Source organism: Vannielia litorea, assembly GCF_900142295.1.
GTDB classification, from domain to species: domain Bacteria; phylum Pseudomonadota; class Alphaproteobacteria; order Rhodobacterales; family Rhodobacteraceae; genus Vannielia; species Vannielia litorea.
In genome coordinates, this window is the sequence record NZ_FSRL01000001.1 from 1,041,148 (window position 1) to 1,094,057 (window position 52,910).

General features: G+C 68.3%; 59 protein-coding genes (2 of these 59 only partly in view). 27 read left to right on the forward strand and 32 right to left on the reverse strand.

The genetic code is table 11. From position 1 onward, the window contains the following. Positions 1 to 719 carry the final stretch of a DNA repair protein RecN gene (gene recN, locus BUR94_RS05240; RefSeq protein WP_074255177.1) on the forward strand. It extends 925 nt beyond the left edge of the window, so only the last 719 of its 1,644 coding nucleotides appear in the window; its start codon lies off the left edge, out of view; its stop codon occupies positions 717 to 719. A gap of 6 nt (positions 720 to 725) precedes the next feature. Here the strand turns inward: recN and BUR94_RS05245 are convergent, their stop codons facing one another. The 4 genes from BUR94_RS05245 to BUR94_RS05260 form a co-directional block, all read right to left on the reverse strand. Beyond that, complete coding sequence (locus BUR94_RS05245) at positions 726 to 1,022, reverse strand: hypothetical protein (RefSeq protein WP_074255178.1); 297 nt, start codon at positions 1,020 to 1,022, stop codon at positions 726 to 728. Between the two features lie 161 nt (positions 1,023 to 1,183). After that, positions 1,184 to 1,471, reverse strand: a complete 288-nt coding sequence (locus BUR94_RS05250) for a hypothetical protein (protein WP_074255179.1) — start codon at positions 1,469 to 1,471, stop codon at positions 1,184 to 1,186. A 145-nt stretch (positions 1,472 to 1,616) separates the two neighbouring features. Beyond that, complete coding sequence (locus BUR94_RS05255; RefSeq protein ID WP_139301223.1) at positions 1,617 to 1,916, reverse strand: hypothetical protein; 300 nt, start codon at positions 1,914 to 1,916, stop codon at positions 1,617 to 1,619. A 103-nt stretch (positions 1,917 to 2,019) separates the two neighbouring features. Beyond that, positions 2,020 to 3,402 carry an FAD-binding oxidoreductase gene (locus BUR94_RS05260; protein WP_074255181.1) on the reverse strand — a complete coding sequence of 461 codons (1,383 nt, stop codon included), beginning with the start codon at positions 3,400 to 3,402 and terminating at the stop codon, positions 2,020 to 2,022. Positions 3,403 to 3,554: 152 nt separating this feature from the next. Between BUR94_RS05260 and BUR94_RS05265 the strand changes: the two genes are divergently transcribed. After that, positions 3,555 to 5,207 (forward strand): chloride channel protein, encoded by a 1,653-nt coding sequence (locus BUR94_RS05265; protein ID WP_425445244.1) that lies wholly within the window; start codon positions 3,555 to 3,557, stop codon positions 5,205 to 5,207. A 168-nt stretch (positions 5,208 to 5,375) separates the two neighbouring features. Here the strand turns inward: BUR94_RS05265 and BUR94_RS05270 are convergent, their stop codons facing one another. From BUR94_RS05270 to cobT, 3 genes are all read right to left on the reverse strand, one after another. Further along, a complete protein-coding gene (locus tag BUR94_RS05270) occupies positions 5,376 to 5,717 on the reverse strand; it encodes a DUF427 domain-containing protein (RefSeq protein ID WP_074255182.1) in 342 nt (113 codons plus the stop codon). An 84-nt stretch (positions 5,718 to 5,801) separates the two neighbouring features. Beyond that, complete coding sequence (locus BUR94_RS05275; RefSeq protein ID WP_074255183.1) at positions 5,802 to 7,598, reverse strand: aminopeptidase P family protein; 1,797 nt, start codon at positions 7,596 to 7,598, stop codon at positions 5,802 to 5,804. A 68-nt stretch (positions 7,599 to 7,666) separates the two neighbouring features. Continuing rightward, positions 7,667 to 9,541, reverse strand: a complete 1,875-nt coding sequence (gene cobT / locus BUR94_RS05280; protein WP_074255184.1) for a cobaltochelatase subunit CobT — start codon at positions 9,539 to 9,541, stop codon at positions 7,667 to 7,669. A gap of 144 nt (positions 9,542 to 9,685) precedes the next feature. Here cobT and BUR94_RS05285 point away from each other — a divergent pair, with 144 nt between their 5' ends. Next, complete coding sequence (locus tag BUR94_RS05285) at positions 9,686 to 10,270, forward strand: NADPH-dependent FMN reductase (RefSeq protein WP_074255185.1); 585 nt, start codon at positions 9,686 to 9,688, stop codon at positions 10,268 to 10,270. Between the two features lie 118 nt (positions 10,271 to 10,388). Here BUR94_RS05285 and BUR94_RS05290 read toward each other — a convergent pair whose 3' ends face one another. From BUR94_RS05290 to cobS, 4 genes are all read right to left on the reverse strand, one after another. Then, on the reverse strand, positions 10,389 to 10,754 hold the full coding sequence (locus tag BUR94_RS05290; protein WP_074255186.1) for a hypothetical protein: 366 nt from the start codon (positions 10,752 to 10,754) through the stop codon (positions 10,389 to 10,391). Between the two features lie 24 nt (positions 10,755 to 10,778). After that, on the reverse strand, positions 10,779 to 11,153 hold the full coding sequence (locus BUR94_RS05295; RefSeq protein WP_074255187.1) for a hypothetical protein: 375 nt from the start codon (positions 11,151 to 11,153) through the stop codon (positions 10,779 to 10,781). A gap of 131 nt (positions 11,154 to 11,284) precedes the next feature. Further along, on the reverse strand, positions 11,285 to 11,557 hold the full coding sequence (locus BUR94_RS05300; RefSeq protein ID WP_074255188.1) for a hypothetical protein: 273 nt from the start codon (positions 11,555 to 11,557) through the stop codon (positions 11,285 to 11,287). Beyond that, positions 11,554 to 12,525: a cobaltochelatase subunit CobS gene (cobS, locus tag BUR94_RS05305; protein WP_074255189.1), complete on the reverse strand. Its 972-nt coding sequence runs from the start codon at positions 12,523 to 12,525 to the stop codon at positions 11,554 to 11,556. Before cobS ends, BUR94_RS05300 begins: the two co-directional genes overlap by 4 nt. A gap of 288 nt (positions 12,526 to 12,813) precedes the next feature. Between cobS and BUR94_RS05310 the strand changes: the two genes are divergently transcribed. Next, complete coding sequence (locus BUR94_RS05310; protein WP_074255190.1) at positions 12,814 to 13,317, forward strand: hypothetical protein; 504 nt, start codon at positions 12,814 to 12,816, stop codon at positions 13,315 to 13,317. A gap of 25 nt (positions 13,318 to 13,342) precedes the next feature. On the opposite strand, the gene BUR94_RS05315 is transcribed toward BUR94_RS05310, so the two are convergent. Then, on the reverse strand, positions 13,343 to 13,969 hold the full coding sequence (locus BUR94_RS05315) for a J domain-containing protein (RefSeq protein WP_074255191.1): 627 nt from the start codon (positions 13,967 to 13,969) through the stop codon (positions 13,343 to 13,345). A gap of 91 nt (positions 13,970 to 14,060) precedes the next feature. Between BUR94_RS05315 and BUR94_RS05320 the strand changes: the two genes are divergently transcribed. After that, entirely contained in the window at positions 14,061 to 14,306 is a 246-nt protein-coding gene (locus BUR94_RS05320; RefSeq protein ID WP_074255192.1) for a BolA family protein, read from the forward strand. A gap of 94 nt (positions 14,307 to 14,400) precedes the next feature. On the opposite strand, the gene BUR94_RS05325 is transcribed toward BUR94_RS05320, so the two are convergent. Together BUR94_RS05325 and gatB are read right to left on the reverse strand one after the other, a co-directional pair. Continuing rightward, on the reverse strand, positions 14,401 to 14,883 hold the full coding sequence (locus BUR94_RS05325; RefSeq protein WP_074255193.1) for a DUF4177 domain-containing protein: 483 nt from the start codon (positions 14,881 to 14,883) through the stop codon (positions 14,401 to 14,403). Positions 14,884 to 15,019: 136 nt separating this feature from the next. Then, positions 15,020 to 16,531, reverse strand: a complete 1,512-nt coding sequence (gene gatB / locus BUR94_RS05330) for an Asp-tRNA(Asn)/Glu-tRNA(Gln) amidotransferase subunit GatB (protein WP_074255194.1) — start codon at positions 16,529 to 16,531, stop codon at positions 15,020 to 15,022. A gap of 202 nt (positions 16,532 to 16,733) precedes the next feature. On the opposite strand from gatB, the gene BUR94_RS05335 reads away from it, so the two are divergent. After that, positions 16,734 to 17,462: a lytic transglycosylase domain-containing protein gene (locus BUR94_RS05335; RefSeq protein WP_074255195.1), complete on the forward strand. Its 729-nt coding sequence runs from the start codon at positions 16,734 to 16,736 to the stop codon at positions 17,460 to 17,462. Here BUR94_RS05335 and pepN read toward each other — a convergent pair. After that, complete coding sequence (gene pepN, locus BUR94_RS05340) at positions 17,459 to 20,008, reverse strand: aminopeptidase N (protein ID WP_074255196.1); 2,550 nt, start codon at positions 20,006 to 20,008, stop codon at positions 17,459 to 17,461. The two genes, BUR94_RS05335 and pepN, sit on opposite strands and share 4 nt — an antisense overlap. A gap of 144 nt (positions 20,009 to 20,152) precedes the next feature. Between pepN and BUR94_RS05345 the strand changes: the two genes are divergently transcribed. Continuing rightward, a complete protein-coding gene (locus tag BUR94_RS05345; RefSeq protein ID WP_074255197.1) occupies positions 20,153 to 20,341 on the forward strand; it encodes a hypothetical protein in 189 nt (62 codons plus the stop codon). Between the two features lie 122 nt (positions 20,342 to 20,463). Next, positions 20,464 to 22,641 (forward strand): malate synthase G, encoded by a 2,178-nt coding sequence (locus tag BUR94_RS05350; protein ID WP_074255198.1) that lies wholly within the window; start codon positions 20,464 to 20,466, stop codon positions 22,639 to 22,641. A 72-nt stretch (positions 22,642 to 22,713) separates the two neighbouring features. Here BUR94_RS05350 and BUR94_RS05355 read toward each other — a convergent pair whose 3' ends face one another. After that, positions 22,714 to 23,268: a hypothetical protein gene (locus tag BUR94_RS05355; RefSeq protein ID WP_074255199.1), complete on the reverse strand. Its 555-nt coding sequence runs from the start codon at positions 23,266 to 23,268 to the stop codon at positions 22,714 to 22,716. A 606-nt stretch (positions 23,269 to 23,874) separates the two neighbouring features. On the opposite strand from BUR94_RS05355, the gene BUR94_RS05360 reads away from it, so the two are divergent. The 5 genes from BUR94_RS05360 (at position 23,875) to BUR94_RS05380 (ending at position 29,140) form a co-directional block, all read left to right on the forward strand. Then, positions 23,875 to 24,654, forward strand: a complete 780-nt coding sequence (locus tag BUR94_RS05360) for a gamma-glutamyl-gamma-aminobutyrate hydrolase family protein (RefSeq protein WP_074255200.1) — start codon at positions 23,875 to 23,877, stop codon at positions 24,652 to 24,654. Between the two features lie 72 nt (positions 24,655 to 24,726). After that, the gene (locus tag BUR94_RS05365) at positions 24,727 to 25,215 is read left to right on the forward strand and encodes a methyltransferase family protein (RefSeq protein WP_245794378.1); all 489 of its coding nucleotides are present in this window, start codon (positions 24,727 to 24,729) and stop codon (positions 25,213 to 25,215) included. A 109-nt stretch (positions 25,216 to 25,324) separates the two neighbouring features. Then, positions 25,325 to 26,896: a Re/Si-specific NAD(P)(+) transhydrogenase subunit alpha gene (locus BUR94_RS05370; protein WP_074255201.1), complete on the forward strand. Its 1,572-nt coding sequence runs from the start codon at positions 25,325 to 25,327 to the stop codon at positions 26,894 to 26,896. Between the two features lie 13 nt (positions 26,897 to 26,909). Next, positions 26,910 to 28,343, forward strand: a complete 1,434-nt coding sequence (locus tag BUR94_RS05375) for an NAD(P)(+) transhydrogenase (Re/Si-specific) subunit beta (protein ID WP_074255202.1) — start codon at positions 26,910 to 26,912, stop codon at positions 28,341 to 28,343. 221 nt (positions 28,344 to 28,564) lie between these two features. Then, positions 28,565 to 29,140 (forward strand): hypothetical protein, encoded by a 576-nt coding sequence (locus BUR94_RS05380; RefSeq protein ID WP_139301224.1) that lies wholly within the window; start codon positions 28,565 to 28,567, stop codon positions 29,138 to 29,140. Positions 29,141 to 29,164: 24 nt separating this feature from the next. Here the strand turns inward: BUR94_RS05380 and BUR94_RS05385 are convergent, their stop codons facing one another. After that, entirely contained in the window at positions 29,165 to 29,674 is a 510-nt protein-coding gene (locus BUR94_RS05385) for a pyridoxamine 5'-phosphate oxidase family protein (RefSeq protein WP_074255204.1), read from the reverse strand. Positions 29,675 to 29,802: 128 nt separating this feature from the next. Here BUR94_RS05385 and BUR94_RS05390 point away from each other — a divergent pair, with 128 nt between their 5' ends. Continuing rightward, positions 29,803 to 29,985 carry a hypothetical protein gene (locus tag BUR94_RS05390; RefSeq protein ID WP_074255205.1) on the forward strand — a complete coding sequence of 61 codons (183 nt, stop codon included), beginning with the start codon at positions 29,803 to 29,805 and terminating at the stop codon, positions 29,983 to 29,985. A 132-nt stretch (positions 29,986 to 30,117) separates the two neighbouring features. Beyond that, positions 30,118 to 30,810: a helix-hairpin-helix domain-containing protein gene (locus BUR94_RS05395; RefSeq protein WP_074255206.1), complete on the forward strand. Its 693-nt coding sequence runs from the start codon at positions 30,118 to 30,120 to the stop codon at positions 30,808 to 30,810. An 88-nt stretch (positions 30,811 to 30,898) separates the two neighbouring features. Here BUR94_RS05395 and BUR94_RS05400 read toward each other — a convergent pair whose 3' ends face one another. The 5 genes from BUR94_RS05400 to BUR94_RS05420 form a co-directional block, all read right to left on the reverse strand. Beyond that, a complete protein-coding gene (locus tag BUR94_RS05400; RefSeq protein ID WP_074255207.1) occupies positions 30,899 to 31,288 on the reverse strand; it encodes a periplasmic heavy metal sensor in 390 nt (129 codons plus the stop codon). Continuing rightward, positions 31,288 to 31,557, reverse strand: coding sequence for a hypothetical protein (locus tag BUR94_RS05405; RefSeq protein WP_074255208.1), 270 nt, complete (start codon positions 31,555 to 31,557; stop codon positions 31,288 to 31,290). Before BUR94_RS05405 ends, BUR94_RS05400 begins: the two co-directional genes overlap by 1 nt. Further along, on the reverse strand, positions 31,550 to 32,119 hold the full coding sequence (locus BUR94_RS05410; protein WP_074255209.1) for an RNA polymerase sigma factor: 570 nt from the start codon (positions 32,117 to 32,119) through the stop codon (positions 31,550 to 31,552). The genes BUR94_RS05405 and BUR94_RS05410 overlap by 8 nt, the downstream gene beginning before the upstream one ends. 75 nt (positions 32,120 to 32,194) lie before the next feature. Further along, the gene (locus tag BUR94_RS05415; RefSeq protein WP_074255210.1) at positions 32,195 to 32,482 is read right to left on the reverse strand and encodes a hypothetical protein; all 288 of its coding nucleotides are present in this window, start codon (positions 32,480 to 32,482) and stop codon (positions 32,195 to 32,197) included. Positions 32,483 to 32,521: 39 nt separating this feature from the next. Then, entirely contained in the window at positions 32,522 to 32,929 is a 408-nt protein-coding gene (locus BUR94_RS05420; RefSeq protein ID WP_074255211.1) for an EF-hand domain-containing protein, read from the reverse strand. A gap of 182 nt (positions 32,930 to 33,111) precedes the next feature. Here BUR94_RS05420 and BUR94_RS05425 point away from each other — a divergent pair, with 182 nt between their 5' ends. Beyond that, positions 33,112 to 34,398 carry a DUF3422 family protein gene (locus tag BUR94_RS05425; protein WP_074255212.1) on the forward strand — a complete coding sequence of 429 codons (1,287 nt, stop codon included), beginning with the start codon at positions 33,112 to 33,114 and terminating at the stop codon, positions 34,396 to 34,398. On the opposite strand, the gene BUR94_RS05430 is transcribed toward BUR94_RS05425, so the two are convergent. The 4 genes from BUR94_RS05430 to BUR94_RS05445 all read right to left on the reverse strand — a co-directional run bounded on the left by BUR94_RS05430 (position 34,346) and on the right by BUR94_RS05445 (position 39,403). Beyond that, on the reverse strand, positions 34,346 to 35,422 hold the full coding sequence (locus BUR94_RS05430) for a YeeE/YedE family protein (protein ID WP_074255213.1): 1,077 nt from the start codon (positions 35,420 to 35,422) through the stop codon (positions 34,346 to 34,348). The two genes, BUR94_RS05425 and BUR94_RS05430, sit on opposite strands and share 53 nt — an antisense overlap. Positions 35,423 to 35,617: 195 nt before the next feature. After that, positions 35,618 to 36,619: an ABC transporter permease gene (locus BUR94_RS05435; RefSeq protein WP_074255214.1), complete on the reverse strand. Its 1,002-nt coding sequence runs from the start codon at positions 36,617 to 36,619 to the stop codon at positions 35,618 to 35,620. Beyond that, a complete protein-coding gene (locus BUR94_RS05440) occupies positions 36,612 to 37,619 on the reverse strand; it encodes an ABC transporter permease (protein ID WP_074255215.1) in 1,008 nt (335 codons plus the stop codon). The genes BUR94_RS05435 and BUR94_RS05440 overlap by 8 nt, the downstream gene beginning before the upstream one ends. A gap of 65 nt (positions 37,620 to 37,684) precedes the next feature. Next, positions 37,685 to 39,403 (reverse strand): peptide ABC transporter substrate-binding protein, encoded by a 1,719-nt coding sequence (locus BUR94_RS05445; protein ID WP_074255216.1) that lies wholly within the window; start codon positions 39,401 to 39,403, stop codon positions 37,685 to 37,687. A gap of 404 nt (positions 39,404 to 39,807) precedes the next feature. Here BUR94_RS05445 and argE point away from each other — a divergent pair, with 404 nt between their 5' ends. Then, positions 39,808 to 40,971, forward strand: coding sequence for an acetylornithine deacetylase (gene argE / locus BUR94_RS05450; RefSeq protein WP_074255217.1), 1,164 nt, complete (start codon positions 39,808 to 39,810; stop codon positions 40,969 to 40,971). A gap of 6 nt (positions 40,972 to 40,977) precedes the next feature. Next, the gene (locus BUR94_RS05455) at positions 40,978 to 42,141 is read left to right on the forward strand and encodes a M20 aminoacylase family protein (protein ID WP_074255218.1); all 1,164 of its coding nucleotides are present in this window, start codon (positions 40,978 to 40,980) and stop codon (positions 42,139 to 42,141) included. A gap of 267 nt (positions 42,142 to 42,408) precedes the next feature. Here BUR94_RS05455 and BUR94_RS20625 read toward each other — a convergent pair whose 3' ends face one another. The 3 genes from BUR94_RS20625 to gap (BUR94_RS05465) form a co-directional block, all read right to left on the reverse strand. Further along, positions 42,409 to 42,567, reverse strand: coding sequence for a hypothetical protein (locus tag BUR94_RS20625; protein ID WP_175570425.1), 159 nt, complete (start codon positions 42,565 to 42,567; stop codon positions 42,409 to 42,411). A gap of 137 nt (positions 42,568 to 42,704) precedes the next feature. Beyond that, positions 42,705 to 43,334 carry a MarC family protein gene (locus BUR94_RS05460; RefSeq protein ID WP_074255219.1) on the reverse strand — a complete coding sequence of 210 codons (630 nt, stop codon included), beginning with the start codon at positions 43,332 to 43,334 and terminating at the stop codon, positions 42,705 to 42,707. A gap of 116 nt (positions 43,335 to 43,450) precedes the next feature. Next, complete coding sequence (gap, locus tag BUR94_RS05465) at positions 43,451 to 44,452, reverse strand: type I glyceraldehyde-3-phosphate dehydrogenase (RefSeq protein WP_074255220.1); 1,002 nt, start codon at positions 44,450 to 44,452, stop codon at positions 43,451 to 43,453. Positions 44,453 to 44,736: 284 nt separating this feature from the next. On the opposite strand from gap (BUR94_RS05465), the gene BUR94_RS05470 reads away from it, so the two are divergent. Then, positions 44,737 to 45,195: a hypothetical protein gene (locus tag BUR94_RS05470; protein ID WP_139301225.1), complete on the forward strand. Its 459-nt coding sequence runs from the start codon at positions 44,737 to 44,739 to the stop codon at positions 45,193 to 45,195. Positions 45,196 to 45,256: 61 nt separating this feature from the next. Here BUR94_RS05470 and BUR94_RS05475 read toward each other — a convergent pair whose 3' ends face one another. Together BUR94_RS05475 and gap (BUR94_RS05480) are read right to left on the reverse strand one after the other, a co-directional pair. Continuing rightward, positions 45,257 to 45,400: a glyceraldehyde-3-phosphate dehydrogenase gene (locus BUR94_RS05475; protein WP_074255222.1), complete on the reverse strand. Its 144-nt coding sequence runs from the start codon at positions 45,398 to 45,400 to the stop codon at positions 45,257 to 45,259. A 131-nt stretch (positions 45,401 to 45,531) separates the two neighbouring features. Beyond that, positions 45,532 to 46,530, reverse strand: coding sequence for a type I glyceraldehyde-3-phosphate dehydrogenase (gene gap / locus BUR94_RS05480; RefSeq protein ID WP_074255223.1), 999 nt, complete (start codon positions 46,528 to 46,530; stop codon positions 45,532 to 45,534). A gap of 196 nt (positions 46,531 to 46,726) precedes the next feature. On the opposite strand from gap (BUR94_RS05480), the gene BUR94_RS05485 reads away from it, so the two are divergent. Next, positions 46,727 to 47,680, forward strand: coding sequence for a DUF808 domain-containing protein (locus BUR94_RS05485; protein WP_074255224.1), 954 nt, complete (start codon positions 46,727 to 46,729; stop codon positions 47,678 to 47,680). 61 nt (positions 47,681 to 47,741) lie between these two features. Continuing rightward, on the forward strand, positions 47,742 to 48,131 hold the full coding sequence (locus BUR94_RS05490; RefSeq protein ID WP_245794380.1) for a DoxX family protein: 390 nt from the start codon (positions 47,742 to 47,744) through the stop codon (positions 48,129 to 48,131). Between the two features lie 106 nt (positions 48,132 to 48,237). Here BUR94_RS05490 and tkt read toward each other — a convergent pair whose 3' ends face one another. Continuing rightward, complete coding sequence (gene tkt / locus BUR94_RS05495; protein WP_074255226.1) at positions 48,238 to 50,253, reverse strand: transketolase; 2,016 nt, start codon at positions 50,251 to 50,253, stop codon at positions 48,238 to 48,240. A 241-nt stretch (positions 50,254 to 50,494) separates the two neighbouring features. On the opposite strand from tkt, the gene BUR94_RS05500 reads away from it, so the two are divergent. From BUR94_RS05500 to BUR94_RS21020, 6 genes are all read left to right on the forward strand, one after another. Further along, positions 50,495 to 50,848 carry a hypothetical protein gene (locus tag BUR94_RS05500; protein ID WP_139301226.1) on the forward strand — a complete coding sequence of 118 codons (354 nt, stop codon included), beginning with the start codon at positions 50,495 to 50,497 and terminating at the stop codon, positions 50,846 to 50,848. After that, positions 50,841 to 51,233 carry a cell division protein ZapA gene (locus BUR94_RS05505; protein ID WP_074255228.1) on the forward strand — a complete coding sequence of 131 codons (393 nt, stop codon included), beginning with the start codon at positions 50,841 to 50,843 and terminating at the stop codon, positions 51,231 to 51,233. The genes BUR94_RS05500 and BUR94_RS05505 overlap by 8 nt, the downstream gene beginning before the upstream one ends. A 234-nt stretch (positions 51,234 to 51,467) precedes the next feature. Continuing rightward, on the forward strand, positions 51,468 to 52,079 hold the full coding sequence (locus BUR94_RS05510) for a holin-associated N-acetylmuramidase (protein ID WP_074255229.1): 612 nt from the start codon (positions 51,468 to 51,470) through the stop codon (positions 52,077 to 52,079). After that, complete coding sequence (locus BUR94_RS05515; RefSeq protein ID WP_074255230.1) at positions 52,070 to 52,630, forward strand: holin family protein; 561 nt, start codon at positions 52,070 to 52,072, stop codon at positions 52,628 to 52,630. Before BUR94_RS05510 ends, BUR94_RS05515 begins: the two co-directional genes overlap by 10 nt. After that, entirely contained in the window at positions 52,623 to 52,817 is a 195-nt protein-coding gene (locus BUR94_RS05520) for a hypothetical protein (protein ID WP_074257595.1), read from the forward strand. Before BUR94_RS05515 ends, BUR94_RS05520 begins: the two co-directional genes overlap by 8 nt. Then, positions 52,814 to 52,910 carry the 5' portion of a hypothetical protein gene (locus tag BUR94_RS21020; RefSeq protein ID WP_281249196.1) on the forward strand. It continues 29 nt past the right edge of the window, so only the first 97 of its 126 coding nucleotides appear in the window; the start codon lies at positions 52,814 to 52,816; the stop codon falls past the right edge of the window. Before BUR94_RS05520 ends, BUR94_RS21020 begins: the two co-directional genes overlap by 4 nt.

Sequence of the window (52,910 nt, forward strand, 5' to 3'; positions counted from 1 at the left end):
GCAAGCACGGCGTGGCGCCCGACGAGCTGGCCGCGCTGGCCGCCGAGCTGAGCGCCAAGCTGGAGACGCTGGATGCGGGCGAGGGCGGGATCGCCACGCTGGAAAAGGCGGCGCGGGCGGCGGAGGCGGCCTATGAGGCGGCGGCGGACCGGCTGACGGAGGCGCGGGCCCGGGCGGCGGCCAAGCTCGACAGGGCGATGGGCGCGGAGCTGGCGCCGCTGAAGATGGAGCGCGCCGTTTTCACCACCCAGATCGAGCCGGGCGAGCCGGGGCCGGAGGGCGTGGACGCGGTGACCTTTACCGTGGCGACCAACCCCGGCGCACCGGCCGGGCCGCTGAATAAGATCGCCTCGGGCGGCGAGCTGAGCCGCTTTCTGCTGGCGCTGAAGGTCTGCCTGACGCGCCATGCGACCGGGCTGACCATGATCTTCGACGAGATCGACCGGGGCGTGGGCGGGGCGACCGCCGATGCGGTGGGCCGACGGCTCGCCGCCCTGGCCCGCGAGGGGCAGGTGCTGGTGGTGACCCACAGCCCGCAGGTGGCCGCGATGGCGGCCCATCACTGGCGGGTGGAGAAGCGGGTGGCGAAGGGGCAGACGCTCTCGACGGTCACGCCGCTCGACGCGCCCTCGCGGGTCGACGAGCTGGCGCGGATGCTGGCGGGCGAGACGGTGACCGAGGAGGCCCGCGCCGCGGCACGGGCGCTGCTGGCCGGCTGAGCGGCGTCAGCGGCGGCGGTAGTTGGCCAGCACGCGCTGGGTGCGCTCGCGCAGAAGGCGGGCATTGCCCACCGCGCTCATGTCGGCGCAGACGTAATCGGCGGCAGCCTTCGCGTCGATCGGGCTGATGCGGTAGTTCCGCTCGATGCTCTCGACGAACTGCCAGTTGGCGCCGTTGATGATCGAGACGTTCGGAAGCGGCCCGCGCTTGCAGGAAATCGTGATCTTCGCGCCCTGGGCCGCGGCCGGGGCGGCTGCGAGGGCGAGGGCGAGGGCGGCGGCGGGCAGGACAAGGCGTTTCATGGCAGGCTCCGGGGTTCTACAGTGGCACATCACAAGACAAGCGGCGTCAGCAGCGGCGCCGTTTGACTAAAATTAGCCAATAATTCTGCCAAAACTTTGTCGGAACCGGGACGCTCCTGCGCCGCCCCGGCTTGTGACGCCACGTCCTGGTGCGGCCGGACTTACCGGCGGCGGTAGTTGGCCAGTGCGGCGCGGGTGCGGCTGCGCAGCTTTGCGGGATCGCCCACGGCATCCATGTCGGCGCAGACGAACTCGGCGGCTGCGCGGGCCTCGGCGGGGGTGACCGCGTAGGTCTGCTCGATGCTTTGCACGAAGATCGGCGCCGGGCCGTTGATGAGGGCGACCTTGGGCAGGGGGCCGCGCTTGCAAGAGATCTTCACATCGGCGGAAGCGGCGGTGCCGCCGAAGGCGAGGGCGAGGGCGAGGACGGGAAGGATTGGACGGATCACGGAACACTCCTGGCGCCGGCAGCTGGCGCGTGAACGAAAGAAAGCGAAGCCGGGGTGGCTTCGCTTCATGTTCCGTAAACCATGATCGTGCCCGAATTTGGGCAGCGTGTCGGTTTGCCTGGCTAGCCCGAGGGCCCGTGCCGGCTTACTGGCGGCGCTGGTAGGGCGCGGTGGCCTCGTAGGTCAGGTCGACCAGGTAATCGAGATCGCCGACGGCGCCCATGTTGCCGCAGACCTGGCGGGCGACCCGGGTGGCCTCCTGCTCGGTCATCACGAAGTTCTCCATCAGGCTGGCGACGAAGTTGTCGTAGTGGCCGTTGATCATCGGGTTCGACGGAATCGGACCGCGGTTGCAATGGATGACCAGGCGCGCATCCGCCGATTGAGCCACGAAAAGCCCGCTCAACGCGAGGGCGACGGTTGCAGTGATTGCTTTGAGTTTCATTGGTTTACCACCCTAATTACATGTGCGGGTTATACCCGTTAACTCGGCGGTAATCCACTGAGTCGCTGCCTTTGTGGTTAATTGCACACAAATTTGACTTGCATCATCCGGAGTTGGCGCGCCGGACCACCTTGCCCGGATTGAGGATGTTCAGCGGGTCGAGGGCGGCCTTGAGGTCGGCCATGACGCCCCAGGCGGGCCCGTGCTCGGCCGCCATCATGTGCAGCTTGCCCATGCCCACGCCGTGCTCGCCGGTGATGGTGCCGCCGAAGGCCAGCGCGCGCTCGGCCATGGTATCGGCGATATGCTTGGCACGGGCCTTCTCCTGCGCGTCGTCGGGGTCGATCAGCAGGATGGCGTGAAAGTTGCCGTCGCCCACATGGCCCAGGATCGGGCCTTCGAGCCCGGCGGCGGCGATGTCCTGGGCGGTGATCTCCACCGCCTCGGCCAGCCGCGAGATCGGCACGCACATGTCGGTGACGATGGCCCTGGCGCCCTTGCGGCTGGCGAGAATGGCCCAGTAGGCGTGGTGGCGCATCTGCCATAGGGCGTTGCGGTCCTCGGCCTTCTCGGCCCAGCGGAAGGCTTGGCCGTTCATGTCGGAGACCAGTTCGCCGAAGAAGCGGGCATCGGCGGCGACCGAACTCTGCGAGCCGTGGAACTCCACCAGCAGATGCGGCATCACCGGGAAGTCGGCCCCGGCATAGGCGTTGACGGCGGCCACGGTCGGCCCGTCGACGAACTCGATCCGGGCCATTGGCAGCCCGGCCTGGATAGTGGCGATAACGCAATCCACCGCGTCGCCCATGGCCGGGAAGGCGCAGGTGGCGGCGGCCACGGCCTCGGGCTGGCCCTGGAGCTTGAGGGTCAGCTCGGTGATCAGGCCCAGCGTGCCCTCGGAGCCGATCAGGAGGCGGGTGAGGTCGTAGCCGTTGGAGGCCTTGCGCGCGCCCGAGCCGGTGCGGATCACCGCGCCGCTGGCCAGCACGACCTCGAGCGCCAGCACGTTCTCGGCCATGGTGCCGTAGCGCACGGCGGTGGTGCCGGAGGCGCGGGTGGCGGCCATGCCGCCCAGGGTGGCGTTGGCGCCGGGATCGACCGGGAAGAACAGGCCGGTGGCGCGCAGCTCGTGGTTCAGCGCCTCGCGGGTGACGCCGGGCTGGACCACGGCGACCATGTCCTCGGGGCGGATCTCCAGCACCCGATCCATGCGGGAGAAATCCACCGCGATGCCGCCCTGCACCGCAAGGCCGTGGCCTTCGAGCGAGGTGCCCGCGCCCCAGCCCACCACCGGGCAGCGGGCCGCGGCGCAGGTCTGCAGGATGGCGGCCACCTCCGCCGTGGTCTCGGGGTAGGCCACCGCCTCTGGCGGGGTGAGGGGGAAATGGGTCTCGCTCCGGCCATGCTGGTCGAGATCACTCTTGGACCGGCTCAGCCGATCGCCTAGAACGGCCATCAAGCCGGTCTGCGCCTCCTGGAAAGGCATCGTTCCTCCTCGCGTTTACCGGACGCCACCCTAGGCGATGCGGGACGTTCGGGGAAGTGCGGCGGGGATCTCGCTAGGGCAGGGCAGGGCGGCGCGTGGGCGAGAGCGAAGGGCAGGGCGAGAGCGCGGGACCGGGCCCGCTGCGGCAGCGCCTGTCGGAGCTGCGGGAGGGGGCGGAGACGCTGCTGCGCGTGCTGCGCCAGCGCGGCCCGAGCCAGGTGCAGTTCTGGTTCATCGCGCTGGCCCTCGGCGTGGCGGCGGGCTATGCCGCCTGCCTCTTCCGGCTCGGGATCGACCTGCTGCAGGGCGCGCTCTACGGCACCGATGACACCAGGATGATCCACTCCTTCGCCGCCGGGCTGCCCTGGTGGTGGGTGTTGTTGCTGCCGATCCTCGGCGGGCTGGCGGTGGGGCTGATCCTCGACCGCTTCGCCCCCGGCGCGCGGGTGCGTGCCGTGGCCGACGTGATCCACGGCGCGGCGCTGAACCGGGGGCGGGTGGAGCAACGCGCCGGCCTTGCCTCGGCGGTGGCCTCGCTCATCACGCTCTCGTCGGGGGGCTCGACCGGCCGCGAGGGGCCGGTGGTGCACCTTGCGGCCGTGATCTCCTCCTGGGTCAGCGAACGGATCAACGCCAATGGCGTCACCGGGCGCGACCTGATGGGCTGCGCCGTGGCCGCCGCCGTCTCGGCCTCGTTCAACGCGCCGATCGCGGGGGCGCTCTTTGCGCTGGAGGTGGTGCTGCGGCATTTCGCGGTGCATGCCTTTGCGCCCATCGTCATCGCCAGCGTCGCGGGCACGGTGGTGTCGCGCAGCTTTTTCGGCGATGTGGCGGAGTTCACCCTCGGCGGCGACGGGGTGCTGAGCTTCTATGTCGAGCTGCCCGCCTTCCTGCTGCTCGGGCTGACCTGCGGGCTGGTGGCGGTGGTGATGATGCGGGCGGTGTTCTGGGCCGACGGGCTGGGCGACAGCGTGATGGCCGCCACCCGGCTGCCACGCTGGCTGCGGCCGGCGATGGCCGGCGCGCTGCTGGGAGGCATGGCGATCTTCTACCCGCATATCATCGGGGTGGGCTATGAGACGACCTCGGCGGCCCTGACCGGCGAGCTGGTGTTCCGCGAGGCGGTGGTCTTCGTGATCCTCAAGGTGGCCGCGGTGGCGATCACCATGGCGGGACGGATGGGCGGCGGCATGTTCTCGCCCTCGCTGATGGTGGGCGCGCTCACCGGGCTTGCCTTCGGCGTGGTGGCCACCGGGATCTTTCCCGAGGTCTCGGGCACGCCCACGCTCTACGCGCTGGCGGGCATGGGCGCGCTGGCGGCGGCGGTGCTGGGCGCGCCGATCTCGACCACGCTCATCGTCTTCGAGCTGACCGGCGACTGGCAGACCGGGCTTGCGGTGATGGTCGCCGTCTCGCTCTCCACGGCAATCTCGTCACGGCTGGTGGATGGCAGCTTCTTTCTGACCCAGCTGGAGCGGCGGGGCATTCACATGGCGGCGGGGCCGCAGGCCTATCTGCTCTCGGTCCATTCGGCGGCGGCGGTGATGCGCGGGGTCGACAGCCCGAGGGCCGCCCCGCGCGAGACCTGCGAGGAGATGATGGCGGCGGGCATCGTCCTGGCCCCCGACACCACGCTCGAAACCGCGCTGCCGATGTTCGAGACCAGCGGCCACAGCTTCATCCCGGTGGTCGCGCCGGCGGGCGACGGCGGCGCGGGCGAGCTGATGGGGGCGCTGTTTCATCTCGATGCGCTCAGGGCCTACAACCGCGCGCTTGCGGAGACGGCGGCGGAAGAGCACAGCTGAGAGATTGCTCCCGAAGAGATTTCGGGCCTCCGGAAGGTGTGTTTTCAGGACCAATGAGACAGGGACTCACCCGCTTCTCATTGGTCCGGGAAACACTTCGCGGGCGTGTGGGGGTGTGAAACCCCCACCGCGAGACGGCCCGGCCGGGCGCCAGGTTCAGGCCAGGGCTCAGATCTGCTCGACCGTCACCTTCTCGGCGTAGAAGGCCATGTGGTCCTTGATCCGCTCCACGCCGGTCTTCGGGGCCTCGTAGGACCAGGCGGCATTCTGGATCGTGCCGGACTTGATCTCGATGTCGTAGTGCTGGGCCTCGCCCTTGTGGGGGCAGTGGGTGACCGTGTCGGACTTGTCGAGGAAGGCCATTGCGATGTCTTCGCGCGGGAAGTAGATGACGAAGGGCATGCTGCCCTCGGTGAGTTCCAGCGCGCGGCTGCTCTCGCCCAGCACGGCGCCGCCGGCGCGCACCACCCAGGTTCCGTCGGCTTCGCGTATCTTGATGTGATCGGCCATCCCTTGCCTCCCTTTATCGTTGGTTGAGGGGGTTATATAGCCCCCGAGGGTGACAGGTAAATGTCGCCCGAGATTCCCTTGCGTCTAGAGCGGAGCCGTGGCCTGGCGCAGCCAGTCGCGCACCTCGCCGCGGACCCTTGGGCCGACCCGCGCCCAGACTTCGGCATGGTAGCTGTCGAGCCAGTCGCGCTCGCCCGGCGATAGCATCCCGGGCAGGATCAGATGGCGGTCGATGGGCACCCAGGTGAGGGTTTCGAAGGAGAGCATCTCGCGGTCGTCCGCCCCGGCGAGGGCAGGCGCGGGCTCGACCACGACGAGGTTTTCGATGCGGATGCCCCAGGCGCCTTCGCGGTAGTAGCCCGGCTCGTTGGACAGGATCATGCCCGGCTCCAGCGGGATCTCGGAAATGCGCGAGAGCCGCGCCGGCCCCTCGTGGACCGAGAGGTAGGCGCCGACGCCGTGGCCGGTGCCGTGGTCGTAATCCTGCCCGGCGAGCCAGAGCGGGTAGCGGGCGACCGCCTCGAGGTCGCGGCCGGCGCGGCCCCGGGGCCAGCGCAGGCGCGACACCGCGATCATGCCCTGGAGAACGCGGGTGAAGGCCTCTGCCGCGCCTTCGGGGGGCGGGCCCACGGTGACGGTGCGGGTGATGTCGGTGGTGCCGTCGAGATACTGGCCGCCCGAGTCGACCAGCAGAAGCTCGCCCGGCGACACGCTTCGGTTGGTCTCGTGAGTGACGCGGTAGTGGACGATGGCGCCGTTCGGCCCGGCGCCGCTGATCGTGTCGAAGCTGATCTCGCGCAGCTCGTTGGCCTCGCGGCGGAAGCCCTCGAGCTTTTCGACCACCGAGATCTCGGTGAGGGTGCCGCCCTGGGCCGCGTCATCGAGCCAGGCGAGGAACCTGACCATCGCCACCGCGTCGCGCAGGTGAGCATCGCGCATGCCCTGCAGCTCGGCGGCGTTCTTCTGCGCCTTGGGCAGCAGGCAGGGGTCGGCGCCGTGGACGGCCTCGGCCTTGCCGGAGAGGAGGCTGGCCACGGCCTGCGAGGCGCTCTCGGGGTCGATCCGGACGCGGCCACCCAGCTCGGCCAGCGCGGCGGCGAAGCTCTCGCGCGGGAGCACGGTGACATCCGCGCCGAGATCGAGCCCGGCGGCCTGGGCCGGATTGCAGAAAAGATCAACCTTGCCAGAGGCTTCGAGCACGGCGTTGACGCGGGCGATGGGGTTGCGCGCGATGTCGGCGCCACGGATGTTGAGCAGCCAGCAGACGGAATCGGGCAGGGTGAGGACTGCCGCGCCGCAGCCCTCCGCGCGCAGTTCGGCCCCGAGGCGGGCGCGCTTGGCGGCGCTCTCCTCGCCGGCGAACTGGAGCGGATGGGCGACGATGGGTTCGGCGGGCTCGGCCGGGCGGTCGGGCCAGATGGCATCGACCGGGTTTTCCTCCACCGGCACCAGCGCGAGGCCGCGGGCGGCGAGGGCCTTCTCCAGCGCGGCGATCTCCTTGACGGTGTGCAGCCAGGGGTCGAAACCGATGCGCGCCCCCTCGGGCGCCTGGGCGATCAGCCAGTCGGCGAGGCCGGTCTCGGGCCAGGGGACCGGGGTGAAGGCGGCGAGATCGACCTGGGCCTTCACCTGCACCCGGTAGCGCCCGTCGATGAAGACGCCGGCCACCTCGGGCAGCACCGCGGCAAAGCCCGCCGAGCCGGTGAAGCCGGTGAGCCAGGACAGCCGCTCGTCGCAGGGGGCCACGTATTCGCCCTGGTGCCGGTCGGCGCGGGGGACGAGGAAGCCGGTGAGGCCCTGCTCCGCGAGCCGGGCGCGCAGGGCCGCGAGCCGGGGCGGGCCATCGGAGGGGCGGGTGGTGGCGTCGAAGGTCTGGAACATCGGACTTCCTGGCAAGGCGGGTCTTTGGCCCACCGGTCGGAAGGCGGGCAGATTGCCCACCCTGCGGGTCAACTGGCGCGTTTCATCCCCATCACCCGGGCCCGCGCACGCGGGTCGCTGTCGAAGAGCGAGGCGAGCTGCTCGGTCATGGCGCCGGCGAGTTGTTCGACGTCGGTGATGGTCACGGCGCGGTCGTAGTAGCGGGTCACGTCATGGCCGATGCCGATGGCGAGGAGCTCGACGATCTTGCGCTTCTCGATCATGGCAATCACGTCGCGCAGGTGCTTTTCGAGGTAGTTGGCCGGGTTCACCGAGAGGGTGGAATCATCGACCGGGGCGCCGTCGGAGATGACCATGAGGATCTTGCGGACCTCGCGGCGTCCGACCATGCGGCGGTGGGCCCATTCGAGGGCCTCGCCGTCGATGTTTTCTTTCAGCAGGCCCTCTTTCATCATCAGGCCGAGGTTGGCGCGGGCGCGGCGCCAGGGGGCATCGGCGCTCTTGTAGATGATGTGGCGCAGGTCGTTGAGGCGGCCGGGCACCTGGGGGCGGCCTTCGGCGAGCCATTTCTCGCGGGCCTGCCCGCCTTTCCAGGCGCGGGTGGTGAAGCCGAGGATCTCGACCTTCACCTGGCAGCGCTCCAGCGTGCGGGCCAGCACGTCGGCGCAGATCGCGGCGATGGAGATCGGGCGGCCGCGCATCGAGCCCGAGTTGTCGAGCAGGAGCGTGACCACGGTGTCGCGGAACTCGGTGTCCTTCTCGACCTTGAAGGAGAGCGGCGTGGTGGGGTTGGCGACGACGCGGGCCAGTCGCCCGGCGTCGAGGATGCCCTCTTCGCGGTCGAACTCCCAGCTCCGGTTCTGCTGGGCCTGCAAGCGGCGCTGGAGCTTGTTGGCCAGCCGCGACACGGCGCCCTTCAGCGGTTCGAGCTGCTGGTCGAGGTAGTCGCGCAGGCGCTCCAGCTCGGCGGGCTGGGCCAGCTCCTCTGCGGGGATCTCCTCGTCGAAGGTATTGTCATAGATGATATAATTCGGGTCGGCGTCGGAGGCAGGCGCGGGAGGCGGGGGCTCGAGCGGGGCCTCGCCCTCGGGCATCTCGGCCTCCTCGCCTTCCTCTGTCTCGGCCATGTCGTCCATGGAGACGGTGGCCTCGGAGGGGTCGTCGGACTGCTCCTGATCCTGCTCGGGGTTGGCGTCGGTCTCGTCTTCCTGGTCGCTGTCGTCCTCGCCGGTGCTGTCGGCCTCGTCCTGATCCTCCTCGGCCTCGTCGCCCTCGGCCTCGTCGTCTTCCATGTCGGGGTCGTCGCCGAGCTGGTCGCCGTAGCCGAGATCCTGGATCACCTGGCGGGCGAACCGGGCAAAGGCCTGCTGGTCGGCGAGCACGCCCTGCAGGTCGTCCAGGGTGCCGGCGGCGGAGCCCTCGAGGTGGTCGCGCCAGAGGTCGAGCACGTTCTGGGCGCCGGGGGGCAGGGTGCGGCCCGTGGCGAGGTTGCGCACGAGGTAGCCCGCGGCCTCGGCCAGCGGCGCCTCGGACATCTGCGTCAGGTTGCCGTAGCCGCGGCGGTCGGCCTCGGCGCCGATCCTGGCGTCGATGTTCTTGGCGGTGCCGGGCATGACGCGGGCGCCCACGGCCTCGCAGCGGGCGGTTTCCATCGCGGCGTAGATGTCGCGGGCGAGCTGGCCCTGGGGCGCGTAGCGGGCGGCCACCTTCTCGTCGTGATACTTGTGGCGCAGCGCCAGGGCGTCGGCTGTGCCGCGGGCCAGCAGCACCTCCTCGGCGGTCATCCGGCGCGAGACCTGGGGCAGGCGCAGCCCGTCGCCGGTTGTCCCGGGCGGGTCGACCGAATAGGTGACCGCGAGCTCGGGATCGTCGGCCATGACCTTGGTGGCCTCCGCGAGGGCCTTCTTGAAAGGGTCTGCCGGGTTGTCGGACGATTTAGCCATGGGATCGGTAAACCACCGCGACGAGGCGGGCGCAAGACCCGCGCGAAGCGGAGGTTTGGCCTGTGCGCAAACGCGCAGAACCACGGATTGAACGGGGCGTTGGGGTGCAAACATATATAGGCAAGAACAGAAACGGAGACCCCCATGACCACCCCCAAGATCGCCATCATCATCGGTTCCACCCGCGACGCCCGCTTCGGCGACAAGCCGGCCAAGTGGCTCTACGACCGCGCCGCCAAGCGCGACGACTTCGAGGTGGAGCTGGTGGACCTGAAGGACTTTGACCTGCCGCTCTTCAACGAGAAGGCCTCCAACGCCTGGATGCCCTCCGAAGACCCCAGGGCGGTGGCCTGGCAGAACAAGATCGGCGAGTTCGACGGCTACATCTTTGTCACCGCCGAATACAACCGCTCGATCACCGGCGCTCTCAAGAACGCGCTGGACCAAGCCTACAAGGAATGGAACCGCAAGCCGATGGGTGCCTTGGGCTACGGCGGCGTGGGTGCGGCCCGTGCGGTGGAACACCTGCGCAACATCGCGGTGGAACTCCAGATGGTGCCCGTCCGCAATGCCGTTCACATCGCGGCGGGCAGCTTCATGAAGGTGCACCCGATGGGCGAGAACGCCGAGATCAGCACCATCGAGGACGCCATCGGCGGCTCGGCAGATGCGCTCTTCGACGATATCGCCTGGTGGGCGAAGGCGACGAAGGCCGCGCGCGAGGCGTAAGATGCCTGTGTGGCGCGACAAGGCCTGTTGCCGGGCCGGACCGTCGGATTGAAGTGCGCGGGGCCCTCTGGGGCCCCGTTCTGCTTTGAGGCGCTTGGAAGGGCGGGATCGTGCGGCGCTAGTGCAAGCCCCATTTGTCGGGCAGGGCGAGGCCCACGGACTGGCAGAACTGCTCCTGCTCGTCCAGAAGCCGGGCTGCGGCGCTGATCTGGGCCGCGTCCTTCAGCATCACGCTGGCGCGGGTCCTGGCCGCCTGGGCGATGTAGTCGATGTCGCGGGCGAGCTCGGGGGCGAGCTCCCTGGCGGCGGCCAGAAAGCCGGCGGAGAGGTCGGCGGCCATCGGATCGCCGGGTCGCCGCTCGGCCACGGCCTGCCAGTAGCCGGCGCAATCCGCGGCGAGGTAGGGCAGGTCGTCATGGGCGGCGAGGTCGTGCGCCACGGCGGGTGTGGCGAGCAGGACAAGGAGGGCGGCGCGGCGGATCATGCGGGCATCAGGCCCGGAGAGGGCTCATCCCGTCAAGAGGGCGGCGCAATTGGCGATCTCGGTCTCGGCGCGGGTGGCGGCCCAGTGGGCATCTTGCGGATCATCGTTGAAGGTGGCGCGGGCGAGGAGCACCGCCTGGGCGTGCTTGGCCTCGATGCGGCGGGCCAGCACCTCGCGGCCCCGGCCCTCGGGCACGACGGCCTCGAGCAGCGCGATCATCGCGGCGCGGCGGCGGGTGGTCTGGTCGAGCTCGGGGTGGGGCAGGAGCCATTGATGCTCCATCAGGGCCGAGAAGCGGCCGGTGCAGGCGGCGAACTGCATCTCCAGCGGCTCGGCCTGCGCCGATGCGGTGACTGCTGCCAGAAGCCCTGCGAGGGCGATTGTTCTTTTTCTGCCCATGATATGACCATTGCGCCTTTGATTGCGCCTGTCAAACGGGCAGTTTGATAACGCGCGCGAGGCGCGCAGGGGCCTGCCCTTGGCGGGCAGTGTGCGGCAGAAGGGTTAATTCGGGGTAAGCCGCGCGTGAGTCAGGCGGCGTCGGTGCACTCGGAGAGGCGGGTGGGCAGGCTCTGGCCGGGGGGCAGCGCCTCGCCCGCGGTGGGGCCGAGGGTCTCAAGCCCGCGCAGCGCCTTGCGCATCAGGTCGAGGTCGGCCTCCAGCGCGGCCCGGCGGGAGCCTTCGGCGCCCCGGAGCGCGGCCTCGGTCAGCGAGATGCAGGCCGCAACCATCTGCTGCGGGGTCGGCGCCTGGGCCCAGGCGGGCGCGGCGCTCAGCAGAAGGGCGAGGACGGCAGCCCTCATACCGCCATCGACACGGCGCTCTCCGGCAGTTCCTCGTCGAAGCAGCGCTGGTAGAACTCGGCCACGGTCTGGCGTTCGAGCTCGTCGCACTTGTTGAGGAAGGTCAGCCGGAAGGCATAGCCGATGTTGCGGAAGATCTCGGCGTTCTGCGCCCAGTTGATGACCGTGCGGGGCGACATGACGGTGGAGAGATCGCCGTTCATGAAGGCGGTGCGAGTGAGGTCGGCCACGGTGACCATCTGGGAGATCTGCTTGCGGCCCTTCTCGGTGTTGTAATGCGGCGACTTCGACAGCACGATCGCGGTTTCGGCGTCGTGGCTGAGGTAGTTCAGGGTGGCCACGAGGTTCCAGCGGTCCATCTGCGCCTGGTTGATCTGCTGGGTGCCGTGGTAGAGGCCGGTGGTGTCGCCCAGGCCCACGGTGTTGGAGGTGGCGAAGAGGCGGAAGCTCTTGTGCGGCGTGATGATCTCGTTCTGGTCGAGCAGGGTGAGCTTGCCGTCATGCTCCAGCACGCGCTGGATGACGAACATCACATCGGCCCGGCCGGCATCGTATTCGTCGAAGACGATCGCAACCGGGTTGCGCAGCGCCCAGGGCAGGATGCCCTCGTGGAACTCGGTCACCTGCTTGCCGTCGCGCAGCTTGATGGCATCCTTGCCGATCAGGTCGATCCGGGAGATGTGGCTGTCGAGGTTGACGCGCACGCAGGGCCAGCTGAGCCGAGCGGCGACCTGCTCGATATGGGTCGACTTGCCGGTGCCGTGGTAGCCCTGGATCATGACGCGGCGATTGTGGGAGAACCCGGCGAGGATGGCGAGCGTGGTGTCGGGGTCGAACTTGTAGGTGCTGTCGATCTCGGGCACCCGGTCGGTTGCCTCGGCAAAGCCCTTCACCACCATGTCGCTGTCGATCCCGAAGGCCTCGCGGACCGAAATCTCCTCGGTGGGTTTCATCACTTGCTCGCTCATCGCCGTCTGCCTTCGCCGCTTGCGCCGGACCCCTCGGGATGGAGCCGGGGGCAGGGCGCGTGATCCATCAGTGGGGTGGTGCAACATATCGCGGGCAGGTGCAAGAGCGGGAGGGCGCGGCGCGGGACCGGCGAAAAAGCACCGTTAACGGTGTGTTGGCAAAACCGACCCGTGACAGGGGTTTGGCTTGCGGTTACGCTGGGCGGTGTTTGCTGCCACAGGTCAGAACATAAAATGCCTTTTTCAGGAGTTGTTTCCCGGTCGACGGTCTTGGTGTGCCTGATTGCAATGGCCATCACGCTCACGTCGATGCGGCCCGCGAGGGCCGAGTTCACGCTGATCGACAGTCTCGGCGCCTGGTTGTTCTATACCCAGCGCGGTGTTGGCTCGAGCTATGCGGCCTGCCAGGTGGTGAGCTGCGTGGATGGCACCTGCGGCACGGGCCGGGGTGGGCGCAGCCAGTTCTCGCTCTATGACGCGCGCGACGGGCGCGGGATCTTTCCGGAGTTCATCGCCCCGCGCCGGGTGCCGCCGGGCGGCGTGGCGCGGCTCGACGTCGGCGGGCGCGAGTTCTTGATGAAGAACCTGTTTCCCTCGCCGCAGTTCTACCTCCAGATCGAGAAGGTCGAGGAGGCCAAGGCGGTGCTCGACTACCTGGTTGCGCTGGAGAAGGCCGACCCCAACGGCAAGTTCACCGTGATCGACCCCTTCGGCACGCGCTACGAGTTCACCGCGCGCGGCGTGACGGGCAGCCTTGACCGGATGATCCGGCGCTGCACGCCCAAGGGGTGAGGCCCGCGCGGGGCCGCACCCGGCCTCACTTGAAGCTGCGGCTGACCTTGATCTGATCCCAGGCCCAGACCACCTCGGCGAGCTGCTCTTCCTGGCTGCGGTCCCCGCCGTTCATGTCGGGGTGGAGCACCTTGATCAGGGCCTTGTAGCTCCGGCGAATCTCGGCCTTGGACATGTTGTCCTTGGCTTCGAGGATCTCCAGCGCGCGGCGCTCGGTGGGCGGCAGGCGGCGGGTGCCGGTAGCGGCCTTGCCGGGGTTCTGGGTGGCGTTCTCGCCCAGCACCTGGTGCGGGTCGTCCACGCCGAGCCGGGCCCAGGCCTTCTCTTCGGCGGAGCGGCGGAAGGGCTTGGTGTCGCGGTTCCAGACCCTGTCGCTGTCGATCTGGGCCTCCATCTCCTCTTCGGTCGCGCCGTTGAAGAAATTCCACTTGAGATTGTACTCGCGCACGTGGTCGCGGCAGAACCAGTAGTAGTCGTCCAGCGTGTCGGGGTTCTTGGGCGCGCGATACTGGCCGGGCTGGTCGCAGCCGGGATGCTCGCAGACGCGCTGCGAGGTTTCGAAGGCGCCCGACATGCCACGACGGCCGCGCTGGCGCTTCTTCTTGTCCGATGAAACGGACATATCGAAACCAAACGGATCGTTCTTGTTCATGCCTGCTGCCCCACGTGTTTGGCATTGCCTCTCGACTCGGACCATGAAGTTTAGTCTTTTCGCGCCGAGTGAGAAGGGGGCTGCGCAAAAAATGACGCTTGCATTGGAGATTGAGACCCGTTTGCGGGAGGCCTTTGCGCCTGTGAGCCTTGAGGTGCTGGACGAGAGCGAGCAGCACCGCGGGCACGGCGGATATTCGCCGGACGGGTCACATTTCAGGGTGCGAATGGTGGCGGCGGCGCTGGAGGGCAAGAGCCGGGTGGCCAAGCACCGGGCGGTGAACGCGGCGGTGGCGGACCTGTTTCCGAGGATCCACGCGCTGGCGATCGAGGTGTGAGGCGCGGGCGGGCGGCCCTGCCAACGTGGCGCCGCCTTGAAACAGGAAACCGGCCCTCGAGGGGCGAGCCTGATCTGCGTGGCCTGCGGGGGCCCTACTCGGCGGCCACATCCGCCTTGCGTGCGGGCTTTTCGCCCGGGGTGGCCGGGCCGAGGGCCGGGGCCTTGCCCTCCCGCGCACGGGCGGAGAGGGCGGCGGCCACGTCGCGGGCCGCGGCGACGGCATCGCGCTTCTCGGCGGGACGCTCGGGGATGGCGACGGCGGCGGGCTTGCTCTCGGGGGCCGGCTCGGGGCGGGGCGCGGCCAGCAGGGCGGTGACCTCGGTGTCGGTCACGGCCTCCTCGGCCAGCTCGCGGCGGAACACCAGCATGTGCTGGAAGGTGGTCTGGCGCCCGGTGAGGCCGACCCGCTCCTGGCAGGGCAGGGTATCGGTGCGCTGATATTCCCAGCCGGCGGCGCCCATCTCGTTCATCAGCTCTTCGAGCGCAAAGGCAAAGCGGCCCGCGGTGCTCTTGGCACCCTTGGCCTTCTTGCCGCGCTCAGGCGCCGGCACCACACGATATTCGTAACGCGGCATTTCTGCCCCCCGGTTTGCAGACATGTTCAAGCAGCGAGCACCACCCTAGCGCGGGTGATGCGGTGAGTCCAAAGGCCGCCGCGAAAGCCCAGTCAATTCAACGGGGCTGTGGCGGTTTTGCCCGAGCCCGGACGGCTCAGAGCCCGAGCTTGGCGGCGACCAGATCGTTCACCGCCTTGGGGTTGGCCTTGCCGCCGGTGGCCTTCATCACCTGGCCGACGAACCAGCCCGCCAGCTTGGGATTGGCCTTGGCCTTTTCGACCTGGTCGGGGTTGGCCGCGATCACCTCGTCCACGGCGGCCTCGATGGCGCCGGTGTCGGTGACCTGTTTCATGCCCTCGGTCTCGACGATCTCCTGGGGCGCTCGGCCGGTGGTGTAGCAGATCTCGAAGACATCCTTGGCGATCTTGCCGGAGATGGCGTCGGACTTGATGAGGTCGATGATCTGGCCGATCTGGGCGGGGGAGACGGGGCTCTCGGCGAGCTCCTTCTCATCCTTCTTCAGCCGGCCGTAGAGCTCGTTGATGATCCAGTTGGCGGCCAGCTTGCCGTCGCGGCCCGCGGCGGCCTCCTCGAAGAAATCGGCGGCCTCCACCTCGGCGGTCAGCACGCTCGCGTCGTAGTCGCTGAGGCCGAAATCACCCATGAAGCGGGCCTTCTTGGCGTCGGGCAGCTCGGGCAGGGAGGCCGCGATGTCATCGACCCAGCCCTGCTCGATCTCGAGCGGCAGCAGGTCGGGGTCGGGGAAATAGCGGTAGTCGTGGGCCTCTTCCTTGGAGCGCATCGAGCGGGTCTCGCCCTTGTCGGGGTCGTAGAGCCGGGTCTCCTGGTCGATCTTGCCGCCGTCCTCGAGAATGGCGATCTGGCGCCGGGCCTCGTGGTCGATGGCCTGCTGGATGAAGCGCATGGAGTTCATGTTCTTGATCTCGCAGCGGGTGCCGAGGTGCGAGAAATCCTGCGTTTCCTGATATTTCTCGTATTGACCGGGGCGGCAGACGCTCACGTTCACATCCGCCCGCAGGTTGCCGTTCTGCATGTTGCCGTCGCAGGTGCCGAGGTAGCGCAGGATCTGGCGCAGCTTGGCGATATAGGCGGCCGCCTCCTCGGGGCCGCGGATGTCGGGGCGCGAGACGATCTCCATAAGCGCCACGCCGGTGCGGTTGAGGTCGACGAAGGACATGTGCGGGTCCATGTCGTGAATCGACTTGCCGGCGTCCTGCTCGAGATGGATGCGCTCGATGCGCACGCGGCGGGCCACGCCCTCGCCCATCTCGACGATCACCTCGCCCTCGCCCACGATGGGGTGGTAGAGCTGGCTGATCTGGTAGCCCTGCGGCAGGTCGGGGTAGAAGTAGTTCTTGCGATCGAAGGCGGAGTTGAGGTTGATCTGCGCCTTCAGGCCGAGGCCGGTTTTCACCGCCAGCGCCACGCAGCCTTCGTTGATGACGGGCAGCATGCCGGGCATGCCGGCATCCACGAAGGCGACGTTGGCATTGGGCTCGGCGCCGAAGCGGGTGGAGGCCCCGGAGAAGAGCTTGGCGCTGGAGCTGACCTGCGCGTGCACCTCCATCCCGATCACAAGCTCCCAGTCGCCGGTGGCGCCGGAGATCACCTTGGGCTTGGGGGAGGTGGTGGAGAGGTCGAGCATGGCGGTCCCTTGAAGCTGTTTGAGGCCCTTCTAGGCCCTTGGGCGGAAGGGGGCAAGGCAGGGGATGCGGGGCAGATTGGCGAGCTCTCGCAAGGGAATGGTGCGCAGACCCGCGGATTGTTGCCGGACCGGCACCAATCGGCCGGGATACGACTTCAGGACCACTTGCTAAACCTTTGCAAATCCGCACAGTTTGCCGCTCATGGGGGGTATTCTGCCGATATCTGCGGCCCTGGTCGCATTGCTGCTGCTGACGGAGCAGGCCTCGGCGGAGGTCTCCGCGCTGCGTCCGGTGGCGCGGATCACGGCGATGGGCGGCGAGCTGCCGCCGGGGCTGACGCCCGCCGAGCCGCAGGTCACGCGGCTGCGCCCCAAGGCGCGGCCGGTGACGCTTCCGCGCACCCGCTGGGAGAACGTGCCGGGCAGCACGATCTGGACCCGGGCCGCGATCTCGGCGCTCAAGGCCCATGGCCGCCCGCTGCTGGAGTTCGTGCCCCGCGACATCGCGCAATTCTGCCCGAGCTATGCCAGCCAGCCACTTGAAAAACGGGCGGAATTCTGGGTGGGCTTCCTCTCGGCGCTGGCCAAGCACGAGAGCACCTATCGCCCGCGTGCGGTGGGCGGCGGTGGGCGCTGGCACGGGCTCTTGCAGATCACCCCCTCGACGGCGCGGCTTTACGGCTGCCGGGCCGGAACGGCGGCGGCGCTGCTGCACGGGCCGACGAACCTGAGCTGCGCCGTGCGGATCATGTCGAAGACGGTGCGCCGCGACGGGGTGGTGGGCGCCAACGGGCGCGGCGGCGTGGCAGCGGACTGGGGGCCGATGGTTTACCGTGCCAAGCGCGCCGACATTGCCGCCTACACCCGCGTGCAGAGCTACTGCCGGCCACTCTCGAGCGTGCGGCCCAAGGCGCGGCCGACGCGCGGCTAGCCGAGAATCCGGCCCACCATCTCTCCGGTGTTCTCCGACAGGCCCTCGAGCGCGGCGATGCGCTCGAGCTGCTCGCGCATCATCGCCTGCCGGTCGGCATCGTAGCGCGCCCAGGTCTCGAAGGCGGTGGACATGCGGGCGGTGGTTTGCGGGTTCACCGGATCGAGCTTGATGAGCCAGTCGGCGTAGAGCCGGTAGGCCGCGCCATCGGCGCGGTGAAACCCCGCCGGGTTGGCCTGCATCCCGCCCAGCACGGAGCGGAAGCGGTTGGGGTTCTTCCAGTCGAAATCGGGGTGCGCGGTGAGGGCGGCGGCGGTTTCGGCCATGATTTCGTGCCGGGCGTGCACGACCTGGAGCATGAACCACTTGTCCATCACCAGCCGGTCGTGGCGCCACTTGTCGTAGAAGGCCTGCACCGCCTCGGCGCCCTGGTCGTGGCGCACGAGGGTGGCGAGGGCGGCCATCTCCTCGGTCATGTTGTCGGCGGCGGCGAAGAGGGCCTGGGCCCGCGCGCAGCCGTCGCGGCGGGAGAGCAGCGCAAGGCAGGCGCTGCGGAGCGCGCGTTTGCCGGCGGCCTCCGCGTCGGGCGAGTAGGGCGCGGGCGTTTCCATCTCGTCGTAGAGGCGGGCGAGGGTGGGCTCCATCTCGGCGGCCATCGCGTCGAGCAGCCGTTCCCGCGCGGCGTGGATCGCCGCGGGATCAGGGACGTGGCCGCTGTCGAAGAGCGTTTGCGCGAGGTCGTCCTCCGACGGCAGGCCCAGCATGAGGGCGCGGTAGGCGGGCTCGAGGCTGGCGTCGGCGACGAGGCGGTGCAGGCCGGTGAGCAGGTCGGGCGCGGGGGCCGCGCCTTCGGTGATCATCCGGGTGAGCACCTCCTTGCCCAGCACGCGGCCTGCCTCCCAGCGGTTGAAGGGGTCGGTGTCATGCGCGAGGAGGAAGGCGCGGGTGGCGTTGTCGAGCGGGCGGTCGAGCACCACGGGGGCCGAGAAGCCGCGCAGGACAGAGGCGACGGGTCTTGCGGAAAGCCCCGTGAATTCAAAGCTCTGCTCTGCCTCGCTCATCTCCAGAACGGTGGTGGGCAGCACCTCGTCGCCGTTGGGGCCGATGAGGCCCACGGCGATGGGGATGACCTGCGGCAGCTTGGTGGGCTGGCCGGGGGTTGGCCGGGTTTCCTGTTTGAAATCAAGGGTGAGGGTGCCGTCGTTGAATCGCTCCGTCAGGCTGAGGCGCGGGGTGCCGGCCTGGGAGTACCAGCGCGAGAACTGGGTGAGGTCGCGGCCCGTGGCATCCTCGAAGACCTTGAGCCAGTCCTCGATGGTGGCGGCGTCGCCGTCGTGCCGGTCGAAGTAGAGGTCGAGCGCCTTGCTGTATCCGTCGTCGCCCACGAGATGCTTGAGCATGTGGATGACCTCGGCGCCCTTCTCGTAGACGGTGGCGGTGTAGAAGTTGTTGATCTCGATGTATTCCTCGGGGCGGACGGGGTGGGCGAGCGGGCCCTGGTCCTCGCGGAACTGGCGGGCGCGGAGCTGCATGACCTCGGTGATCCGCTTGACCGCCGCGCCGCGCATGTCGGAACTGAACTGCTGGTCGCGGAACACCGTCAGCCCCTCCTTGAGGCAGAGCTGGAACCAGTCGCGGCAGGTGATGCGGTTGCCGGTCCAGTTGTGGAAGTACTCGTGGGCGATGATGCCTTCGATCAGGTCGTAGTCGCTGTCGGTCGCGGTGTCGGGCGAGGCCAGGACGTACTTGGAGTTGAAGATGTTGAGGCCCTTGTTCTCCATCGCGCCCATGTTGAAGTCGTCGACGGCGACGATGTTGAACACGTCGAGGTCATACTCGCGGCCATAGGTCTCCTCGTCCCATTTCATCGAGCGGATCAGGGCATCCATCGCGTATTCGGCGCGGGGCTCGTCGCCGGGGCGGACCCAGATGTTGAGGTCGACATGGCGGCCCGACAGGGTGGTGAAATCGCTGGAGAAGGCCCGCAGGTCGCCCGCGACGAGGGCGAAGAGGTAGGCGGGCTTGGGCCAGGGGTCGTCCCAGGTGCCATCGCCCAGCGGGTTGCCGTTGGAGAGCTTGACCGGCATGTCGCTGTCGATGTGGACCCGGAAGGGGGCCATCACGTCGGGCCGGTCGGGGTAGTAGGTGATCTTGCGGAAGCCCTCGGCCTCGCATTGGGTGCAATACATGCCGCCCGACGTGTAGAGCCCGTCGAGCGAGGTGTTGGTGGTGGGGTCGATCTGCACTTCGGCCTCCCAGGTAAAGGGGCCGGAGGGCACCGGGCAGGTGAGGCCCTTGGGCGTTGTCTCGGGCTGCACATCGGCGCCGTCGATCCGGGCCCATTGCAGCGCGAGCGCCTTGCCGTGCAGGAAGATCTCGCGGGCGGGCTCGGCCGCCGGGTTGGGCGCGAAGCGGATGCGCGAGCGCACGCGGGTCTCGGCCCCCGCGAGGGTGAACCACAGCTCGACATGTTCGACCACGAAGGGGAAGGGCGTGTACTCGGCAAGGCGGACGGGGCGAACGGGCTGGGGGGCGGCGTCTTTCATGGGGCTCCTCGGGGGCGCGTTGGAGAATTGAACCAAATGGCTTGCCGGACGTTATGCCCCTGAAGCGGGCTCAGCAACCGGTCAAACCCGAGCTCCAGGGTGCCTCCAAGGAGGCACCAGTTTCGCAACCAGAGAGGAGATGCCATGTCGGCCCCCGACACCAACATCGAGAAACAGACCAAGAGACATTCCGGCCCGCTGTTGGGCATTGCCCTTGCGGTGGGCGTGGGTGTGCTGGCGATTGCCGCCTGGCTCCTCTGGGCTGCCGACGAAGGCAACACGCCGCGCGATGCGACGCCCGAGGGTGGCGTGATCGCCCCCGCGGGGGACTGACACCCCGCCCGCGGCGCCCCCTGTTCGAATCCGGCCCGGGCCAGATTGCGACACCTTCGCATTTGGCCTAGGCTGTTTGTCGCGGCCCCGAGAGCCGCAGATTTGAGAACAGGGACAATTACATGACCGACCGCATCGAGAAAGCCGGGCTGCAGTGGGATGCGGGCCTGGCCGCCTTCGTCGAGAACGAGGTTCTGCCCGGGACCGGCGTGGAGCCCGAGCTGGTCTGGGAAAATGTCGCCAAGCTGATCAAGGTCTTTGGCCCGCGCAATGCCGAGTTGCTGGCCAAGCGCGAGGAGTTGCAGGGCAAGATCGACGCCTGGCACGTGGCCAACCGTGGCGTGCCCGACATGGAGGCCTACACCGCGATGCTGCGGGAAATCGGCTACCTGGTCGAGGAGCCGGAGGATGTGTCGGTCGAGCCCGAGGGGATCGACCCCGAGATTTCATCTGTCTGCGGGCCGCAGCTGGTGGTGCCGATCACCAATGCCCGCTTTGCCCTGAATGCCGCCAATGCGCGCTGGGGCTCTCTTTATGATGCGCTCTATGGCACCAATGCGCTGGGGTCGATGCCACCCAAGGGGGAGTTCGACCCCGAGCGCGGCAAGCAGGTGGTGGCCTGGGCCAAGGCCCATCTCGACAAGGTGCTGCCGCTGAAGAAGGGCTCGTGGGCCGAGGTCAGCTCGATGGCGCCGGGCGGGCAGGGCAAGCTGATGGTGATCGCCGGCAAGCACTCGACCGAGCTTGCGGACCCCAACCAGTATGCCGGTTGCAACCGCGACGAGAAGGGCAAGATCACCGATGTGTATTTCCGTGCCAACGGGTTGCACATCGTGATGTTCATCGACCGCGCCGACCCGATCGGCAAGACCGACCCGGCGGGGATTGCCGATATCTTCCTCGAGGCCGCCGTCTCCACGATCATGGACATGGAGGACTCGGTGGCCGTGGTGGATGCCGAGGACAAGGTGCTGGCCTATCGCAACTGGCTGGGGCTGATGAAGGGCGACCTGACGGCGCAGGTGGGCTCGGGAGAGAACGCCTATGTCCGCGAGCTGAACCCCGACCTGGGCTTCGAGAGCAAGGCTGGCCGGCCTGCGCTGCTCAAGGGCCGCGCACTGATGCTGGTGCGCAACGTGGACCTGCTGATGTACACCGACGCGGTGCTGGACGAGGCGGGCAACCGGGTGCCGGAGGGGCTGCTCGATGCCTTCATCACGCCGCTCTGCGCCCTGCATGACATCATGGGCGGCGAAAACAAGGAGCGCCCGCGCAACTCGCCCAAGGGGTCGATCTACATCGTGAAGCCCAAGATGCACGGGCCGGAGGAGGTGGAGTTTGTCTGCAAGACCTTCGAGGTGGTCGAGCTGATCCTCGGACTGCGCGCCAACACCATCAAGATCGGGATCATGGACGAGGAGCGCCGCACCTCGGCCAACCTCAAGGCCTGCATCAAGGCCGCCGAGAAGCGGCTGGCCTTCATCAACACCGGCTTCCTCGATCGCACGGGCGACGAGATTCACACCTCGATCGAGGCCGGGCCGATGGTGCCGAAGGGCCGGATGAAGGCTGCCGCATGGCTCGGCGCCTACGAGGACCGCAACGTGGACATCGCCCTGCAGTGCGGGCTGAAGGGCCGGGCGCAGATCGGCAAGGGCATGTGGGCCATGACCGATGACATGGCGGGGATGCTGGAGCAGAAGAAGGGCCACCTGATGATGGGCGGCACCACCGCCTGGGTGCCGTCGCCCACCGCCGCCGTGCTCCACGCCACGCATTACCACGAGACCGATGTCTTTGCCCGGCTCTACGAGATCGGCGAGGAGAGCAAGGGCGAGGTGCGGCACTCGCTCGAGGAGCTTCTGACCATTCCGTTGCAGGAGGGCGAGCTGCCCGGCGACGAAATTCGGACCGAGCTGGAGAACAACTGCCAGAGCCTTCTGGGCTACGTGGTGCGCTGGGTGGATCAGGGCGTGGGCTGCTCGAAGGTGCCCGATGTGCATGACGTGCCGCTCATGGAAGACCGCGCGACCCTGCGCATTTCCGCACAGGCGCTGGCCAACTGGCTGCTGCATGACGTGGTCAGCCAGGATCAGGTGATGGAAGCGCTGAAGAAGATGGCGGCTCAGGTGGACCAGCAGAACGCGGGCGATCCGGCCTACAGGCCGATGGCGCCGGGCTTTGACGGCGTGGCCTTCCAGGCGGCTTGCGACCTTGTGTTCAAGGGGCGCGACGAGCCTTCGGGCTATACCCAGAACATCCTTCAGGCGCGCCGGATCGAGGCCAAGGCCCGCGGCTGACCGGAGGCAAGGAAAAAGGCGCACGGGCCTTGCGGTCCGTGCGCCTCTCCGGGGAGGAAATCAGGCCGGGGCTCAGCTGCCGAAGGCCGGGTTTTCGAGGATGAAGGCGCGGCGGGCGAGGTCGCCGTCTTCGAGGCTGGCCAGTTCAATCAGCTGCGCGGTCGAGTAGAGGCCGGGCTCCACGCCGACGGAGGCCGCCAGGGTGTCGTTGCCGCCCGAGGTGCCGATGTCGGACCGGGAGGCCACGTCGCCACCGCCGGCTGCGGGGTTGTCGAGGATGAACTGGCGGGCTGCATTGTCGCCGTCATCGAGGCTCTTGAGCTCGATCAGCTGGGCGGTCGAGTAGACGCCGGGCTCGACGCCGACCGAGGCGGCCAGCTTGTCGGTGCCCGAACCGATCACCGACTTGGACGACACATCGGCGCCGTTGCCCTCGGGGTTGTCGAGGATGAACTGGCGGGCGGCGTTGTCGCCGTCGTCGAGGCCTTTCAGCTGGATCAGCTGGTCGACCGAGTAGACGCCGGGCTCGACACCCACCGAGCGGGCCAGGGAGGCCGTGTCGGCGAAGGCCGGGGCGGTGATGGCGAAGGCGGCGAGGGCGAGGATGGAGGTTTTGGCGAAGGTCATGATCTTGTCTCCTTTGTGTGTCATGCGCAGTGCCCGTTCGGGCTTTGTGGTCATGTGCCCCGGAGGGCGGTTTCTGTCTGGTCCGGCGTGGCGCTGTCATCCCGAGAGCGCTGTGTGTCGCCGGTCGTGGTGGAGAAATGGGCCATCCAAGCGGTTGGAAAAACGCCGAAACCTGCCGCCCCTCCTGTGCAGTTTCGCGCATCACGAAAACCGGAGCGGGGCTTGCCGGAGGCGGCGCGCTTTCCATGCAGGCGGGCGGTTGAGAAAACCGGCGAGATGTCCTGTGACACGGTGGCCGGGCCGGTTGACCCTGTGTCAGGCCCGCGCCCCGGCGGCGGGGGCGGGCTCACACCCGATCACGGCGCCGTGTGTGCGGGTGTTTCAGGGCGATGACCTGCGCGTGAGGTCAGGGTGCGGGCGGGCTCACGTTTTTGTCGCTGCGAGGGTGTCAATGTTACACTCCGGGCCCGGCCCCGAGGCAGGACGCGCTGCGCCGGCGTGCAGCCGGGTGCGGAGGCGGTGTGCGTTTGTGCAATCCACAGTCGGCTTTAAGCTGCGGGCGTGCAAAGCTATAATCCGGGCGAGGCATATGGCAGGATCGCGCACATGACACGTCCCATCGTCGGCATCATTTGCAATTCGCACCTTCTGAACGATCAGTATCCGGCCCATGCGGGCGGGACGATGAACTCGGATGCGGTGGCGCAGGTCACCGGCGCGATGCCCGTGCTCATTCCGGCGGATCCGCGCTTCGTGAGCGTGCCGGAGTTGCTGGAGCTCTGCGACGGCTTCGTGTTGCCCGGCGGGCGCCCCAACGTGCACCCCGAGGAATACGGCGAGCCGGAGACGGCGGCCCATGGTGCCTTTGACCGGGCGCGCGATGCGATCGCCCTGCCGCTGATCCGCGCCTGCGTGGAGCGGGGGCAGCCCTTTCTGGGCATCTGCCGGGGGTTCCAGGAGGTGGCCGTGGCGATGGGCAGCACGCTGCATCCCGAGATCCGCGAGCTGCCGGGCCGGATGAACCACCGGATGCCGCCCGATGGCACGCTGGAGGAGAAGTTTGCCCTGCGCCACGTGGTGCGGCTCGAGGAGGGCGGACAGTTTCACAAGGTCTTCGGCGCGACCGAGGTGTTGACCAACACGCTGCACGGGCAGGGGATCAAGAACCCCGGGCCGCGCATCCATATCGAGGGCACCGCGCCCGATGGCACGCCCGAGGCGATCGTGGTGCGCGATGCGCCGGGGTTCACGCTTTCGGTGCAGTGGCACCCGGAGTACAACGCGGCGGAAGACCCGGTGAGCCGCCCGCTCTTCGAGGCTTTCGGCGGCGCGGTGCGGGCGTGGAACGCGCGCGACAGGCGCCCCGGCCTGAAGAGCGTGGGCTGACGAGCCCGCGCGGCACGGGCTGGACATTGCGATCCGGCGTGTGACTATCATGCCCGGCACGAGGGGATGACGATGCAGGGACCGGGGGGAAACACAGGCTTTCGCGCCGCGCTGAGCTGGCTCGACATGCCGCCGCTATGGCTCTTGCTCTTCATCGCGCTTGCGCGGGTGCAGGCGGTGCGCTTTCCGGAGCTTGCCTGGAAGCATCCGGCGAGTGACCTCGCCGGCGGGTTGCTGGTGGGGGCGGGGCTGCTGCTGTTTGCGCTGGCGGTGATGGAGTTCAGCCGGGCGCGCACCACCATCGTGCCGCACCGGGAGGCCCGAAGCCTCATCACCACGGGCATCTACACCCGCTCGCGCAACCCGATCTACCTGGGCGACCTGCTGATCCTGGCCGGTCTTTGTGCCTTCTGGGGCGTCTGGCTCGCGCTCGCGGTGCTGGTGCCGCTCTTTGCCTGGCTCGTGACCGACCGCTTCATCCGGCCCGAGGAGGCGCGGCTGGCCGCGCGCTTCGGCCCCGAGTGGGAGGCCTGGGCGGCCAGGGTGCGCCGATGGGTCTAGCGGCAGGGTGACGGGTTCGGGTTGTATGGGTTTCGGGGCTGGTGATAGGTAGGACGCGCTGCCAGCCTGCGCAAAACGCGCGGAACATAGAGGGAAGGGGGACTATCCGTTGAAAATCGGGACGCCCAAGGAGGTTCTCGACGGCGAGAACCGTGTGGCCATGACGCCGGATTCGGCGCTTCAACTCCAGAAACTCGGGCATGAATGCCTGATCGAGACCGGGGCCGGTGACAAGGCCGGGTTCTCGGATGCCGCCTACGAGGCGGCCGGCGTGACCGTGGTGAAGACCCCGGCGGCGCTGTGGAAGGAGGCCGACATCATCGCCAAGGTGCGGATACCGACCGACACCGAGGCCAAACGGATGCGCGAGGGCCAGACCCTCATCAGCTTCTTCAACCCGGCAGAGAACGACAAGCAGATGGATGCGCTGGCCAAGAAGGGCGCGACCGTGGTGGCGATGGAGATGGTGCCCCGCATCAGCCGCGCCCAGAAGATGGACGCGCTCTCGTCGATGGCCAATATCGCGGGCTACCGCGCGGTGATCGAGGCGGGCAACAACTTTGGCCGGTTCTTCACCGGGCAGATCACGGCGGCGGGCAAGGTGCCCCCGGCCAAGGTGCTCGTCGTGGGCGCCGGCGTGGCAGGCCTTGCGGCCATCGGCACCTCGACCTCGCTCGGCGCGGTGACCTACGCCTTTGACGTGCGTCCCGAGGTGGCCGAGCAGATCGAGAGCATGGGCGCCGAGTTCGTCTACCTCGATTTCGAGGAAGCCCAGCAGGACGGTGCGGCGACGGGCGGCTACGCGGCCCCCTCCAGCCCCGAGTTTCGCGAGGCCCAGCTGAAGAAATTTCGCGAGCTGGCCCCCGAGATGGACATCGTCATCACCACCGCGCTGATCCCCGGACGCCCTGCGCCGGTGCTCTGGACCAGGGACATGGTCGAGATGATGAAGCCCGGCTCGGTGATCGTGGACCTTGCCGCCGAGCGCGGCGGCAACTGCGAGCTGACGGTGAAGGACGACAAGATCGTGACCGACAACGGGGTGACGATCGTCGGCTACACCGACTTCCCCTCCCGGATGGCGGCACAGGCCTCGACGCTCTACGCCACCAACATCCGCCACATGATGACCGACCTGACGCCCGGCAAGGATGGCGCCGTCAACCACAACATGGAAGACGACGTGATCCGGGGCGCGACGGTGACCCATGCGGGCGAGGTGACCTTCCCGCCGCCGCCGCCGAAGGTGCAGGCCATCGCGGTGCAGAAGAAGGAGAAGCCCAAGGAGCTGACGCCCGAGGAGAAGAAGGCCAAGGAGGCCGCCGACTTCAAGGCGCAGACCAAGCAGCAGGTCACGCTCATCGGCGTGGGCGCGGTGCTTCTGCTGGCGGTGGGCCTGGTGGCGCCCGCGAGCTTCATGCAGCACTTCATCGTCTTCGTGCTCTCGGTCTTCGTGGGCTTCCAGGTGATCTGGAACGTCTCGCACTCGCTGCACACGCCGCTGATGGCGGTGACCAACGCGATCTCCTCGATCATCATCGTGGGGGCGTTGTTGCAGATGGGCTCCAGCTCGTTCCTCGTGGTCCTGCTCGCCGCGCTCTCGGTCTTCATGGCCGGGATCAACATCTTCGGCGGCTTCCTCGTCACCCGGCGCATGCTCGCCATGTTCCAGAAATCGTAAGGGGGCCTGAGCAATGGACTTCGGATTCACCACGGCCGCCTACGTCGTTTCGGCGGTTCTCTTCATCCTCTCGCTCGGCGGCCTCTCGGGGCAGGAAAGCGCCAAGCGGGCGGTCTGGTACGGCATTGTCGGCATGGCGCTGGCTGTCGTGGCCACGCTCATCGGCCCGGGCTCGGGCCTGTGGTTGCTCACCCTCCTGCTGATCGCGGGGGGCGGGGTGATCGGCTACATGGTGGCCACCAAGGTGCAGATGACCGAGATGCCGCAGCTGGTGGCCGCGATGCACTCGCTCGTCGGCCTAGCGGCGGTCTTCGTGGGTTTCAACGCCCACTTCACCATCGGTCTCGTGGCCGACCACACCGCGACGGCGGGCGAGGAGCTGGGCTACTTTGCCTCGATCGTCGCGCACAAGTCCGCGGTCGAGCTGAAGATCCTCGCGGTCGAGCTCTTTCTCGGCGTGTTCATCGGCGCGATCACCTTTACCGGCTCGGTCGTGGCCTTCGGCAAGCTCTCGGGCAAGGTCACCTCGGCGGCCACCAAGCTGCCCGGCGGGCACATGCTGAACGCGGGCGCCGCGGCGCTCTCGCTGATCTGCCTGCTGTGGTACATGAACGGGGGCGGGTTCTTTCCGCTCTTCCTGATGACGCTGGCCGCGCTCTTCATCGGCTACCATCTCATCATGGGCATCGGCGGGGCCGACATGCCGGTGGTGGTGTCGATGCTCAACAGCTACTCGGGCTGGGCGGCGGCGGCGATCGGCTTTTCGCTCGGCAATGACCTGCTGATCGTGGTCGGCGCGCTGGTGGGCTCCTCGGGTGCGATCCTGAGCTACATCATGTGCAAGGCGATGAACCGGCATTTCGTGAGCGTGATCCTCGGCGGCTTCGGCGGCGGGGGCGGCGAGCAGATGGCCGTGGAAGGCGAGCAGGTGGCGATCGAGGCCGACGGCGTGGCCAATGCGCTGAACGAGGCGGACTCGGTGGTGATCGTGCCCGGCTACGGCATGGCGGTGGCGCAGGCGCAGGGCGCGGTCAGCGAGCTGACCCGCAAGCTGCGGGCGGCCGGCAAGGAGGTGCGCTTTGCGATCCATCCGGTTGCGGGCCGTCTGCCGGGGCACATGAACGTGCTGCTCGCGGAGGCCAAGGTGCCCTATGACATCGTGCTGGAGATGGACGAGATCAACGACGACTTCCCCGACACCGACGTGGTCATCGTCATCGGCTCGAACGACATCGTGAACCCGGCGGCGCAGGACGATCCGAACTCGCCGATCGCGGGCATGCCGGTGCTGGAAGTCTGGAAGGCCAAGCAGGTCTTCGTCTCCAAGCGGGGGCAGGGCACGGGCTACTCGGGCATCGAGAACCCGCTGTTCTTCAAGGAGAACACCCGGATGTTCTACGGCGATGCCAAGGACTCGGTGAACAAGCTCCTGCCGATGATCGACTGATCTGGCGGCGACAGAGTGCAAGGGCCCTCGGACTTCCGGGGGCCCTTTGCTTTTGGCGAGCGCCGCCTGGCGCCCTATGCAGGCCATGCGGTTTTGGCTAGCCTTCGGGCAGGCGAGGGCGACAGGGCGCGGCATTAGCCTGTGTGGCCCTCGGCTTCGGCCAGGGAGGCGCGGGCGCCGACGGGCCGGGATTTGTTGAAGGCTGTTCTTGCGAGGGTCTGATGAAACGAGTGATGTTTGCGGCGCTCCTGGGGCTCTTTCCGCTTGCCGCCCAAGCGGGAGATGCGCTGATGGTCAACGCCCTCCATAGCAAGGAGCACGGGGGCTTTTCGGTGTCTTGCGACCAGACCGTCGCCTCCAGCCAGTTCTCCTCCTGGGACAGGGTGCCGGTGCTCTGTGCGATCGCGATCCATCCGGAGCAGGGCGGGTTTGCCCATTTGGGCTCGGTCACGGTGGGCGCCGAGGAGGTGGTGTTCGATCTCTACCGGGACCGCAACGATCAGACCTACATCGGCTATACCATCGAGCAGGGCGGCAGGGTGATCTGGGCGCTGCCGGAGGCGGCGCGCGCGGCACATGGGTATGGCAACCCGATTTCGGGAAGCGAGCGGCGGGCCTTCATGGCGGCGATGCAGAAGGCCGCACGCAGCGGGGGCGTTCTGCGGCTGCGGTTTCAGGTGGCCTACAGCGGCGGCAGGGAGGTGGACCTGAAGGTGCCGTTGCGCAAATGGCGGGCGGCCCTGCGCGACGTGAAGCGCGCGGCCCAAGTGCATGGCGCACCGACCGCGCCCTGGTGAGGCGCGGCCGGAGAGGACCGCGGCTCAGGCGGCGAGGTTGATGACGGCGTGATCGCCCAGGTCGGGGGTGTGGTCGCCGAGGTTGGCGCGCAGCATCTCGATGCCGAATTGCAGCGCGTTGGCATCCACGGTCCAGACGGCGGCTTCGTTCAGCGGCATTTCAAGCAGCAGAACGCGCGGGTCGTCGATGCCGCCCTCGAACCACATGGCGGCGGCGGGCGACCAGAGCTCCTCGAGCTTGGCGCGGTCTTCGGAGGCGGTGATCGGGCCGGACATGCAGGCAAAGACCTCGCGGTCGCGGGTGGTGAGGGTGAAGTGGGCCTGCGCACCGCTGCCGACATCGCGGGCGAGGCCGGTGTCGTTGGCGGTAATGAAGCGCAGGGTGCGGGCCTCCTCGTCGAAGTAGTGGGTCATCGGCTGGGCGTGGGAGTCGCGGTCCGAGATGGCCAGCATGCCGGTGCGCTCGTCCTTCAGGGCATCGAAGAGCGCGCGGCGCAGGGCTTCGGTGTCGTGTTGGCTGTGATGGTGGGTCATGGAATCCTCCTTTGGCATCCAACTGTCGGGAGCCTCGGACGGTTCCCTGCCGGGGGTTCGAAAAATGTATATACAAACGAGATACATTGTCGTAACAAGTTATCACTCAGAGAGGGAGCCAACCCAGCGTGGCGAAGAGCAGCAAACCCAAGAAGGACCGGAAGGACAGCCAGCTCATCATTCGGATCAAGAAGGATGAGCGCGATGCCTTCGTGGAGCTTTGCGAGCGGCTCGACACCAGCGCGGCCCGCGAGATCCGGCGGTTCATCCGCGGGTTCGTGGCCGATCATGGCTCCGACACCAAAGACTAGAAAGGAATCTCGCATGGCCAAGAAAGCCAAGATCAAGGACCTCAAGAAAGAGGTGAAAGTCCGCAAGGCCAAGGTGGCCAGGCAGGAGAAAAAGCTGGAGGCCGCCAAAAAGGCCCTCAAGAAGGCTGCCTGATGGTGCGCCTGATCGACATTCCGGGCATCGGCCCGGCGATGGCGGCGAAGCTGGCGGGGGCGGGCATTGCCGACCCTGCCGGCCTGGCGGCCGCCCCGGTGGCCACGCTCACCGCGATCCCCGGCATCTCGCCCGCGCGGGCTGCCGCATGGAAGTCCGCCGCCGCGGCCAAGCTCGCCGCGCCGGCCCCGCGCCGCCCGGTGGCCGCGACCCGCGCCCCGGTGAAGCGCCGCACGGCCAAGCCCGCCCCTGCGGCCAATGCCGTGCCGATCGAGGAGAAGGCCTCTGCCGGGAAGGTGGCCCAAGCGGCCGCTCTGGCGGAGAAGAAGGCCGAGCGCGAGAAGGCCGAGCCGAAGCCCGCCAAGCCGGGTGGCAAGAAGACTGCCAAGATGGCCGCTGCCAAGAAGGCGGAGGCCAAGGCTGCGGCCAAGAAGGCCGAGAAAAAGGCCGACGCCAAGAAGGCCAGGAAGGCGGCCGAGAAGACGGCCAGCGCCGAAAAGGCGGAGGCCAAGAAAGCCTCGGCCAAGAAGGCGAAAGCCGAGAAGCAAGCGGCCAAGAAGGCGAAAGCCGAGAAGCAAGCGGCCAAGAAGGCGAAGGCCGAGAAGGCCGCGGGCAAGAAGGCCGCAGGCAAGAAGACGGACGGCGGCAAGAAGCCGAAGTCTGCCAAGAAGAAGTCTGCCAAGAAGACGTGACGCCACGAACCGGGCGGGGGGCTGGTGCCGCTCTGCCCGGTTCGGACCTGCCGTGTTGACCCTGACGCCCGGAGGCGCGCTACTCGCGCTACTCGCGGGCCTCGCGCTCGAGCGTGTCGAGCAGGATCGGCTCCAACTCCACCAAAACGGCGGCGGCCTCGGCGCGGAAGGCGGCGATGGCGGCCTCGGTGGCCTCCCGGTCGAAGGGCCGGGCGGTGCCGGTCTCCACCATCGTCCTGCGGGCCTCGGCGAGGCGCCGGAGACCGGGGCGCAGGCTGGCCGCGTTGTCGCGCAGGGCGGTGTTGAGGCTGCGGCGGAGCGGGCGGGGGAAGCGGGTGATCTCGGCCCCCTCACCGGCGAGCGCGATGCGGTTGGCGCGGATCTTCATCACCGCGCCCAGGGTCACGGCATTGCCGAACAGCGAGACGGCCAGCACGGTGATGAGCGCGATGCGGCCCCAGTTGCGCCTGGTCTCCATCAGAAGCCTCCTGCAAGCCCGCCAAGGGCGAGGGCGGTGAAAACGTCATGGCCGCCCGGCGTGAGCGTGTAGCCGAGGAAGCCGGCGCAGGCGAGGGCGGCAAGGCCGGTGCCCGCAAGCGGCAACGGGCGGAGCAGGCGGGCGGCCAGCGCAGGGCGCGCGGCAGGCTCGGCCAGACGGGTGAGCACGCGGGCGGAGAGGCTGGCCGGATCGGCGGGGATCTCGGCCAGGGCGTCGCGGAGGGCGCGGTCGGTTTCGTCGTCAGTCATCATCGTCTCCGTGATCGGGCTCCAGCATCAGGCGCAGCGCGGCCCGGCCCCGGACCAGAAGCTGCTCGGCCGCGCCCGGGGTCACCCCCAGGGTGGCGGCAATCTCTGCGGTGCTCAACTCCCCGGCCGCGCGCAGCACGAGGGCCTGGCGCTGGCGTGGGGGAAGCTGGCGGAGGGCGGCGCGGGTGGCGGCGAGGCGCTGGCGGCCTTCGAGCTGCCGATGCGGGCCCGGTGTGTCGGTTGGCGCCTCGGGCGCGGCCTCCAGCCCAAGGAAGCGGCGAAAGCCGGTGCGGCGGCTCCGGTCGATGCACAGGTTGGTGGCGATCCGGTAGAGCCAGGTGGAGACGGCGGCCCTGGCCGGGTCGTAGCGCCCGGCGTGCCGCCAGGCGCGCAGAAAGACCTCCTGCGCCACGTCCTCGGCCTCGTCGGGGCGGGGCAGCATCTGGGCGGCGTAGCGTTGCAGGCCCGGACCGTAGAGGACGATGAGGCGCGACAGCGCCTGACGGTCGCCGCCCGCCATCGCCGCCATCAGGTGCGTCGCTTCGGCTGCCCGGTCCTGCATCTGCTCCGCTCATGCCCTTTGGAAAGGAGGATAGGCGGCGGCGGCCGGGCGGGGAAGCCCGGGCCGCCGCCGGGCTCACCAGCGGACAGAGCGGGTGCGGGTGCGGGTGGTGCCGCGCGGGCCGGTGCGGGTGACCGTGGTGTCGGAGGCCCCGGCCGTGGTGACGCGGCTGCGCAGCTTGCTGGAGGTCGCGCCCTGCGGGCCGGTGCGGGTGGTGGCGACGGTGCAGTTGGCGGTGCCGTCGGCACGGGTGCAGCTGCGGTCCTTCTGGAGGGTGCCGCCGTTCTGGCCGGTGACGGTGACGCTCTGCGCCATGGCGGCGGCGGGAAGGAGGAGCGCGGCGGTGAGGAGGAGGGTTTTCATTTGTGATGTCCTTTCAGGGGTATGCGGGAGGGTCTTGAGTTACTGCATGAGCTGGCGGATCGTCCGGGCGGCGCGGTCGAACTCGGCGCGGCTGAGGGTGCCGTCGCCGTTTTCATCGGCCATGTCGAAGCCGCGGGCGCGGGAGGAGAACTCGGCGCGGGTGAGCTGGCCGTCGCCATCGGCGTCCTGCCGCCAGAGGCGCTGGCTGCCGCGCTGCATCCGGGCCCGGGCGGCCTCCTGAGCCGCTTCGACCTCGGCGCGGGTCAGCACGGCATTGCCGTCGGCGTCCATCCGGTCGAAGATCATCAGGCGCAGGGTGTCGACCTCGGCGCGGCTGATACGGCCGTCGCCGTTGCTGTCGATCCGGTCGAAGCCCTGGCCCTGGGCAAGGGCCGGCGCGGCGAGGCAGAGCGCGGCGAGGAGGGGAAGGGTGATGCGTGGGGTCATTGCGGGCTCCGTGAGGGGCGGTTTGTGCCATGCTCTACGCAGGCGGGAGCCCGGCCCTACGGCGATCGCGCGAAAAATCGCGCCGGTGCACCGCGGTATGCAGATAAGCGACTGATATTGCGACATTCTTTCTCTTTACAGATCGCCGGTCAGCGCCTAGCAGGGAAGAAACGAGGGACAAGATGGCACAGATCCAGGACCACCCGCTGCGCTACCAGCTGGCCAACGAGCTGCATGCGCGGCCATTTCCGGCGCTGGATGTGCCTTGCCGCGCGGCCTATCTGGCGCTGAAGCCCGCCGAGGGCGGCGCGGGGCGCGACCGGGAGGCGGAGCGGGCGCATCTGATCGACCTGCTGGACCGCCACGGCGCGCCGCACCCGCAGCCCGATGCCACGCATTACTCGGGTCAGCTCGGACGCCACCAGATCAAGTGGGAGAGCCACACCGAATTCGTGACCTTCACGATCTTCGGCCCCGGCGTGGCGCAGCGGCCCTTCGATGGGGAGACCTTCAGGATGTTTCCCGACGACTGGCTGGCCAAGGCGCCGGGGGTGCGGGTCACATCGGCGCTGGTGCGGGTGGAGGAGATGCCGGAGGACCCCGAGGAGGTCTCGGAGCGGATCGACGGCTGGATGGTGCCCGAGAGCATCGCGGTGTCCGAAGTGGTGGACGGCGATGTGATCGTGGGCACGGACTTCAGGATCGACCAGGCGGGGCATGTGCGCTTTGCCTGTTTCGTCAAGCCGGGTGTGGGCCGGCAGCGGGTGGGGCGCGTGGTGCAGCGGCTGACCGAGATCGAGACCTACAAGGCGATGTCCATGCTGGGGCTGGGCCGCGCGCGCAGGCTTTCGGGCCCGCTGGGCAAGCTCGACAACGAGCTCAGCGCGCTGATGGTGGCGATGACGGGCGAGCGCGCGAGTCCGGCGGAGGAGGAGCTGGAGCGGCTCTTGCGCGTTGCCGCCGAGATCGAGATGCAGCTCACCCAGGCGAGCTTCCGCTTTGGCGCGACGGCGGCCTATGAGGCGATCGTCTGGCAGCGGATCGAGGTGCTGCGGGAGCAGCGGTTCATGGGTCGGCAGACGCTGAAGGAGTTCATGACGCGGCGCTACGACCCCGCCATGCGCACGGTAAAAAGCACCGAGGGGCGGTTGCAGGCGATGGCGGCGCGTTCGGCGCGGGCGAGCGATCTGCTGCGCACGCGGGTCGACGTGGAGCGGCAGGCGCAGAACCAGGCCTTGCTGGCCTCGATGGACAAGCGCGCCGATCTGCAGCTGCGCCTGCAACAGACGGTGGAGGGGCTCTCGGTGGTGGCGATCAGCTACTACGCGGTGAGCCTGGGCACCTACCTTCTCGAGCCCTTTGCCAAGGGCGCGGGCATCGAGAAGGGGTGGCTGACGGCGGGGCTGACCCCGCTGGTCATTCTGCTGGTGTGGCTAGCGGTCCGGCGGATCCGGAAGAAGCTGCACTAGCTTCGCCCAGGAGCCGCGAGGTGAGCACGCCGCCCGCCGCGATGGAGGCCAGCGCGAGGAAGGCCGAGACGCCGAGAGAGGACGTGCCCGCGAGGCCCGCGCCCACGGTGCAGCCGCCGGCCAGCACGCCGCCCATGCCCATCAGCACGGCCCCGGCGAGGTAGCGGCCGGTCTGGCGCGGGGTCTCGAAGCTCTGCCATTGGAAATCGCGGAAGATCAGCGCCGCCACGAGCGCGCCTGCCAGAACGCCGCCCACGAGGCCCACGCCAAAGCCGGCGGGGATGGACGAGGAGGCGATGGCCCAGAACAGGGTTTCGGAGGAGGGCAGGGTGAACGACAGGCTCTCCAGCGCGATCGGGTCGAACTCGTCGTAGAGCACGTAGCCGGTGCCGACCCAGGCGAGCGGCACGAGCGCGCCGATCAGGGCGCCCATCGCCAGCGTGGCGGGCCGGGCGCCGGAGCGGGCGGCGAAGAGCAGGGCAGCGGCGGCGACGAGGCCGGTCCAGACCCAGGCGCCACCCGGCAGCGCGGCCAGCGAGGAGGCCTCGCCCAGCGGTGCGGTGACGGAGCCCAGCGCGGTGCGGACCGGGGCCAGCACGCCCTTGAGGGTGGCATGGGCGACGACGGCGAAGATCGCCAGGACGGTCAGCGCGCGGAGGTTGCCGGTGCCGGTGAGCACGGTCAGCCGCGAGATGCAGCCGCGGGTGAGCACCATGCCCGCGCCGAAGGCCAGGCCGCCCAGCACGATGGCGAGCCAGGGCAGGTCGGCGGCGAGGTAGCGGTGCTCCTCGAAGGAGACGAACCCCAGGGAGACCAGCGCCTGGGTGCCGAGGATGGCCACGGCGAGGCCGGTCAGCCAGACGCCGGCCGCCGACCGGCGCTCGGTCGCCTCGCCCGCCACGGCGCGGCGGAAGCAGAACCGGCTGCGCTGGCCGAGAAAGCCGAAGGCGATGCCGAGGGCGAGGGCAAACCAGACGGCCACTTCACGGGCGGTGGTGTCCTCGAATCCGAGCGTTTCGAACATGGTGCGTCTCCTGTCGCGGTCGAAGTCCGGCAGGTAGCGCGGTTGCGCGGCGGGTGCAAATGGCTGGGCCGGGAGGGGATTTTGTTCTCGTGTATGGCGAGGAACGTTGTTCTGCCCCCGGATGGCCACCCCGAAAAGCGTTCGCGCCCCGAAAGCGGGGCGCGATGCATGGTCTTATCTGCATGTGTGCGGGCCCTAGCGGCCGCGGATGCGAGGGTCGAGCGCGTCGCGCAGCCCGTCGCCGATGTAGTTCACCGCCAGCACCACCAGCGAGATCATCAGCCCCGGCCAGATCGCCCGCTCGGGAAAGTTCTGGATCCGGTCGGTGGCGTCGAACAGCAGCTTGCCCCAGGTCGGGAAATCGGAGGGGAAGCCGAGGCCGAGGAAGGAGATCGCACTCTCGGTGATGATCGCGGTGGCGAGGCCGAGGGTGGCCGAGACCATGATCGGCGAGAGCACGTTGGGCAGCAGGTGCCGGGTGACCATCTTCAGCGGCGGGGTGCCGATGGAGCGGGCGGCCAGCACGAACTCGCGCTCCTTCAGCGCGAGGATATCGGCCCGCACGATGCGCGCGGTCTGCATCCAGGAGGTTGCGCCGATGACGCAGACGATGAGGATGAACACCCCCAGCTCGGGCCCGAAATTGGCGCGCAGGCTGTCGCGGAAGAGCAGCATGATGACCAGCAGGAGCGGCAGCAGGGGCAGGGCGAGCACGAGATCGGTGAAGCGCATCAGCAGCCCGTCGAGCCATTTGACGTAGCCCGAGGCGACGCCGATGGCGGTGCCGATCAGCATGGCGAGCACCATCGCCACCCAGCCCACCGCGATCGACACGCGGCCGCCGTGGATCAGCGAGGCGAGGATGTCGCGCCCGAGGTTGTCGGTGCCCAGCGGATGCGCCCAGCCGTATTTCATCTTTGCCAGGTTCTCCGGCGGGATGCAGAGATCGGTCCAGGAGCAGGAGAACAGCGGCATGTAGACGGGCCGCCAGTCCTTGTTGCGGATGTCGAGCTTGGTGGGGTCGACATCCCAGAGCCAGGGACCGAAGAGCACGCCGAAGGTGATGAAGAAGAGCACGAAGGCCCCCATCATCGCGCCCTTGTGGCTGCGGAACTGGATCCAGACATCGACCCATTGCGACCGCGACTTGCCGCGCGGCTGGGCCTCGGTCAGGACCGGTTTGGTGGCCTCAGTCATAGCGGATCCTCGGGTCGAGCACGCCGTAGAGCACGTCGGCGATAAGATTGAAGAACACGATCAGCACGGCGAAGATGAAGGTGATGGTCTGGACCATGGGGATATCATTGGCCTGGATCGCGGTGATCAGCAGCTGGCCGATCCCGTTTACCTTGAAGACCTGCTCGGTGATGATCGCCCCGCCGAAGATGGAGGGGATGCCGAGCGCGATGACGGTGACCACCGGGATCATCGAGTTGCGCAGCACATGGACCATCACCACCGACCACTCGCTGAGGCCCTTGGCGCGGGCGGTGCGGACGTAATCCTGGTTGAGGTTGTCGAGCATGGCCGAGCGCATGTAGCGGCTGATCTGGGCCGTGGTCTGGAGCGCCAGGACCATGACCGGCATGATCATCTGCATCAGCTGGACCTTGAAGCTCTCCCAGTCGCGCACGACGTGGGTGGTGTCGTAGATCGAGGGCAGCCACTCGAGCTTGACGGCGAAGATCACGATCACGACCACGCCGGAAAAGAACGGCGGCACCGAGAAGCCGATCATCGAGATCAGCGTGCCGGCCTGGTCGAAGACCGAGTACTGGCGGTAGGCCGAGATGATGCCGATCGGGATGGCGATGATGACCCCGACCGCATAGGCCAGCGCGACCACCCAGAGGGTTTGCGGCAGGCGCTGCACGATGATGTCGAAGACCGGCGAGCGGAACTGCCAGGAGACCACGCGCTGGGTGCCCTCCATCATGTTGGTGCCGAAGAGCCAGTCGAGAAAGTAGCCGGGCTCGACCACGAAGAACTGGTAGAGCCACTTGAAGTAACGGATGTGCACCGGCTCACCGAGGCCGAGGGCCTCGCGCATCTTCTGCTTCACCTCGTCGGGAATGGTCAGCGGCATCTGCGCCATCGGGTCGCCGGGGGCGAGGTCGAGCAGCAGAAACAGGACAAGCGAGATGAAGAGGAGCGTGGGAACCGCGAGAACGAGCCGTCGGATGATGAAGGTCAACATGCGGAGGTGCCCGGGTAGGTAAGGGGGCCGCGCGGCGCACCGCGCGGCCCTGTTTCAGTTGCGGATCAGTTGGTCTTGATCCGGTACCAGTCGGCCACGTTCCACAGCTCGCTGTCCCAGACGTTGAGCTTGACGCCGCCGAGGCTGTTGGCGTGGGCCGAGAGGCGGCCACGGTGCACCAGCGGGATCATGCCGCCGTTCTCGATGACGATGTCATTGAGCTTCTTCGCGATCTCGGCGCGTTCGGCCGCGTCGGCGGTGGAGGTCAGCGTGGCGTAGAGCGCGTCATACTCCTCCGAGCAGAAGCGCGAGATGTTCTCGCCCTGCCACTGGGTCGCCGGGCTCGGCGCGTTGTCGCAGAGCGCGTTGCCGAGGTAGCTCTGCGGGTCGGTGCCGTTGAAGGTGTTGGCATACATCTCCACGTCGGCGTAGAACTTCTGGAAGGTGTCGGGCGAACCCGGATCGCCGCCAAAGAAGACCGAGCTGTCGGCGTTTTTCAGTTCCACCTCGAAGCCGATCTGCTCCCACCAGTCCTTGATCAGGGCCTGGAAGTCCTGGCGCACGGCGTTGGTGGACGTGGCGTAGAGCATCCTCAGCTCGACCCCGTCCTTCTCGCGGATGCCGTCACCGTTGGAGTCGACCCAGCCGGCCTCTTCGAGCATCGCCTTGGCGCCTTCGATGTCCTGGGTGTCACAGGTAAAGGTGGTGGAGACCACCGCCGGCGGGGCCGGAACCCAGTTGCAGGAGACCTTGCCGGCCTGGCCATAGCCGACCTCGACCAGCAGCGGACGGTCGATCGCCAGCGACATGGCCTTGTAGACCGCCGGGTCCGACAGGTAGGGGTGCGGCCGCACCACCGACCGCTCGTCCGGGCCGAGCGCCGGGTCGGGGTTGGTGTTGTTGAGCATGATCCGCTCGAGCAGCGGGCCGAAGCCGGCGACGGGCTTGCCCTTGCCGGCGGCTTCCATCTCGGAGATCACGTCGGGGGCGAGCTGGAGGTTCCAGGCGTAGTCGAACTCGCCGGTCTCCATCACCGCGCGGCCTGCAGCGGTGGCATCGCCGCCGCCCTTGAAGGTCACGGAGGCGAAGGCAGGCTTGCCGGCCTCGCGGTAGTTCTCGTTGGCCTCGAAGGTGATCACGTCGTTCGGCTTGAACTCGACGACCTTGAACGGCCCGGTGCCGACCGGGTTGAAGTTGGCGTCGGTGCACTCGGGCGCCTTGGCGCCCATGCAGTCGGCGAACTGCGCCGCCTGGAGGATCGGGCTCTCGCCGCCCACGAAGGGGCCGTAGGGGAAGGGGGTGGCCTTGTCGAAGGTCACCACCACGGTGGTGTCGTCCGGGGTTTCGACCGAGGTCACGCCGCCGAACTTGGTGAGCTGTGCACAGCCGCCCTCGGGGTGGGTGCAATAGTCGTAGGTGAACTTCACGTCGGCCGAGGTGAAGGGGGTGCCGTCGGACCACAGCAGGCCGGGCGTGATCTTCCAGGTGATGGTGGTGAGATCCTCGCTCACGCCGCCGTTCTCGACGGTGGGCACCTCTTCGACCAGCCAGGGCACGAGCTGGCCGGTCTCGTCGTAGCGGGCGAGCGGCTCGAGCACGAGCGATGCGCTTTCGATGTCCTTGGTGCCGCCCGACAGGAACGGGTTCAGGATCGACGGCGCCTGCCAGTACAGGATGCCGACGTTGCCGTCGCGGCCGCGTTCGCCCTCATGGGCCTCCGCGAAGGCCATTGGGGCCAGGGCGCAGGTGGCGACCGCTCCGAGAAGAGCTGTTTTCAGTTTCATGGGTTTCTCCTTGTTGGGTGCTCGACGCCTCGCGCCCGTTCGGGCTGCTTTTGTGGTCGTTGGGGGGCGTCGGACAGTGAGAAACGGGCCCGGGCACGCGGATTGACCGCCCCGGATATACCCTTGTTTCCCTGAGCAGAGCAGGAGCCGATGCGGGCCATACTCTCTCCCTGTCCAACCTTGTTTTTTGGGTGTTTTCACGCGCCCGCCCCCGCGGCCGCGCCATCCCCTGAGCGCGACGGTAGCATGAAACGGCAGAGGCGCAACGGTTTCATCGCCTGACCTTGCGGCGCGATTGGGCAAGTGCCTGCCGAATGGGCAGGGGGCCTTGACCTCTGCGTGGCGGGGCGACACCCTGTGTATCGGCCCCGTGCCCGGGGCGCACAGAAGGCTCCCCCAGACCCGTGACCCCACGCGACATTCTCGAAAAGCTGGTTTCGTTTCCGACCGTCTCCTCGGCTTCCAACCTCGACCTGATCGACTGGGTGGAGGGCTGGCTCGCGGAGCGTGGCATCGCCGCGACGCGGGTGCCCGATTCCACCGGACAGAAGGCGGCGCTCTTTGCCTCGGTGGGGCCGGATGCGCCGGGCGGCGTGCTGCTCTCGGGCCATACCGACGTGGTGCCGGTGGAAGGGCAGAGCTGGGCCAGCGACCCCTGGCGCGTGGAGGAGCGCGACGGGCGGCTCTACGGGCGGGGCGTGGCCGACATGAAGGGGTTCGACGCGCTGGCGCTCTGGGCGATGGGGCAGGCCGCCGAGCGGGGCGTTGCGCGCCCCCTCCAGATCGGTCTCAGCTACGACGAGGAGATCGGCTGTTTCGGCGCGCCGCCGATGATCGAGGCGCTTCAGGCCAGCGGGCTGCCGCGGGCGGAGGCGGTGATCGTGGGCGAGCCCTCGATGCTGAAGCCGGTCACCGGGCACAAGGGCAACCTCGGCTTCCGGATCGAGGTGAAGGGCTTTCCGGTGCATTCGTCGATGATGCACGAGGGGGTCAGCGCGATCATGGAGGCGGCGCGGCTCATTGGCTGGGCCAACGAGGTGAACGCGGCGCAGTTCGCCCGCGTGCCCACGACGGAGGAGGCGGTGTTCACCCCGCCCTGCACGACCCTGCACGTGGGCCGGATCAGGGGCGGAGAGGTGCATAACATCACCGCGGAGCATTGCGAATTGCTGTTCGATTTCAGGGTGATGCCGATGGAGGCGACCGCCGATTGGCGGGCGCGGCTGCGCGCCGAGGTGGCCGGGATCGAGGCCGGCATGAAGGCGGTGCACCCGGAGGCGGGTTTTGCCCTGCAGGAGCTTTTCGACGTGCCCGGCCTTGCGCCGGAAACCGGAGAGGCGGCCCGCGCCGAGCCGCTTGTGCGGGCGCTGACCGGCGATAACGGGCCGGGGCGGGTGGTGAGCTTTGCCTCGGAGGCCGGGCAATTCCAGGAGGCGCGTTACTCGACCGTGATTTGCGGTCCGGGAGACATTGCACAGGCTCACAAGGCAGACGAATATATGACCATCGCACAATTCGACGAAGGCCGCCGCTACATGGAGCGGCTGCTCGATCACCTCAAGGAGTAACCCGAAGTGCCCATCAAGAATCGACTCTCCGAGATGCAGCCCGAGATCGCCGCCTGGCGGCAGGACCTGCACATGCATCCGGAAATCCTGTTCGAGACTCACCGGACCTCGAGGCTGGTGGCCGACAAGTTGCGGGACTTCGGGTGCGACGAGGTGACCGAGGGGATCGGGCGCACCGGCGTGGTGGCTGTCATCAAGGGCAAGGCAAATGGCTCGGGCAAGGTGATCGGGCTCAGGGCCGACATGGACGCGCTGCCGATCAACGAGCAGACCGGGCTCGACTATGCCTCGAAGACGCCGGGCGCGATGCATGCCTGCGGCCATGACGGCCATACCGCGATGCTGCTGGGGGCCGCGAAGTACCTCGCCGAGACCCGCAACTTCGACGGCACCGTGGTGGTGATCTTCCAGCCCGCCGAGGAGGGTGGCGGCGGTGGCCGGGAGATGTGCGAGGACGGGATGATGGAGAAGTGGGGCATCCAGGAGGTCTACGGGATGCACAACTGGCCGGGCCTGCCGACCGGCAGCTTTGCCATCCGGCCCGGCGCCTTCTTTGCCGCGACCGACCAGTTCATCATTGATATCGAGGGAAAGGGCGGCCATGCGGCCAAGCCGCAGGAGACCGTGGATTCGACGGTGGTGGCCTCGCACACGGTGCTGGCGCTCCAGACCATCGTGAGCCGCAACTCGGACCCGACCAAGGAGGCGGTGGTTTCGGTCACCAGCTTCGAGACCTCGAGCAAGGCCTTCAACGTGATCCCGCAGCGGGTGGAACTGAAGGGGACGGTGCGGACGCTGAGCGCCGACACCCGCGCGCTGGTGGAGAAGCGGCTGCCGGAGATCGCCGAGAAATGCGCCGAGATGTTCGGGGCCAAGGCCAAGGTCACCTACATGCGGGGCTACCCGGTGATGGTGAACTCCGAGGAGCAAACGGCCTTTGCGGCGGAGGTTGCGGCCTCGGTGGCGGGCGAATGCGCGGAGGCACCGCTGGTGATGGGGGGCGAGGACTTTGCCTTCATGCTGGAGGAGCGGCCGGGGGCCTATATCCTCGTCGGCAATGGCGACACCGCAGCGGTGCATCACCCGGAGTACAACTTCAACGACGAAGCGATTCCGGCGGGTTGCAGCTGGTGGGCGGAGATCGTGGAAAAGCGGATGCCCGCGGCCTGAGGCCGGGTGACCGGGATCTGTGCCGTCAGCCCGTTCTGACGGCACAGGCACGACCCGGGCACAGTGTTTTCATACGTCTTTTGACATGGGTGGCGCGGGCCAAGGCGGCGCGCGATGACGCCGGTGTGGCGTGGCGGCCCGGGTGTGGGGGCGGGGAGATCCTCGGGTCGGGCCCGAGGATGACCTGTGCGTTGGGGGCTTGGGGGTAGATCCTCGGGTCGGGGCCCGAGGATGACCTGCCGCAAGCCGAGGCGGAATGCGCCGGGGTCAGCCGTAGATGGCGGTGCGGGCGATCCGGCTGGCGTCTTCGGGGAAGAGGCCGAGGTCGAGGGCCACATCACGCGGCATGGAGGCGATCTCGTCGCGGGTGCGGACGTAGGCGCGGTGCTTGGCGTAGGCGGCGCGAAGGGTGTTCAAGACGGTCATCGGTGCTGTCCTTTCTCTGATCAGTCTGTCCTCTTGTGATGCAGAGATAGTCATGCTGCAGCGCGGCACAACGGACAGTTTGCGCTAACGGGATTGCGCTGGCTGCATGGCTCAAGGGCAGGAGCCATGCGTGAGGGTCAGAAGGGGGAAAGGGCGCCGATCTGCACCAGCCCGCGCAGCACCGCATCTACCGCAACGGCGGCCAGGATCATGCCCATGACGCGGGAGATGATCGAGGCCCCGGCCGGGCCGATCAGCTTGAGGATCGGGGAGGCGAGGTAGAGAAAGACGAGGGTGACGGCGAGGATTACCAGCAGGATGCCGGCCGTCTGCGCCTGGTGGCTGATCGAGAAGCGGTCGTTGTCGGTGAGCACCACGACGGCCAGCATGGCCCCGGGCGAGGCGATGGAGGGTATGGCGACCGGGTGGATCGCCGTCTGGGTCGTGCTCTCCTCGGCCTCGGCGATCTCGGCCTCGGGCTTGCCCGGCCCGAAGATCATCGAGAGCGCGAAGAGGAAGAGCACCAGCCCGCCGGCGATCTGGAAGGAGGGCAGGCCGAGGCCGAGCGCCTCGAGGATCACCTGGCCCGCCACCATGAAGGCCAGCAGCACCGAGCCCGCCACGATCACTGCCTTGATCGCCACCTTGCGCCGCGCACGGGTGGTGAGCCCGGCGGTGACGGCGAGGAACACCGGCACGGTGCCGATCGGGTCGATCACGACCCAGAGCGTGATGAACTCTTGCAGGAGCTGTTCGAAGGGGAGCATGGGCGGCGGTCACCGAGGATGAGAGGTGCTGGCATCCACCGGCTGGGGAGGCACAAGAAAAAGGGGGCTGCCGCTGATGTAGCGGCAGCCCCCTCGCTGTGCAATGCGGCGTGGTGTCAGATGAGCTTGCCCATCGCCACGGCGGTGTCGGACATGCGGTTGGAGAAGCCCCACTCGTTGTCATACCAGCTGAGGATCCGGCACATGGTGCCCTCCATCACCTTGGTCTGGTCGAGGGCGAAGGTGGAGCTGTGCGGGTCGTGGTTGAAGTCGATCGACACGTTGGGCTGATCGGTCACGCCGAGGATGCCCTTGAGCGGGCCTGCGGCGGCGGCCTTCATCGCCTCGTTGATCTCTTCGACCGTGGTTTCGCGGGCGGCCTCGAAGGTGAGATCCACCACCGAGACGTTGGGGGTGGGCACCCGGATCGCCACGCCGTCGAGTTTGCCGTTCAGCTCGGGCAGCACCAGGCCCACGGCCTTGGCCGCCCCGGTGCTGGTGGGGATCATCGACATGGCGGCGGCGCGGGCGCGGTAGAGATCCTTGTGCATGGTGTCCAGCGTCGGCTGGTCGCCGGTGTAGCTGTGGATCGTCGTCATGAAGCCCTTGGCGATGCCGATGCTGTCGTTCAGCACCTTGGCCACCGGTGCGAGGCAGTTGGTGGTGCAGGACGCGTTGGAGACGACGACGTGATCGGAGGTCAGCGTGTCGTGGTTGACGCCGTAGACGATGGTGGCATCGGCGTTCTTGCCCGGCGCGGAGATGAGCACGCGGGAGGAGCCGTTCTCGAGGTGGGCCTGGCAAGCCTCCTTGGAGGTGAAGATGCCGGTGCATTCCATCACAACGTCGACATCCTTCCAGGGCAGCTCGGCCGGGTTGCGGATGGCGGTGACCTCGATCGGGCCGCGGCCCACGTCGATGGTGTTACCCTTCACCGTGACCTCGCCGGGGAAGCGGCCGTGCACGCTGTCGAAGCGGATCAGGTGGGCGTTGGTCTCGACCGGGCCGAGATCGTTGATGGCGATCACCTCGATATCGGTGCGGCCCGATTCGATGATGGCGCGGAGCACGTTGCGGCCGATGCGGCCGAACCCGTTGATTGCAACCTTGACGGCCATGAGAACCTCCTTCGTGAGTGTTAACGCTAACATTGCGATTGCGGGCCGCATGTCAAGCCGACGCGGCACAGACGCGGGCTGAAGACAGCATACACCGGAGCCGACAAAGGGCGAGGGGGCAGACGCGCGCCCCGGGACCGGCGCGAAAAATTTTTTGGAACGGATCGGCGCGCTGCCGTGTTGGGGAGGCAATGACGGTGCAGCGGCCGGCCAATGGTGGCCCCGCGAGGCACCGACCCCGATACAGAGATCGGGGACCAAGACGATATAGGAGTGAATCCGATATGAAACGCCTGATGATGACCGTTGCCGCCGTTGCCATGACCGCTGGTGCCAGCTTTGCCATGACTCCGGACCAGCTGCGTGACGCGGTCGCCGCCAACCTGACCGAATTCGCGCCGGAAGTCGAAGTCGAAACCCTGACCGACGACCAGATCCGCCTGATCTACGTGGCCACCTCGGACTCCGGCAAATCGGCCGGTGAGAAGAACATGGCCGTTCAGGAGATCATCGAAGGGACCCGCGCCGAATATTACGCCGATCTGGCCGATGGCGACATCGACCTGGAGCTCGACGTGAACAACATGCGCGAGATCCTGCAAGCCAAGCTCGACATTCGCGGCTGGGACTACCAGGTGTCGGAGCTCGACGACCAGGAAGTCGCCGCGCTGGCGCAGGCCTTCAACAACGGCAACTCGCCCGCCGAGATCGAAGCTGCCGTGAAGAGCGCCTTCGAGAGCTGATACGACGCTTCGCGCAACGCGAACAGGGGGCCGTCCGGTTGGGCGGCCCTTTTCGCGTGGGTCAGCGCCAGAAGGCCATCCACTCGGTGAGGGCGGCGAATTTCTTCAGCAGGAAAAGGGTGGCGGCGGCGTCGTTGAGCAGGCCGTCAGCCAGCAGGGCGGCGAGGATGAGGGCGAAGACGATGATGGCGAGCCGGTTGGTCATGGGCCTGCTGTAGAGATGGAATGTGGCGATTTCCAGTCGGGGCAGGGCAAGGCTCGCAACGGCCCCGGTCGGGAGCCTTGCCTCGGGTGGTGCAGATCGTTCCTGGCGCGGGCAGCAAGGCCCGGCGGGGCTCAGTTCAGGCGGCCCATGTGGCCGGCGACGTCGGCCATGCGGGCGGAGAAGCCCCATTCGTTGTCGTACCAGGCCAGCACGCGCACGAGGCGGCCCACCACCTTGGTCTGGTCGGGGGCAAAGATGGAGCTTTGCGGCGTGTGGTTGAAGTCGATCGAGACCTTGGGCGCGGGGTCGTAGGCCATGACCATGCCCATGTGCCCGGCGCAGGCCTCGCGGACAACCTCGTTGACGTTGTCCACACTCACGTCGCGGGCGGCGGTGAAGGTGAGGTCGACCGCCGAGACGTTGGGGGTGGGCACGCGCATGGCGGTGCCGTCGAGCTTGCCGGCGAGCTCGGGCAGCACCTCGCCGAGGGCCTTGGCGGCGCCGGTGGAGGTGGGGATCATCGCCATGGCGGCGGCGCGGGCGCGGTAGAGATCCTTGTGGCGGCGGTCGAGCGTGGGCTGGTCGCCGGTGTAGCTGTGGATCGTGGTCATCAGGCCCTGCTCGATGCCGATGGCGTCGTTGAGCACCTTGGCCAGCGGCGCGAGGCAGTTGGTGGTGCAGGAGCCGTTGGAGACCATGCGCTCGGTGGGCCGCAGGGCGCGGTGGTTGACGCCGTAAACCACCGTGCGGTCGACGTTGCTGGCGGGGGCGGAGATCAGCACCTTGCCGGCGCCGCGCTGGAGGTGGATGGCGGATTTGTGGCCGTCGTTGAAGGTGCCGGTGCATTCGAGCACCACGTCGCAGCCGCCCCAGTCGAGCTCGGCGGGGTCGTAGCTGCTCATCACGTCGATCGGGCCGCGGCCGAGGTCGATGGCCTTGTCCTTGACGCGCACCTCGCCGGGAAAGCGGCCGTGCACGGAGTCGTAGCGCAGCAGGTGGGCGTGGGTCTCGATGTCGCCGGGGGCGTTGATCCGGACCACCTGCACATCGTTGCGCGCGCTCTCGGCGATATGTGCCAGCGTGCAGCGCCCGATCCGGCCAAATCCGTTGATCCCGATGGTGATGGTCATGGTCGCGCTCCCTGCTTGCCCTTGGGGAGGCGGGTAGCATACCGGCGCATACCGGGGAAAGTGCAGGAAATCAGCGTGTTAGCGTAAACATCGCCTGTTAGCGATAGCAGTTTGCGCAAACGCGCGCATTGCGGCCGCGTGGCTTGCCACCGGCCTCCGAATCCTTACCTTGCGAGGGGCGGAACAGGGAGCGGACATGAGCGGACTTCTGGCACTTCTGGACGACGTGGCGGCGATTGCAAAGCTGGCGGCGGCCTCGATCGACGATATCGCCAGCCAGGCGGCCAAGGCGAGTGCCAAGGCGGCGGGCGCGGTGATCGACGACGCGGCGGTGACGCCGAAATACGTGCACGGCTTCGAGCCCAAGCGCGAGCTGCCGATCGTGTGGAAGATCGCGCGGGGCTCGATCTTCAACAAGCTGGTGATCCTGCTGCCCGCGGCGCTGCTGCTTTCGGCCTTCGCGCCTTGGCTCATATACCCCTTGCTGATGGTGGGCGGGGCCTACCTGTGTTTCGAGGGGGCGGAGAAGGTGTGGCACGTGCTCCATCCAAGCTCGCACCATGTGGATATCCATATCGAGGGGGATGTGGCGCATCTGGAGGAGCAGAAGGTGAAGGGGGCGATCAAGACCGACTTCATCCTCAGCGCCGAGATCATGACCATCATCCTCTCCAACCTGCCGACCGACTACAATGTCTGGTTCCAGGGCGCGGCGCTTGCGCTGGCGGGGCTGATGATCACCGCGGCCGTCTATGGCGGGGTGGCGGTGATCGTGAAGGCCGACGACGTGGGCCTCCACATGGCCGAGCGCGGACGGCTGGGGCTGACCCGGGCGCTGGGGCGCGGGATCGTGGTGGGGATGCCGGGGTTCCTGAAGCTGCTGATGATCATTGGCACCGCGGCGATGCTCTGGGTCGGCGGGCAGATCATCATCCATTCGCTGGCGGTTCTGGGCTGGCACGACCCGGAGCACTGGGTGCATGACATCGCGGTGGCCGCGGCGGCGCAGGTGCCCGAGGGCGCGCAGGGGATCGTGGAATGGGTCGCGGGCGCGGGGGTTGCGGGTGTCTTCGGCCTGCTGCTGGGCTTCGTGCTGATCCCGGTGGTGCAGCTGGTGATCGCGCCGACATGGAAGGCGGTGCGCGGGTGAGGCCGCGGGCGGCGGGTTGCGCCCACGCCGGGGCCGCGCCGGACGGCCGCGTGGGGCGCAGATGGCCCGCCCCGTGGAGGTCGGCATGATGTGGCAATCGGTGGCGCTGCTGGTGGCGCGGCTGCTGATCGCGGCGCTCTTCGTCGGCGGTGCGCTGCAGAAGACCCAGCCGCAGGCGGTGATGGACCTGCTGGCGGGCCGGGGCATGCCGTCGTGGCTGGTCTGGCCGGCGCTGGCCTTCAACGCGGGCGCGGCGCTGTGCCTTGTGCTGGGCGTCTGGGTCACGCCGGTGGCGCTGGCGCTGGCGGCCTATTGCGCCTTTACCAGCATGTTCCACTACATCCCCAGCGACCCCTGGCAGATGACCATCTTCGTGAAGAACTGGGCGATTGCGGGCGGCTGCCTGGCGCTGGCCGTGGCCGGGCCGGGGCGGTTTGCGCTGGGGGGGTAGCGCGGTCGTCCTCGGGCCTGCTCCGAGGACCTCTTGGCGGAAGATCCTCGGGGCGGGCCCGAGGATGATGCTTTTGGAGGACGAGGGCGGCGCTGTGGCCTCCGCCTCAGAGCAGGCTCTTGACCTTCTCGGCCACGGCCTCGGCGGTGATGCCGAAGTGCTCGTAGAGCTCCTCGGCGGGGGCCGACGCGCCGAAGGACGACATGCCGACGAAGCCCGCCTTGGCCTCGCGACCGCGCTCGCCCAGCAGCCACTGATCCCAGCCCTGGCGCACGGCAGCCTCGACGGCCACGCGGACCGGGCCGCCGGGAAGCACGCGCTTGCGGTACTTCTCGTCCTGCTGCGCGAAGAGCTCCATCGAGGGCATGGAGACCACGCGGGTGCCGATGCCCTCGCCCTCGAGCAGGGCCTTGGCCTCCATCGCGATGCTCACCTCGGAGCCGGTGGCGATGAGGATGGCCTGGCGCTTGCCCTCGGCCTCGGCGAGCACATAGGCGCCCTGTTCCGTCAGGTTCTTGCCCTTGTGGTCCTTGCGGACGGTGGGCAGGTTCTGCCGCGAGAGGGCCAGCACGGAGGGCGTGCCGGTCTGGCTCAGCGCGATCTCCCAGGCCTCGGCGGTCTCGACCGCATCGGCGGGGCGGAAGACCAGCGTGTTGGGCGTGGCCCGCAGCATGGCGAGGTGCTCGACCGGCTGGTGGGTCGGCCCGTCTTCGCCGAGGCCGATGGAATCGTGGGTCATGACGTAGACCGGCGCGACCTTCATCAGCGCGGAGAGCCGCATGGAGGGGCGGGCATAGTCGGTGAAACACATGAAGGTGCCGCTGTAAGGCTTTACGCCGCCATGCAAAGCCATGCCGTTCATCGCGGCGGCCATGCCGTGCTCGCGGATACCGTAGTGGATGAAACGGCCCTCGCGGTTGTCGGCGGAGAAGACGCCGAGATCGGCGGTCTTGGTGTTGTTCGAGCCGGTGAGGTCGGCGGAGCCGCCGATGGTTTCGACCATCACCGGGTTGATCACCTCGAGCGCCATCTCGGAGGCCTTGCGGGTGGCAACCTTGGGCTGCTCGTCGGAGATCTGCTTCTTGAGGGCGCGGACCACGGCGGAGAGCTTGCGCGGCACCTCGCCGGCCTGCTGGCGGTCCCATTCGGCGCGCTTGCGCTCGGAGAGGGCGCCGAGACGGACTTCCCAATCCTTGCGATCCTGCGCACCACGGGCGCCGATCTCTTCCCAGGCCTTCTTGAGGTCGGCGGGGATGGTGAAGGCGGGCGAGGTCCAGCCGTAGGCCTTCTTGGCGGCTTCGAGCTGGCCGGCATCGGTCAGGGCGCCGTGGCCCTTGGAGGTGTCCTGCGCGGCATGGCCCAGCGCGATGTGGGTCTTGCAGGCGATCATGGTGGGCTTGTCGGAGGCCTTGGCCGCCGTGATCGCCGCGTCGATCGCCTCGGGGTCGTGGCCGTCGCATTGCAGCACGTTCCAGCCCGAGGCCTCGAAGCGGGCCACCTGGTCGGTCGAGTCGGAGAGCGAGACCTTGCCGTCGATGGTGATGTCGTTGTTGTCCCACAGCACGATCAGGCGGGAGAGCTTGAGGTGGCCGGCCAGCGCGATGGCCTCCTGGCTCACGCCCTCCATCAGGCAGCCGTCGCCGGCGATGCACCAGGTGTAGTGATCCACCACCTTCTTGCCCCAATGGGCGCGCTGGCTCTCCTCGGCGATGGCGAAGCCGACGGCGTTGGCGATGCCCTGGCCGAGCGGGCCGGTGGTGGTTTCGATGGCGTCGGCGAGGAAGTTCTCGGGGTGGCCGGCGGTGCGGGCGCCCTTCTGGCGGAAGTTCTTGACCTGGTCGAGGGTGATCTGGGCGTCGCCGGTGAGGTAGAGCAGCGAGTAGATCAGCATCGAACCGTGGCCGGCGGAGAGGATGAAGCGGTCGCGGTCGGGCCAGTTGGGCGCCGAGGCATCGAACTTCAGGTGCTTTTCGAAGAGCACGGTGGCGACATCGGCCATACCCATCGGCGCCCCGGAGTGACCGGAATTGGCGGCGGCGACCGCATCGAGCGTGAGCGTGCGGATGCAGGCGGCCTTCATCCAGTGATCGGGATGTGCAGTGCGAAGCGCGTCGATGTCCACGGAATGTCCCCTTGGTTCGGCTGTGATGCGTCGTGATAGCAGGCTCGGGGCCGAGTTCAAGGCGGCATCATGCCTGCATCAAGGCCGCGCGGTAAGTGTCTGGAACAAAAGGGGCGCATTCCGTGCAGCCATTGGTTACACTCGGATCAGCCGGCGTGCGTGTCGATTCGGGGCGCGCAGCGCCGGAGCGCGACAGGTGCAAGAGAAAAGAGCGGTGGGTCACATCGCGGGGGACGGCAGAATGACAGAAATATCAACGCTTGAGAGGCGGCTGACCGCGGCGATGGACCGGATCGGCGCGGCGGTGGCCAGCTATGACAGCAAGCTCGCCGGGCCGAGCCCCGAGGAGATGCGGCGGCTGGAGGCGCAGGTGCTGCAGCTGCGGCAGGCGCTGGAGGCAGAGCAGACCGCCAACAGCCAGCTGCGCGAGCGGATCGACGCGATGAAGGCGCTGAAGGAGCGCCAGCAGGACCGGATCGCGGAGCTGGAAGAGGCCGAGGCGGCGCTGCGGGCGCGGCAGGCCGAGGATCGGGAAGAGCTCGATGCGGTGATCGCCGCGCTGGAGCCGCTGCTGGGGGAGGCCGCTCATGGCTGAGGTCGACATTTCGATTGGCGGACGGACCTTTCAGGTGGCCTGCCAGGAGGGCGAGGAGCACTACCTCCGGGGCGCGGCAGAGTTGCTGGACCGCGAGGCCAGCGCGCTGGTCAAGCAGATCGGGCGGCTGCCGGAGGCGCGGATGCTGCTGATGGCCGGGCTGATGCTGGCCGACCGCACCGCGGCCTTCGAGGAGAAGGCGAATGCGGCGGAGGAGCGGCTGGCGGCGCAGGACAAGCTCATCGAGGAGATGAAGGCGATGCCACGACCCGAGCCCTCCCGCGTGGAGGTGCCGGTGGTTCCGCGCGAGGTGGAGGAGTTCCTGGCCGAGCTGGCCGCGCGGGCCGAGAGCCTTGCCGCCCAGGCGGAGGAAAAGGCGGGCTAGGGCGCTGCCCGCGTCGTCATCCCCGGGCTCGACCCGAGGATCTCCCGTCAAAAGGACCTGGGGTCAAGCCCGGGGATGACGTGGCCTTTGACGGGGCCTTGACGGTGCCTTTGACGGGGCCTTGACGGGGCCTTTGACGGGGCCTTGACAGTGCGCAGCGCACGCATCGCTTCATAATTCTTAAAGCAGATCGGGAATGCTCACCGGCGGTTCGAGGATACGCCGGAGGCTTCCATGCCCACTGTCGACGAGATTGCGCGCGAGATCGTGGCCCGCGAAGGCGGCTATGTGAACGACCCCGACGATCCGGGGGGCGCGACGAAATACGGGGTGACCATCGGCACGCTGGCGCGGCTGGGGGTGGACCTCGATGGTGACGGGCGCACCACGCTGCGCGACGTCAAACGGCTCACCGCCGAGCAGGCGCGGGCGATCTTCATCGAGCATTACTTCAAGCGGCCGCGCATCGCCGAGCTGCCGGTGGCGCTGCATGCCAGCGTCTTCGACATGCATGTGAACGCCGGGGCGCAGGCGGTGAAGATCCTGCAGAGGTTGCTCACACGCATGGGGCAGGCCTGCACGGTGGACGGCGTGATCGGCCCCCAGACGATCGCCGCCGCGCGGGCGGCGTTCGAGGCGGCACCGGGGCACCTGGCCGACGCCTACGGGATCGCCCGGCGCAACTATTACTACGGTCTTGCCGATGCCCGGCCGTCGAGCCGCAAGTATGCCCGGCGCCGCGATGGCGGCAAGGGCGGGTGGATCACCCGCGCCGAGGAGTTCATCAGCCCGAGATACCACCTGACGGAGGCCGAGCATCGCGCCCGGGTGGCGGCATGGGGCTGATGGAGGGGGTGTTGACGGCGGTCTTCGGCGGGGGCCGCAACCGGCTGGCGGAGACGGTCGAGGTGTTTCGGGAGAACGCCGAGGCGGGGGCCGCGCGGGCCGCGGCCTACCAGGGGGCGGCGCTCGATCAGTTCGGACGCGAGTTCATGATCGAGCGCCGGGGCTGGTTTGACCGGTTCATGGACGGGCTGAACCGGCTGCCGCGCCCGGCGCTGGCGCTGGGCACGCTTTTTCTGTTCGTCACCGCCCTGGTGGACCCGATCTGGTTTGCCGCGCGGATGCAGGGGATCGCGCTGGTGCCCGAGCCGCTGTGGTGGCTGATGGGGGCGATCGTGAGCTTCTACTTCGGGGCGCGGCACCAGGCGAAGGGGCAGGAGTTTCAGCGCTCGATCGCCGCCGCGGTCGCGCTGGCGCCGCAGGTGCAGGCCAACATGGCGGCGCTGGCCGCCTTGCAGGCGGGCGCGGGGAGCGCCGTGCCGGAGGAAGAGACGGCGCTTGAGGCCGCGAACCCGGCGCTGGACGACTGGCGGGAGCTGCGGCGTGGTGCCTGATGCGCTCTGGGTCAGCCTGCTGACGGAGCACGGGCCCTGGGTGCTGCTCGTCTTCCTGCTGCTCTTCAAGGACCACAAGAAGGACGAGACCACCCGGGCCGCGCTGCACCGGAACACCGAGATCATCATCGAACTGACCACGCTCATCCGCGAGCGGCTTCCGGGCCGGGCGGGGGGCGAGAAATGAGCTGGCTGCGCGGGCTGATGCGGCGGCTGCTGCTGGGCCGGGCGATGAGCCGCGAGACCGACCGCAACCGCGCCGCCGCCGATGCGCTCGACG

What these genes read in the sequence shown, in the direction of transcription:
- BUR94_RS05345 (WP_074255197.1), top strand. Translation starts at nt 20,153, where the DNA reads ATGTCGGCCCCCGACACCAACATCGAGAAACAGACCAAGAGACATTCC.
- BUR94_RS05500 (WP_139301226.1), top strand. Translation starts at nt 50,495, where the DNA reads ATGACAGAAATATCAACGCTTGAGAGGCGGCTGACCGCGGCGATGGAC.
- BUR94_RS05490 (WP_245794380.1), top strand. Translation starts at nt 47,742, where the DNA reads ATGGCCCGCCCCGTGGAGGTCGGCATGATGTGGCAATCGGTGGCGCTG.
- BUR94_RS05385 (WP_074255204.1), bottom strand. Translation starts at nt 29,674, where the DNA reads ATGACCCACCATCACAGCCAACACGACACCGAAGCCCTGCGCCGCGCG.
- BUR94_RS05300 (WP_074255188.1), bottom strand. Translation starts at nt 11,557, where the DNA reads ATGAGGGCTGCCGTCCTCGCCCTTCTGCTGAGCGCCGCGCCCGCCTGG.
- BUR94_RS05275 (WP_074255183.1), bottom strand. Translation starts at nt 7,598, where the DNA reads ATGTTCCAGACCTTCGACGCCACCACCCGCCCCTCCGATGGCCCGCCC.
- BUR94_RS05350 (WP_074255198.1), top strand. Translation starts at nt 20,464, where the DNA reads ATGACCGACCGCATCGAGAAAGCCGGGCTGCAGTGGGATGCGGGCCTG.
- BUR94_RS05285 (WP_074255185.1), top strand. Translation starts at nt 9,686, where the DNA reads ATGACCACCCCCAAGATCGCCATCATCATCGGTTCCACCCGCGACGCC.
- BUR94_RS05270 (WP_074255182.1), bottom strand. Translation starts at nt 5,717, where the DNA reads ATGGCCGATCACATCAAGATACGCGAAGCCGACGGAACCTGGGTGGTG.
- pepN (WP_074255196.1), bottom strand. Translation starts at nt 20,008, where the DNA reads ATGAAAGACGCCGCCCCCCAGCCCGTTCGCCCCGTCCGCCTTGCCGAG.
- BUR94_RS05400 (WP_074255207.1), bottom strand. Translation starts at nt 31,288, where the DNA reads ATGGAGACCAGGCGCAACTGGGGCCGCATCGCGCTCATCACCGTGCTG.
- BUR94_RS05375 (WP_074255202.1), top strand. Translation starts at nt 26,910, where the DNA reads ATGGACTTCGGATTCACCACGGCCGCCTACGTCGTTTCGGCGGTTCTC.
- BUR94_RS05430 (WP_074255213.1), bottom strand. Translation starts at nt 35,422, where the DNA reads ATGTTCGAAACGCTCGGATTCGAGGACACCACCGCCCGTGAAGTGGCC.
- BUR94_RS05475 (WP_074255222.1), bottom strand. Translation starts at nt 45,400, where the DNA reads ATGACCAACCGGCTCGCCATCATCGTCTTCGCCCTCATCCTCGCCGCC.
- BUR94_RS05245 (WP_074255178.1), bottom strand. Translation starts at nt 1,022, where the DNA reads ATGAAACGCCTTGTCCTGCCCGCCGCCGCCCTCGCCCTCGCCCTCGCA.
- BUR94_RS05260 (WP_074255181.1), bottom strand. Translation starts at nt 3,402, where the DNA reads ATGCCTTTCCAGGAGGCGCAGACCGGCTTGATGGCCGTTCTAGGCGAT.
- BUR94_RS05255 (WP_139301223.1), bottom strand. Translation starts at nt 1,916, where the DNA reads ATGAAACTCAAAGCAATCACTGCAACCGTCGCCCTCGCGTTGAGCGGG.
- BUR94_RS05395 (WP_074255206.1), top strand. Translation starts at nt 30,118, where the DNA reads ATGGTGCGCCTGATCGACATTCCGGGCATCGGCCCGGCGATGGCGGCG.
- BUR94_RS05405 (WP_074255208.1), bottom strand. Translation starts at nt 31,557, where the DNA reads ATGACTGACGACGAAACCGACCGCGCCCTCCGCGACGCCCTGGCCGAG.
- cobT (WP_074255184.1), bottom strand. Translation starts at nt 9,541, where the DNA reads ATGGCTAAATCGTCCGACAACCCGGCAGACCCTTTCAAGAAGGCCCTC.
- BUR94_RS05460 (WP_074255219.1), bottom strand. Translation starts at nt 43,334, where the DNA reads ATGCTCCCCTTCGAACAGCTCCTGCAAGAGTTCATCACGCTCTGGGTC.
- cobS (WP_074255189.1), bottom strand. Translation starts at nt 12,525, where the DNA reads ATGAGCGAGCAAGTGATGAAACCCACCGAGGAGATTTCGGTCCGCGAG.
- BUR94_RS05380 (WP_139301224.1), top strand. Translation starts at nt 28,565, where the DNA reads ATGAAACGAGTGATGTTTGCGGCGCTCCTGGGGCTCTTTCCGCTTGCC.
- gap (WP_074255220.1), bottom strand. Translation starts at nt 44,452, where the DNA reads ATGGCCGTCAAGGTTGCAATCAACGGGTTCGGCCGCATCGGCCGCAAC.
- BUR94_RS05365 (WP_245794378.1), top strand. Translation starts at nt 24,727, where the DNA reads ATGCAGGGACCGGGGGGAAACACAGGCTTTCGCGCCGCGCTGAGCTGG.
- BUR94_RS05310 (WP_074255190.1), top strand. Translation starts at nt 12,814, where the DNA reads ATGGCCATCACGCTCACGTCGATGCGGCCCGCGAGGGCCGAGTTCACG.
- BUR94_RS05505 (WP_074255228.1), top strand. Translation starts at nt 50,841, where the DNA reads ATGGCTGAGGTCGACATTTCGATTGGCGGACGGACCTTTCAGGTGGCC.
- gap (WP_074255223.1), bottom strand. Translation starts at nt 46,530, where the DNA reads ATGACCATCACCATCGGGATCAACGGATTTGGCCGGATCGGGCGCTGC.
- BUR94_RS05470 (WP_139301225.1), top strand. Translation starts at nt 44,737, where the DNA reads ATGAAACGCCTGATGATGACCGTTGCCGCCGTTGCCATGACCGCTGGT.
- BUR94_RS05445 (WP_074255216.1), bottom strand. Translation starts at nt 39,403, where the DNA reads ATGAAACTGAAAACAGCTCTTCTCGGAGCGGTCGCCACCTGCGCCCTG.
- BUR94_RS20625 (WP_175570425.1), bottom strand. Translation starts at nt 42,567, where the DNA reads ATGACCGTCTTGAACACCCTTCGCGCCGCCTACGCCAAGCACCGCGCC.
- gatB (WP_074255194.1), bottom strand. Translation starts at nt 16,531, where the DNA reads ATGCTCGACCTCTCCACCACCTCCCCCAAGCCCAAGGTGATCTCCGGC.
- BUR94_RS05510 (WP_074255229.1), top strand. Translation starts at nt 51,468, where the DNA reads ATGCCCACTGTCGACGAGATTGCGCGCGAGATCGTGGCCCGCGAAGGC.
- BUR94_RS05515 (WP_074255230.1), top strand. Translation starts at nt 52,070, where the DNA reads ATGGGGCTGATGGAGGGGGTGTTGACGGCGGTCTTCGGCGGGGGCCGC.
- BUR94_RS05320 (WP_074255192.1), top strand. Translation starts at nt 14,061, where the DNA reads ATGACGCTTGCATTGGAGATTGAGACCCGTTTGCGGGAGGCCTTTGCG.
- BUR94_RS05325 (WP_074255193.1), bottom strand. Translation starts at nt 14,883, where the DNA reads ATGCCGCGTTACGAATATCGTGTGGTGCCGGCGCCTGAGCGCGGCAAG.
- BUR94_RS05425 (WP_074255212.1), top strand. Translation starts at nt 33,112, where the DNA reads ATGGCACAGATCCAGGACCACCCGCTGCGCTACCAGCTGGCCAACGAG.
- BUR94_RS05360 (WP_074255200.1), top strand. Translation starts at nt 23,875, where the DNA reads ATGACACGTCCCATCGTCGGCATCATTTGCAATTCGCACCTTCTGAAC.
- BUR94_RS05335 (WP_074255195.1), top strand. Translation starts at nt 16,734, where the DNA reads ATGGGGGGTATTCTGCCGATATCTGCGGCCCTGGTCGCATTGCTGCTG.
- BUR94_RS05315 (WP_074255191.1), bottom strand. Translation starts at nt 13,969, where the DNA reads ATGAACAAGAACGATCCGTTTGGTTTCGATATGTCCGTTTCATCGGAC.
- BUR94_RS05485 (WP_074255224.1), top strand. Translation starts at nt 46,727, where the DNA reads ATGAGCGGACTTCTGGCACTTCTGGACGACGTGGCGGCGATTGCAAAG.
- BUR94_RS05410 (WP_074255209.1), bottom strand. Translation starts at nt 32,119, where the DNA reads ATGCAGGACCGGGCAGCCGAAGCGACGCACCTGATGGCGGCGATGGCG.
- BUR94_RS05440 (WP_074255215.1), bottom strand. Translation starts at nt 37,619, where the DNA reads ATGTTGACCTTCATCATCCGACGGCTCGTTCTCGCGGTTCCCACGCTC.
- BUR94_RS05295 (WP_074255187.1), bottom strand. Translation starts at nt 11,153, where the DNA reads ATGGGCAGAAAAAGAACAATCGCCCTCGCAGGGCTTCTGGCAGCAGTC.
- BUR94_RS05355 (WP_074255199.1), bottom strand. Translation starts at nt 23,268, where the DNA reads ATGACCTTCGCCAAAACCTCCATCCTCGCCCTCGCCGCCTTCGCCATC.
- BUR94_RS05415 (WP_074255210.1), bottom strand. Translation starts at nt 32,482, where the DNA reads ATGAAAACCCTCCTCCTCACCGCCGCGCTCCTCCTTCCCGCCGCCGCC.
- BUR94_RS05420 (WP_074255211.1), bottom strand. Translation starts at nt 32,929, where the DNA reads ATGACCCCACGCATCACCCTTCCCCTCCTCGCCGCGCTCTGCCTCGCC.
- BUR94_RS05435 (WP_074255214.1), bottom strand. Translation starts at nt 36,619, where the DNA reads ATGACTGAGGCCACCAAACCGGTCCTGACCGAGGCCCAGCCGCGCGGC.
- BUR94_RS05290 (WP_074255186.1), bottom strand. Translation starts at nt 10,754, where the DNA reads ATGATCCGCCGCGCCGCCCTCCTTGTCCTGCTCGCCACACCCGCCGTG.